This window comes from Massilia aerilata, from assembly GCF_042656905.1.
Classification (GTDB): Bacteria; Pseudomonadota; Gammaproteobacteria; order Burkholderiales; family Burkholderiaceae_D; genus Telluria; species Telluria aerilata.
The window spans coordinates 1-57,671 of the sequence record NZ_JBHSMZ010000009.1 but is presented as its reverse complement, the minus strand read 5'-3'; the positions used below and the strand labels follow the sequence as shown (position 1 = coordinate 57,671).

General features: G+C 66.0%; 41 protein-coding genes (1 of these 41 running past the window's edge). 20 read left to right on the top strand and 21 right to left on the bottom strand.

From position 1 onward, the window contains the following. Together ACFPO9_RS14090 and ACFPO9_RS14085 are read right to left on the bottom strand one after the other, a co-directional pair. Positions 1–775, bottom strand: partial view of an esterase gene (locus ACFPO9_RS14090; RefSeq protein WP_379771740.1) — the beginning only. Its footprint begins 2,147 nt before the window's first position; only the first 775 of its 2,922 coding nucleotides appear in the window; it begins with the start codon at positions 773–775; the stop codon falls past the left edge of the window. Positions 776–855: 80 nt separating this feature from the next. Next, entirely contained in the window at positions 856–2,724 is a 1,869-nt protein-coding gene (locus ACFPO9_RS14085; RefSeq protein ID WP_379771739.1) for a glycoside hydrolase family 13 protein, read from the bottom strand. 528 nt (positions 2,725–3,252) lie between these two features. Between ACFPO9_RS14085 and ACFPO9_RS14080 the strand changes: the two genes are divergently transcribed. Both ACFPO9_RS14080 and ACFPO9_RS14075 read left to right on the top strand, forming a co-directional pair. Then, entirely contained in the window at positions 3,253–6,018 is a 2,766-nt protein-coding gene (locus ACFPO9_RS14080) for a TonB-dependent receptor (RefSeq protein ID WP_379771738.1), read from the top strand. A 98-nt stretch (positions 6,019–6,116) separates the two neighbouring features. Continuing rightward, a complete protein-coding gene (locus ACFPO9_RS14075; protein WP_379771737.1) occupies positions 6,117–7,643 on the top strand; it encodes a tryptophan halogenase family protein in 1,527 nt (508 codons plus the stop codon). On the opposite strand, the gene ACFPO9_RS14070 is transcribed toward ACFPO9_RS14075, so the two are convergent. Next, positions 7,594–8,013 (bottom strand): (R)-mandelonitrile lyase, encoded by a 420-nt coding sequence (locus ACFPO9_RS14070; protein WP_379771736.1) that lies wholly within the window; start codon positions 8,011–8,013, stop codon positions 7,594–7,596. The two genes, ACFPO9_RS14075 and ACFPO9_RS14070, sit on opposite strands and share 50 nt — an antisense overlap. A gap of 239 nt (positions 8,014–8,252) precedes the next feature. Between ACFPO9_RS14070 and ACFPO9_RS14065 the strand changes: the two genes are divergently transcribed. The 6 genes from ACFPO9_RS14065 to ACFPO9_RS14040 all read left to right on the top strand — a co-directional run bounded on the left by ACFPO9_RS14065 (position 8,253) and on the right by ACFPO9_RS14040 (position 16,457). Further along, positions 8,253–10,070, top strand: coding sequence for a DEAD/DEAH box helicase (locus ACFPO9_RS14065; protein ID WP_379771735.1), 1,818 nt, complete (start codon positions 8,253–8,255; stop codon positions 10,068–10,070). A gap of 173 nt (positions 10,071–10,243) precedes the next feature. Next, positions 10,244–11,560 carry an MFS transporter gene (locus ACFPO9_RS14060; RefSeq protein WP_379771840.1) on the top strand — a complete coding sequence of 439 codons (1,317 nt, stop codon included), beginning with the start codon at positions 10,244–10,246 and terminating at the stop codon, positions 11,558–11,560. 82 nt (positions 11,561–11,642) lie between these two features. Continuing rightward, the gene (locus ACFPO9_RS14055; protein ID WP_379771734.1) at positions 11,643–13,274 is read left to right on the top strand and encodes an alpha-D-glucose phosphate-specific phosphoglucomutase; all 1,632 of its coding nucleotides are present in this window, start codon (positions 11,643–11,645) and stop codon (positions 13,272–13,274) included. Between the two features lie 53 nt (positions 13,275–13,327). Further along, complete coding sequence (locus ACFPO9_RS14050) at positions 13,328–15,001, top strand: alpha-amylase family glycosyl hydrolase (RefSeq protein WP_379771733.1); 1,674 nt, start codon at positions 13,328–13,330, stop codon at positions 14,999–15,001. Positions 15,002–15,099: 98 nt separating this feature from the next. Next, entirely contained in the window at positions 15,100–15,765 is a 666-nt protein-coding gene (locus tag ACFPO9_RS14045) for a hypothetical protein (RefSeq protein WP_379771732.1), read from the top strand. A gap of 23 nt (positions 15,766–15,788) precedes the next feature. After that, positions 15,789–16,457, top strand: coding sequence for a cupin domain-containing protein (locus ACFPO9_RS14040; protein ID WP_379771731.1), 669 nt, complete (start codon positions 15,789–15,791; stop codon positions 16,455–16,457). Position 16,458: 1 nt separating this feature from the next. On the opposite strand, the gene ACFPO9_RS14035 is transcribed toward ACFPO9_RS14040, so the two are convergent. Both ACFPO9_RS14035 and ACFPO9_RS14030 read right to left on the bottom strand, forming a co-directional pair. Continuing rightward, a complete protein-coding gene (locus ACFPO9_RS14035) occupies positions 16,459–17,676 on the bottom strand; it encodes a YeeE/YedE family protein (RefSeq protein WP_379771730.1) in 1,218 nt (405 codons plus the stop codon). An 87-nt stretch (positions 17,677–17,763) separates the two neighbouring features. Beyond that, complete coding sequence (locus ACFPO9_RS14030; RefSeq protein ID WP_379771729.1) at positions 17,764–18,654, bottom strand: LysR family transcriptional regulator; 891 nt, start codon at positions 18,652–18,654, stop codon at positions 17,764–17,766. 128 nt (positions 18,655–18,782) lie between these two features. On the opposite strand from ACFPO9_RS14030, the gene ACFPO9_RS14025 reads away from it, so the two are divergent. The 5 genes from ACFPO9_RS14025 to ACFPO9_RS14005 all read left to right on the top strand — a co-directional run bounded on the left by ACFPO9_RS14025 (position 18,783) and on the right by ACFPO9_RS14005 (position 25,328). Then, positions 18,783–19,835 (top strand): NAD(P)-dependent alcohol dehydrogenase, encoded by a 1,053-nt coding sequence (locus ACFPO9_RS14025; RefSeq protein ID WP_379771728.1) that lies wholly within the window; start codon positions 18,783–18,785, stop codon positions 19,833–19,835. A 10-nt stretch (positions 19,836–19,845) separates the two neighbouring features. After that, on the top strand, positions 19,846–21,039 hold the full coding sequence (locus ACFPO9_RS14020; protein WP_379771726.1) for an MFS transporter: 1,194 nt from the start codon (positions 19,846–19,848) through the stop codon (positions 21,037–21,039). A gap of 31 nt (positions 21,040–21,070) precedes the next feature. Further along, complete coding sequence (locus ACFPO9_RS14015) at positions 21,071–22,564, top strand: MDR family MFS transporter (protein WP_379771724.1); 1,494 nt, start codon at positions 21,071–21,073, stop codon at positions 22,562–22,564. 179 nt (positions 22,565–22,743) lie between these two features. Then, a complete protein-coding gene (locus tag ACFPO9_RS14010) occupies positions 22,744–24,606 on the top strand; it encodes a glucokinase (protein WP_379771839.1) in 1,863 nt (620 codons plus the stop codon). 5 nt (positions 24,607–24,611) lie between these two features. Then, the gene (locus tag ACFPO9_RS14005) at positions 24,612–25,328 is read left to right on the top strand and encodes a hypothetical protein (RefSeq protein WP_379771723.1); all 717 of its coding nucleotides are present in this window, start codon (positions 24,612–24,614) and stop codon (positions 25,326–25,328) included. Positions 25,329–25,513: 185 nt separating this feature from the next. On the opposite strand, the gene ACFPO9_RS14000 is transcribed toward ACFPO9_RS14005, so the two are convergent. Further along, complete coding sequence (locus ACFPO9_RS14000; protein WP_379771721.1) at positions 25,514–27,667, bottom strand: TonB-dependent receptor plug domain-containing protein; 2,154 nt, start codon at positions 27,665–27,667, stop codon at positions 25,514–25,516. 255 nt (positions 27,668–27,922) lie between these two features. Between ACFPO9_RS14000 and ACFPO9_RS13995 the strand changes: the two genes are divergently transcribed. Continuing rightward, positions 27,923–29,722, top strand: coding sequence for an FAD-binding oxidoreductase (locus tag ACFPO9_RS13995; protein WP_379771720.1), 1,800 nt, complete (start codon positions 27,923–27,925; stop codon positions 29,720–29,722). Between the two features lie 3 nt (positions 29,723–29,725). After that, positions 29,726–31,171, top strand: coding sequence for a nitrilase-related carbon-nitrogen hydrolase (locus ACFPO9_RS13990; protein WP_379771719.1), 1,446 nt, complete (start codon positions 29,726–29,728; stop codon positions 31,169–31,171). Between the two features lie 48 nt (positions 31,172–31,219). Here ACFPO9_RS13990 and ACFPO9_RS13985 read toward each other — a convergent pair whose 3' ends face one another. Beyond that, positions 31,220–33,955 carry an alpha-1,6-glucosidase domain-containing protein gene (locus ACFPO9_RS13985; RefSeq protein WP_379771718.1) on the bottom strand — a complete coding sequence of 912 codons (2,736 nt, stop codon included), beginning with the start codon at positions 33,953–33,955 and terminating at the stop codon, positions 31,220–31,222. A gap of 21 nt (positions 33,956–33,976) precedes the next feature. Next, positions 33,977–35,530 carry a POT-type proton-dependent oligopeptide transporter gene (locus tag ACFPO9_RS13980; protein ID WP_379771838.1) on the bottom strand — a complete coding sequence of 518 codons (1,554 nt, stop codon included), beginning with the start codon at positions 35,528–35,530 and terminating at the stop codon, positions 33,977–33,979. 287 nt (positions 35,531–35,817) lie between these two features. Here ACFPO9_RS13980 and ACFPO9_RS13975 point away from each other — a divergent pair, with 287 nt between their 5' ends. Together ACFPO9_RS13975 and glk are read left to right on the top strand one after the other, a co-directional pair. Continuing rightward, entirely contained in the window at positions 35,818–37,455 is a 1,638-nt protein-coding gene (locus ACFPO9_RS13975; protein WP_379771717.1) for an alpha-amylase family glycosyl hydrolase, read from the top strand. A 15-nt stretch (positions 37,456–37,470) separates the two neighbouring features. Next, the gene (gene glk / locus ACFPO9_RS13970; RefSeq protein ID WP_379771715.1) at positions 37,471–39,315 is read left to right on the top strand and encodes a glucokinase; all 1,845 of its coding nucleotides are present in this window, start codon (positions 37,471–37,473) and stop codon (positions 39,313–39,315) included. Between the two features lie 392 nt (positions 39,316–39,707). Here glk and ACFPO9_RS13965 read toward each other — a convergent pair whose 3' ends face one another. From ACFPO9_RS13965 to garD, 8 genes are all read right to left on the bottom strand, one after another. Then, positions 39,708–40,973, bottom strand: coding sequence for a glycerate kinase type-2 family protein (locus ACFPO9_RS13965; protein ID WP_379771714.1), 1,266 nt, complete (start codon positions 40,971–40,973; stop codon positions 39,708–39,710). A gap of 31 nt (positions 40,974–41,004) precedes the next feature. Next, positions 41,005–41,898, bottom strand: coding sequence for a 2-hydroxy-3-oxopropionate reductase (gene glxR / locus ACFPO9_RS13960; RefSeq protein WP_379771713.1), 894 nt, complete (start codon positions 41,896–41,898; stop codon positions 41,005–41,007). Positions 41,899–41,916: 18 nt separating this feature from the next. Beyond that, on the bottom strand, positions 41,917–42,699 hold the full coding sequence (gene garL, locus ACFPO9_RS13955; RefSeq protein WP_379771711.1) for a 2-dehydro-3-deoxyglucarate aldolase: 783 nt from the start codon (positions 42,697–42,699) through the stop codon (positions 41,917–41,919). 12 nt (positions 42,700–42,711) lie between these two features. Next, positions 42,712–44,079, bottom strand: a complete 1,368-nt coding sequence (gudD, locus tag ACFPO9_RS13950; protein WP_379771710.1) for a glucarate dehydratase — start codon at positions 44,077–44,079, stop codon at positions 42,712–42,714. Positions 44,080–44,089: 10 nt separating this feature from the next. After that, on the bottom strand, positions 44,090–45,469 hold the full coding sequence (locus ACFPO9_RS13945) for an MFS transporter (protein ID WP_379771708.1): 1,380 nt from the start codon (positions 45,467–45,469) through the stop codon (positions 44,090–44,092). 89 nt (positions 45,470–45,558) lie between these two features. Continuing rightward, a complete protein-coding gene (locus ACFPO9_RS13940; protein ID WP_379771706.1) occupies positions 45,559–46,461 on the bottom strand; it encodes a LysR family transcriptional regulator in 903 nt (300 codons plus the stop codon). A gap of 9 nt (positions 46,462–46,470) precedes the next feature. Beyond that, on the bottom strand, positions 46,471–47,544 hold the full coding sequence (locus tag ACFPO9_RS13935; protein ID WP_379771704.1) for a porin: 1,074 nt from the start codon (positions 47,542–47,544) through the stop codon (positions 46,471–46,473). Positions 47,545–47,643: 99 nt separating this feature from the next. Further along, positions 47,644–49,212, bottom strand: a complete 1,569-nt coding sequence (gene garD, locus ACFPO9_RS13930; RefSeq protein WP_379771703.1) for a galactarate dehydratase — start codon at positions 49,210–49,212, stop codon at positions 47,644–47,646. 91 nt (positions 49,213–49,303) lie between these two features. On the opposite strand from garD, the gene ACFPO9_RS13925 reads away from it, so the two are divergent. After that, entirely contained in the window at positions 49,304–50,047 is a 744-nt protein-coding gene (locus ACFPO9_RS13925) for a FadR/GntR family transcriptional regulator (protein WP_379771702.1), read from the top strand. Positions 50,048–50,088: 41 nt separating this feature from the next. On the opposite strand, the gene ACFPO9_RS13920 is transcribed toward ACFPO9_RS13925, so the two are convergent. After that, a complete protein-coding gene (locus ACFPO9_RS13920; RefSeq protein WP_379771701.1) occupies positions 50,089–51,081 on the bottom strand; it encodes a hypothetical protein in 993 nt (330 codons plus the stop codon). 125 nt (positions 51,082–51,206) lie between these two features. Between ACFPO9_RS13920 and ACFPO9_RS13915 the strand changes: the two genes are divergently transcribed. Further along, positions 51,207–51,557: a DUF3147 family protein gene (locus tag ACFPO9_RS13915; RefSeq protein WP_379771699.1), complete on the top strand. Its 351-nt coding sequence runs from the start codon at positions 51,207–51,209 to the stop codon at positions 51,555–51,557. Here the strand turns inward: ACFPO9_RS13915 and ACFPO9_RS13910 are convergent. From ACFPO9_RS13910 to ACFPO9_RS13895, 4 genes are all read right to left on the bottom strand, one after another. Continuing rightward, a complete protein-coding gene (locus ACFPO9_RS13910) occupies positions 51,550–51,915 on the bottom strand; it encodes a hypothetical protein (RefSeq protein WP_379771697.1) in 366 nt (121 codons plus the stop codon). The genes ACFPO9_RS13915 and ACFPO9_RS13910 overlap by 8 nt on opposite strands. Positions 51,916–52,024: 109 nt before the next feature. Then, a complete protein-coding gene (locus ACFPO9_RS13905) occupies positions 52,025–52,981 on the bottom strand; it encodes a hypothetical protein (RefSeq protein WP_379771695.1) in 957 nt (318 codons plus the stop codon). A gap of 272 nt (positions 52,982–53,253) precedes the next feature. Continuing rightward, a complete protein-coding gene (locus ACFPO9_RS13900; RefSeq protein ID WP_379771694.1) occupies positions 53,254–55,341 on the bottom strand; it encodes a putative bifunctional diguanylate cyclase/phosphodiesterase in 2,088 nt (695 codons plus the stop codon). An 84-nt stretch (positions 55,342–55,425) separates the two neighbouring features. Beyond that, positions 55,426–56,640 (bottom strand): MFS transporter, encoded by a 1,215-nt coding sequence (locus ACFPO9_RS13895; RefSeq protein ID WP_379771693.1) that lies wholly within the window; start codon positions 56,638–56,640, stop codon positions 55,426–55,428. A 55-nt stretch (positions 56,641–56,695) separates the two neighbouring features. On the opposite strand from ACFPO9_RS13895, the gene ACFPO9_RS13890 reads away from it, so the two are divergent. After that, the gene (locus tag ACFPO9_RS13890) at positions 56,696–57,484 is read left to right on the top strand and encodes an AraC family transcriptional regulator (RefSeq protein WP_379771692.1); all 789 of its coding nucleotides are present in this window, start codon (positions 56,696–56,698) and stop codon (positions 57,482–57,484) included. Positions 57,485–57,671 lie beyond the last annotated feature (187 nt).

The window sequence follows — 57,671 nt, the reverse complement described above, 5'->3', positions numbered from 1 at the left end:
AGACGTAGTGCCACTTCTCGCCGGTCTCGAAGCAGTCGCAGGGAATGGCGTTGTTGCCGTTGTAGTTACCGTCGCGGATTTCCTTGACCGAGTCCAGGCGCATCTCATGGGCCGCCAGCGCGAACAGGGCGTCGAAGGCCAGGTCGCCGCTGCGGACCTGGGGCAGGCTCGCATCCTCTTTATAAGTGGTGTACTGCGGACCGGGGTCGCGCAGCTGCATGGTGGTCGAGTGCGCGTAGCTGCGCAGCGGCGCCTGCGGGTCGCGCACCGAGAAGCGCGCCGTTTCCTGCTTGCCGTCCCAGGTCGGGAAGCTCAGGGAGGCCGTCGCGCCCGCGCCCGCGTGCGGATCGACGGCGGGCTTGGCGTCCGGCGTCTCGACGCGGCTCACGCTCAGCACCGGCTTGCCTGGGTCGGACACGTCGACGCGGAAGCGGAAGGTGGCGGTCTGCTTCGTGAACAGATAGTCCTCGGGGCCGGCTTCAAGGGCCAGCGGATACGCCGTGCCCAGGCTGACGGCCACGCTGGCCGAAGGATTCGCGACCCACTCGGCGTTCCAGTCCTTGCTGCCGATCTTGAAGGCGTGGTTGCCGGGGCTGACCAGGATGTCGGTCTCGTAGACGCCCTTGCCTTTATAGGCGAGCTGGTTGTCGGTGCCCCAGCCGTTGAAGGCGCCGCGGACGTAGATGTCGTAGCGCAGGGGAGGGGCTTCGGCAGCGATGGCCGCGTGCGAGAACAGGGCGGCAGCGATGGCGATGGCGATGATAGTTGGCTTCATAGGTAGGGTGGGCACTCCGTGCCCACGCGGAAGTTAGCGTTGTGCGAGCGTTCGCGTGGGCACGGAGTGCCCACCCTACGTCAAATCTCGAGGATCAAGGTGGCCTTGGCCGGCAGGCGAATCTCATCCTTCAGCGAATAGGTTTTTCCAGTCAGGACATCGGTCCCCGACGAAACCCCCGACAGCATCTCGCGGAAGCGCCCGGCATCCAGCACCATCTCCTTGTCGTTGGCATTGAAAGCCACCATCACCTTCTTCTGGCCGTCGTAACGGAAGTAGACGTAGGTATTATGCTCCGGCCCGTAGTGCATCAGCTTCCCATGATGGATGACCGGGCTGTTCTTGCGCCAGTTGACCAGCTTTTTCACGAAGGCCTGCGCCTCGCGCTGGCGCGGCGTCAGGCCCGCACCCGTAAACGCATTGACCTTGTCGCCGGCCCAGCCGCCGGGGAAGTCGCGGCGGTAGCTGTTGTCGTCGCGCTCCTTGGTGGCGCTGGTCATCAGCAGTTCGTCGCCGGTGTAGAAGTGCGGGATGCGCGGCATCGTCATCACGAAGGCGATGTCCATCTTGTAGCGGTCGAAGTCTTCATTGACCACGCTGTAGATGCGCGCCATGTCGTGATTGGCCTCGAACAGCACCAGGCGGCTCGGATCCGGATACAGGTAGTCGAGCGACAGGGTCTCGTAGACCTCGCTGAAGATGTTCTTGCCCTCCTTGTCCGCCAGCGCCGTGCGCATTGCCTCGGTCAGCGGGAAGTCCATCATGCCCGGCATCGCGCTGACGTAGCCGTCGAAATTCACTTTGCCGCGCTGCCAGTGCGAGACCACCGCCGGCAGCTTGCTCCATTCCTCGCCCACCATGTTCAGCTGCGGGTACTCGGCCATCAGGCGCCTGGTGTATTCGGTCAGGAAGGCGCCGTCGGAGTAGCCGAAGGTGTCGATCCGCAGCCCGCTCAAGCCGGCGTACTCGATCCACCAGATGTTGTTCTGGATGAGGTAGTTGGCGACCAGGGGATTGGTCTGGTTCATGTCCGGCATGCCCGGGCTGAACCAGCCGGTGGTGAAGTTGTTGGCGTCTTCCTTCGATGCGTACGGGTCCTGCACGGCGGTGCGGTGGTGGTTCGTACCCACGAACTTGCCGGGATGGTTGATCCAGTCCGGGGTCGGCAGGTCCTTCATCCACCAGTGGTTCTTGCCGATGTGGGAGAGCACCACGTCCTGGATCAGGCCGATGCCGTGCTTCTTCGCCTCCCTGGACAGGCGCAGGTAATCCTCATTGCTGCCGTAGCGCGGGTCGATCCTGTAATGGTCGGTGGCGGCGTAGCCGTGGTAGGAGGCGCCCGGCATGTCGTTCTCGACCAGCGGCGTCGGCCACAGCTGGGTAAAGCCCAGGCCCTGGATGTAGTCGAGGTGGTCGATCATGCCCTGGATGTCGCCGCCGTGGCGGCCGTGACCCAGCTTGCGGTCCAGCTTGTCGGCCAGGCCGGCCACGCTGTCGTTGTTCGGATCGCCGTTGGCGAAGCGGTCCGGCATCAGCTGGTAGATCGCGTCCTGGGTATCGAAGCCCTTGCGCTGGGCGGAGCCGTTCTCGCGCGCCAGCAGGCGGTAGGTATAAGTGGCGCTGCGGGCGGCGTCCTTGCCGCGGAAATCGATGCGCACGTTCCCCGGCGCCGCCCTGGCGTCGACGACCAGGTCGACGAACATGTAGTTGCGGTTGGCGACCCGCGTCACCTGAGCGATGCGCACGCCCGGGTAGTCGAGCGCCGGCTCGAGCTCGGCGATCGCGGTCCCGTGCACCATCAGCTGCAGGCGCTGGTCGTGCATGCCCGCCCACCAGAAGGGCGGCTCGACGCGGTCGATGGCGGGCGCCTGGGCACGGACCGCGCCGGTGGCGAACAGGGCGGCGCCGATAAGAAGGCTGGACAGGGTGAGGCGGAAGGGGGCGGGCATGGAAAGCGTCTCCGTAAGTAGTGCAACTACATCGGCTGGCGGACAGAAGTGTCCTGAAAAATATGCCGGATTTGCATTGTTGCCCCGAGAATACTACAGCGAAGGACGAGCTTCAACGATAGTGACTAGTCTAAGCTCTAGTTTTGCTACAGCATTTCAGCAGCATACATATGCGCTACTGAGCACGTACCTTGACATAAACTGAAAATCTACTACGAAAATTCGCACCATGATGGTGCAAACGCAAGCATTGTTGGTGCAAAGTAAGCAATTTGTAGTACGACTACATCATCTGTATGCACGGTTTGTAGCTCGAATACAACGATATTCGCCTTCACTCTCAGAAAATCACGTAAAAATCCGAGATTCCTGTAGGCGAAGGCAAGTCCCGTTGACAGTGCATCTAGTTTTAGTACAGAATCCTTGGCAGAACGTCTAAGAAACGTTTGCTTCTTGGCTCCCGTAGTGATGGCTCTCCGGCTAGTGTTTTCGGGAAAAAACATAGATTTGTACGATTTGAGGGGACAAATGAACCTTATCAACAAGCGCACGGCGCGCACTGTGCCGGGCACCATCGCATTCAAGCTCAGCCCCGTCGCAGCAGGTTGCGCCGTTTTCATGGCGCTGACCAGCCACGCCGCACTCGCGCAGGAAACCAGCACCCAGGACGCAGCTGCGACCGGCGCCACCAATTCGGGCGTCGCGACCGTGACCGTGACCGGTATCCGCCGCGGCATCGAGGCAGCGATCTCCGTCAAAAAGAACAACGACTCGATCGTCGAGGCGATTTCGGCTGAAGACATCGGCAAGCTGCCGGACCAGTCGATCGCCGAGTCGATCGCCCGTCTGCCGGGCGTGACCGCCCAGCGCACCAACGGCCAGGCGGCCGTGATCTCGATCCGCGGCATGTCCCCGGACTTCTCGACCGGCCTGCTGAACGGCCGCGAGCAAGTCTCGACCGGCGATTCGCGCGGCGTCGAATTCGACCAGTACCCGTCCGAGCTGCTGTCGGGCGTGGTGATCTACAAGACCCCGGACGGCGCACTGGTCGGCCAGGGCCTGTCGGGCACCGTCGACCTGCAGACCGTGCGTCCGCTGGACTTCAACAAGCGCACCATCGCCCTGAACTACCGCCGCGACAAGACCGGCCTGGGCATGGATAACGACAAGGGCCACGGCAACCGCTTCACCTTCTCGTACATCGACCAGTTCGCGAACCGCCAGGTCGGCGTGGCCTTCGGCTTCGCGCGCCTGCAGGGCAAGAGCGGCGACACCACCCGCTTCGAATCCTGGGGCAACGGTACCGCCACCTACAACGGCGCGACCGTCAACGTGCCGTACAACGGCTTCAATGCCTGGACCGACGGCTACGACCAGTCGCGCAACGGCCTGATGGGCGTGATCCAGTACCGTCCGAGCAAGGACTTCACCTCCACCGTCGACCTGCTGTACACCCGCTACGACCGCAACAACCGCACCCGCGGCATCCAGATGCCGCTGAACGACGGCACCAACAATGCCTACGACCAGCCGGGCCAGCTGATCAACGCTACCCTGTCGGGCAACAACGTCACCGCTGGCGCCTTCAACAACGTGCGCGCCGTGCTGCGCAACGACGCCGTGTCGTGGCAGGACACCACCAAGTCGATCGGCTGGAACAACAAGCTGCGCGTCAACCAGGACTGGACCGCCAACCTCGATCTGTCGTTCAACTCGGCAGAGCGTAACGGCACCAACATCGAAACCTACGGCAGCTCGACCACCCTGGACACCGTCAAGTTCACCGCCGGCAGCCAGACTTTCGTGCCGGGCCTGAACTACGCCAACACCAATGTCGTCAAGCTGACCGACCCGCAGGGCTGGGGCGGCGCCGACATCCAGGCCGGCTACGTCAAGTTCCCGCACGTCTACGACAAGATCAACGCACAGCGCCTGGACTTCACGCGTGACCTGCCGGACGGTATGTTCTTCAGCAAGCTGACCGCCGGCGTGAACGTGTCGAGCCGTTCGAAGACCCGCGAGTACACCGAAGATCTGTTGTCGGTGAAGGGCAGCAGCAATCCCTTCGCCACCGAAGCCTTCCCGTCGGGTAGCGGTTCGGGCATGGCTGCCGGCACCGGCATCAATGTCGCTACCTTCGACCCGGTCGCCAACCTGTCTTCCCTGTACGACTTGAAGCAGAAGAAGCACCCGGATATCACGAACAAGGACTGGATCGTGAACGAGAAGGTGACGACCGCCTTCGCCAAGCTGGGTATCGACACCAACGTCGGCGCGCTGCCGGTGCGCGGTGCCCTGGGCCTGCAGATGGTCCACACCAAGCAGGATTCGACTGCCTACTCGGTCGACAAGACCGGCGTCAATGTGCCTGACTCCCAGCGTCCGACCACGCCGGTCACGGATGGCGCGAGCTACAACGACTTCCTGCCGAGCCTGAACCTGATCGGCGACCTGGGCAACCAGCAATCGCTGCGCTTCTCGCTGTCGAAGATCATGGCCCGTCCGACCTTGAACGACATGCGCGCCAGCGGCAACTTCGGCTTCGACGCGACCCGCGGCATCTACAGCGGCGGCGGCGGCAATCCGAAACTGGATCCGTTCCGCGCCAAGGGCATCGACCTGTCGTACGAGAAGTACTGGGACAGCAAGGCTTACGTGAGCGCCGCGGTGTTCTACAAGAAGCTGGATACCTACATCCTGAACGAAGCCCGCACGATCGACTACACCCCGTTCATCCTGCCGACCACCGTCAAGGCGCCGACCAACATCGGCGAACTGACGACGCCTGTCAACGGCCACGGCGGCAATATCAAGGGTATCGAACTGGCAGCATCGATGCCGCTGAACGTGTTCAGCCGTTACCTGGATGGTTTCGGTGTGGTGGCCAATGCATCGCAGACCGCCAGCGCAGTCACCCTGCCTGATACGGCCGAAGGCGGTTCGGGCTCCATGGGCCTGCCGGGCCTGTCGCGCCGCGTCGCCAGCCTGACCCTGTACTACGAAAAGGCCGGCTTCTCGGCACGTGCGGCGGAGCGCTATCGTTCGGACTTCATCGGTGACATCACCACCAACACCGGCGACCGCCAGCTCACCTACATCAACGGCGAGAAGATCCTGGACCTGCAGTTCGGCTACGAAATCCAGAGCGGCCCGATGAAAGGCCTGTCCTTCCTGCTCGAGATGAACAACGTGAACGACGCGCACTTCAAGCGTTATCGCAAGACCAAGGATAACGTCATCGAAGACACCCGCTACGGCCGTACCGTGCTGTTCGGCCTGAACTACAAGCTGTAATCCAGTTGTCGGCGCAAGCCGGTACCTGAAAAAGACCCCCTGTACGGTTTGACCGGCCAGGGGGTTTTTCATATCCTGTACAGACAATGAAAAACGAGATGACCTCCACCACCCCCATCAGGAACATCGTGATCGTCGGCGGCGGCACTGCCGGCTGGATGGCCGCGGCCTCGCTGTCGCGCCTCCTGCAGAACCGCTACACGATCCGCCTGGTCGAATCCGACGAGATCTCCACCGTCGGCGTCGGCGAATCGACGATCCCGATGATCCGCCTGTTCAACACCGCCCTCGGCATCAACGAGGACGAATTCGTGCGCGAGACCAAGGCCACGTTCAAGCTCGGCATCGAGTTCCAGGACTGGGGCAAGCTGGGCGAGCGCTACATGCACGGCTTCGGCACCTTCGGCCAGCCGCTGTGGACCCTCGAATTCTTCCAGTACTGGCTGCGCGCCTGGCAGCTCGGCAAGGCGCCGGACGTCGAGCGCTACTCGCTCAACCGCATGGCCGCGAACGCCGGCAAATTCATGCGTCCTTCGACCGACATGCCGAACTCGCCGCTGGCCGACATCCCCTACGCGTTCCACCTCGATGCGGGTTTGTACGCGCGCTACCTGCGCAAGTACGCCGAGAGCCACGGCGTTTTGCGCACCGAGGGCAAGGTGGTCGAGGTGCGCCAGCGCGCGGACGGTTTCATCGACTCGGTGGTGATGGAGAACGGCACGGTAGTCGCCGGCGACCTGTTCATCGACTGCTCGGGCTTCCGCGCGCTGCTGATCGAGCAGACCCTGAAGACCGGCTTCGAAGACTGGAGCCACTGGCTGCCCTGCGACCGCGCCTGGGCCGTGCCGTGCGAACTGAGTGGCGACCTGCTGCCCTACACCCGCGCCACCGCGCGCCCGGCCGGCTGGCAATGGCGCATCGGCCTGCAGCACCGTACCGGCAATGGCCATGTGTATGCGAGCCGCTTCATGAGCGACGACGAAGCGGCCTCCATCCTGATGAACAACCTGGACGGCAAGCCGCTGGCCGAGCCGAAGATGCTGCGCTTCATGCCGGGCAAGCGCAACAAGACCTGGAACAAGAACGTGGTCGCGGTCGGCCTGTCCTCGGGCTTCCTGGAGCCGCTGGAATCGACCTCGATCTTCCAGATACAGTCGGCGATCTCGCGCCTGGTCGGCTTCTTCCCGGATGCCGGCTTCCGCCAGGCCGACATCGACGAGTACAACCTGCAATCCGACTTCGAGACCGAAAGGATCCGCGACTTCATCATCCTGCACTACCACGCGACCGAGCGAAACGACACGCCGTTCTGGGATTACTGCCGCACGATGGCGATTCCGGAAACGCTGCGCCGCAAGCTGGACCTGTACAAGTCGAGCGGCCGCGTGGTCCGCGAGAACAACGAGCTGTTCGCGGAGATCGGCTGGCAGCAGGTGCTGCACGGGCAGGGCGTGCGCGCACAAGGCCACCACCCGCTGGCCGCGCTGCTGGATGAGAAGGAGCTGCTCGACTTCCTCGGCAATATCGAGAACGTGATCGGCAAGTGCGTCGACGTCATGCCGGCGCACAGGGACTTCATTGCTGCGGTCGTGGCGGCGGGCCAGCCAGGTACTGCTCGTCGCTGACCTTTTCCAGCCACACCACGTTCACGCCGTCCAGCGCTTCCTGGACTGCGATGTGGGTCATCGACGTCGTCGGCGAGGCCCCATGCCAGTGCTTGTGGCCGGGCGGGCACCAGACCACGTCGCCGGCCCGGATCTCGACGATGGCTTCGCCCTCGCACTGGGTCCAGCCGCAGCCGGCCGTGACGATCAGGGTCTGGCCCAGCGGATGCGTGTGCCAGGCCGAGCGTGCGCCCGGCTCGAAGGTGACGCTGGCGCAGGACACGCGCGAAGGTTCGGGCGCGCTGTTGAGCGGATCGATCCGCACGGTGCCGGTGAAGTACTGCTCCGGGCCTTTCATCGAGGGCTGCGAGCCGACGCGTTTGAGCTGCATGTCTATTCCTTTCGTTTTACCAAGGCCTTGCCACTATAGCCAGCAAGGACGCATGAGAATAGACGGCTTTTATTCAATGCCGCTATGAGGATATTTCATGAATCGCCATGGCGGATCGTATAGCGGGGCAGCGCGGCGGCGTGGTATTCCGGGTGCATCGGCAGCAAATAATCCGGGCTTCCAAGCCCGCGAAAGAGTAAACTGTAGGATTGCCTTGAATTTTTAAGAGAATTTCCTACATGCATGACACCCAGCTCCCGACGTTTGCCGACCTGAACCTTCCCGCACCGATCCTGAAAGCGCTGAAGGACGTCGGTTACGAGACGCCTTCGCCGATCCAGGCCGCCACCATTCCGCTGCTGATGGAAGGCCGCGACATCCTCGGGCAGGCCCAGACCGGCACCGGCAAGACCGCCGCCTTTGCGCTGCCGGTCCTGTCGCGCATCGACGTCAAGAACCCCGCCGTGCAGGCGCTGGTCCTGGCGCCCACGCGCGAGCTGGCGATCCAGGTGGCGGAGGCTTTCCAGAGCTACGCCGCGCACCTGAAGAATTTCCACGTGCTGCCGATCTACGGCGGCCAGGCCTACGGCCCGCAGCTGTCGGCACTGCGCCGCGGCGCCCAGGTCGTGGTCGGCACCCCGGGCCGCGTCATCGACCACCTCGACAAAGGCACGCTCGACCTGTCGCAGTTGCAAACGCTGGTGCTGGACGAGGCCGACGAGATGCTGCGCATGGGCTTCATCGACGACGTCGAGCGCATCCTTCAGGAGACCCCGGAAACGCGCCAGACCGCGCTGTTCTCGGCCACCATGCCGCCGGCGATCAGCCGCATCGCCAAGACCTACCTGCGTGAGCCGAAGGAAGTGACGGTGGCCGCCAAGACCACCACCGCCACCAACATCACCCAGCGTTACTGGCTGGTGGCCGGCCTGCAGAAGCTGGAAGCGCTGACCCGCATCCTGGAAGCCGAACCCTTCGACGGCATGATCATCTTCGCGCGCACCAAGCTGGGCACCGAAGAACTGGCATCGAAGCTGCAGGCGCGCGGCTTCGCGGCCGCCGCCATCAACGGCGACCTGGCGCAGCAGCAGCGCGAGCGCACCATCGAGCAGCTCAAGAATGGCAAGATCGACATCCTGGTCGCCACCGACGTCGCCGCGCGCGGCCTGGACGTCGAGCGCATCAGCCACGTGATCAACTACGACGTGCCGTCCGACCCGGAAAGCTACACCCACCGCATCGGCCGCACCGGCCGCGCGGGCCGCAGCGGCGAGGCGATCCTGTTCGTGACCCCGCGCGAGCGCGGCATGCTGAAGGCGATCGAGCGCGCCACCCGCCAGCCGGTCGCCCAACTGACCCTGCCGACCATCAAGGCCGTCAACGACGTGCGCATCGCCAAGTTCAAGGACCAGATCGGCGAAGCCCTGGCCGCCGGCGGCCTGGAGATGTTCCGCAATCTGATCGAAGAATATGAGCGCGACCACAACGTGCCGGCGATCGACATCGCCGCCGCCCTGGCCAAGCTGAATCGCGGCGACGAGCCGCTGCTGATCGAGAAGCCGGACCGCGAGCCGAAGCCGGAGTGGAAGGAACGCGAGCCGCGTCCGGAATGGCAGGAACGTCCGGCCCGCGCCGGCCGCGAGAGCTTTGGCCGCGACAGTGCCGGCGGTGACGAGCGCCCGGCGCGCCCGACCCGCGAAGGTTTCGCCCAGCCGCGCGAGAGCTTCAAGAAGGAGCGCGTGATGCGCGCGCCGGAGCCGGGCATGGCGACCTACCGCATCGAGGTCGGCCACGCCAACAGCGTCAAGCCGGGCAACATCGTCGGCGCCATCGCCAACGAAGGCGGCATCCCGTCCAAGGAAATCGGCCGCATCGAGATCTACGACGACTACTCGACCCTGGACATGCCGGCCGACCTGCCGCAGGACCTGCTGCAGCACCTGCAGAAGGTGTGGGTGGCGGGCCGCCAGCTGAACATCACGCGCGATGGCGAGGAGCCGATCAAGGCGGTGCCGAAGAAGAAGTTTGGCGAGAAGAAGCCGTACAAGAAGGGCTGACCAGTCCGTCGTTCCCGCTTTCGCGGGAACGACCTTGCTTCTGTTGTTTAACTACACGATTTCATCGCCACCCTAGGCATTGTCTGGATTGACACTCTACAATCCCCATGTTACTTTGCTACATGAAGGTAGTCTGGCACCAGTCCAGGCACCGTTAGGGGACAAAGATGGAAATGCACACTCACTCGCTCAAGCCGCGCCTGTCGTTCTGGCAGCTGTGGAACATGAGCTTCGGCTTCTTCGGCATCCAGTTCGGCTTCGCGCTGCAGAACGCTAATACCAGCCGGATCTTCACGACCCTTGGCGCCTCGCCGGACAACCTCTCGCTGTTCTGGCTCGCCGCGCCCGTCACGGGCCTGCTGGTGCAGCCGGTCATCGGCTACCTCAGCGACAACACCTGGCACCCTACCTGGGGCCGCCGCCGTCCCTTCTTCTTCCTCGGCGCCATCATGGCCGCCATCGCCCTGTTCCTGATGCCGAATTCCGCCGCGGTGTGGATGGCCGTGGCCGTGCTGTGGATGATGGATGCTGCGATCAACGTTTCGATGGAGCCGTTCCGCGCCTTCGTGGGCGACAAGCTCGATACCTCGCAGCAGACCGCCGGCTACGCGATGCAGACCTTCTTCATCGGCTGCGGCGCCGTCATCGCTTCGCTGCTGCCGATGATCTTCACGGAATACGGCGTCTCGAACGTGCCGGTCAATGGCGCGATTCCAGATAGCGTGCGCTACTCCTTCTACATCGGCGGCGCCGTGTTCCTGGCCGCCGTGAGCTGGACCGTGTTCACCGCCACCGAACTGCCGCCGCCCGACCTGGACCGCTTCAAGGAGCAGCGCAAGCATGCGCGCAGCTTCAGCCTGGCGCTGCGCGAGATCGTCGGCGGCTTCGGCCAGATGCCGAAGACCATGGCGCAGCTGGCCTTCGTGCAGTTCTTTAGCTGGATCGCGCTGTTCGCGCTGTGGATCTACACCGGCACCGCGGTCGCCGACAACGTCTTCGGCACCACCGACGCACAGTCGGCCGCCTACCAGGAAGCCGGCAACTACGTCGGCGTGATGTTCGCGGTGTATAACGGCGTCTCGGCGCTGGCCGCCTTCATCCTGCCGGTGCTGGCGCGCGCCACCAGCCGCAAGGCCTGCCACGCGGTGTGCCTGGCGATCGGCGGCCTGTCGCTGGCCAGTGTGTTCCTCATCCACGACAAGCAGACCCTGATGCTGCCGATGATCGGCGTCGGCATCGCCTGGGCCAGCATCCTTACCATGCCGTACGCGATCCTGGCCGGCGCGCTGCCCGCCAACCGCATGGGTTACTACATGGGGCTGTTCAACTTCTTCATCACGATTCCGCAGATCCTCAGCGGCCTGCTGCTCGGCTTCTTCACCAAGCACTTCTTCGGCGGCCACACGGTGCTGACCCTGGTGCTGGGCGGCGCCAGCATGGTGCTGGCGGCCGCATTGACGCTGTTCGTCACCGACAAGGCCGAAAAGTAAGCTGCGCCACCATTTCGCCTCCTGTCGTATCGTAATGGTTTGACAACAAACCCATGCATTCACGAATACGACAGGAGCGGCAATGACGATTCAGACTGTAGCGACCAAACTCTTTGCCGGGCAGCGCCCCGGCACCTCTGGCCTGCGCAAGAAGGTCACCGAGTTCCAGCAGCCCGGCTACCTCGAAAACTTCGTCGAGGCGATCTTCCTGACCCTGGGCGACTGCAGCGGCCGCACCCTCGTGCTCGGGGGCGACGGCCGCTTCTACAACCGCACCGCAGTCCAGACCATCCTGCGCATGGCCGCCGCGCACAAGGTGGCCAAAGTACTGGTCGGCCGCGGCGGCATCCTCTCGACGCCGGCAGTCAGCTGCGTGATCCGCAAGCACGGCGCCTTCGGCGGCATCGTGCTGTCGGCCAGCCACAATCCCGGCGGCCCGGACGGCGACTTCGGCATCAAGTACAACATCGAGAACGGCGGCCCGGCGCCGGAGAAGATCACCGAGGCGATCTACGCGCATACCCAGTCGCTGACCGGATACCGCATCAGCGATGCCGGCCCGGTCGACCTCGACCGGATCGGCGCGACCCAGCTCGAAGAGATGGCGGTCGAGGTCATCGACCCGGTGGCCGACTACGCCGAACTGATGGCGCGCCTGTTCGACTTCGACGCCATCCGCGCCCTGTTCGGCCGCGGCTTCACGATGCGCTTCGACGGCATGAGCGCCGTCTCCGGTCCCTACGCGAAAGCCATCATCGAAGGCATGCTGGGGGCGCCCGCGGGCACCGTCATCAACGCCGAGCCGCGCGAAGACTTCGGCGGCCACCACCCGGACCCGAACCCCGTCAACGCCGCCGAACTGGTGGCGCTGATGAACGGCGCCGACGCCCCCGAATTCGGCGCAGCCTCCGACGGCGACGGCGACCGCAACATGATCGTCGGCCGCAATCTCGCTGTCGCGCCTTCGGACAGCCTGGCCATCATCGCCGCCAACGCGACGATGGCGCCGGGCTACCGCGCGGGTATCAAGGGCATCGCGCGCTCGATGCCGACCTCGCAGGCCGCCGACCGCGTCGCCGAAGCCCTGGGCATTTCCTGCTTCGAGACCCCGACCGGCTGGAAGTACTTCGGCAACCTGCTCGACGCGAATCTCGCCACCCTGTGCGGCGAGGAGAGCTACGGCACGGGCTCGAACCACATCCGCGAAAAGGATGGCCTGTGGGCCGTGCTGTTCTGGCTGAACCTGATCGCGGCCAGCGGCAAATCGGTCAACCAGCTGGTGCAGGAACACTGGGCCCGCTTCGGCCGCAACTACTATTCGCGTCACGACTACGAAGCCGTGGACGCCGCCAGCGCCGACAAGATGATGGTCGACCTGCGCGCGAAGCTGGCGTCGCTGGCCGGCCAGAGCTTCGGCGACTTCCGCGTCGCGCAGGCCGACGACTTCGTCTACACCGACCCGGTCGACCACGCGGTCGCCAGCAAGCAGGGCATCCGCATCATCATGAGCGACGGCTCGCGCATCGTGCTGCGCCTGTCCGGCACCGGCACCGAGGGCGCGACCGTGCGGGTCTACCTCGAACGCTACGAGGCCGACCCGTCGCGCCACGATCTCGACACCCAGGAAGCCTTGGCGCCCTTGATCGCCATTGCCGAGCAGGTGTCGGAACTGAAGCAGCGTACCGGGCGCAAAGAACCAAGCGTCATCACATGATCCGTCGTCCCCGCGCAGGCGGGGACCCAAGTTAACTATATAAAGGACCCTGAATGAAATTCTCCGCCCTTGCCGTCTCCCTGATGCTCGCCTTCGGCGCCGCCTCCGCCGCCCCGGACCTGACGCCGGTGAAAAGCAAGCCCTTCACCTGGGAGAACGCGACCGTCTATTTCCTGCTGACGGACCGCTTCAACAACGGTAACCCGGCCAATGACCACGCCTATGGCCGCAAGGACGACGCCGCCGTCGCGCGCGGCTTCATGGGCGGCGACCTGGCCGGGGTCACGCAGAAGATCAAGGACGGGTACTTCACGGACCTGGGCGTGGATGCGATCTGGATCACGCCGCCGGTGGAGCAGATCCATGCGCCCACCGACGAAGGCACGGGCAAGACCTATGGCTTCCACGGCTACTGGGCGCGCGATTTCACGGCCGTCGACGCCAACCTCGGCACCGAGAAAGACCTGCACGAGCTGGTGGATGCCGCCCACGCGCGCGGCATCCGCGTCCTGCTGGACGTGGTGATGAACCAGACCGGCCCGGTGACGGAGCAGGATCCGGTGTGGCCGGCCGAGTGGGTGCGCACTTCGCCGGCCTGCACCTATAAAGACATGGCGACGACCATCAGCTGCACGCTGGTGAAGAACCTGCCGGACTTCCGCACCGACAGCAACGAGAAAGTCGACGTGCCGCCGGCACTGGCCGCGAAGTGGAAGAAGGAAGGGCGCTACGAGCGCGAGACGAAGGAGCTGGACGATTTCTTCAAGCGCACCGGGTATCCGCGCGCGCCGCGCTACTACCTGATGAAGTGGCACAGCGACTGGGTGCGCAAGTACGGCTTCGACGGCTTCCGCGCCGACACCGTCAAGCACGTCGAACCGGGCGCCTGGAAGGACCTCAAGAAGGTCGCCAGCCAGGCCTACGAGGACTGGAAGAAGGCCAATCCGGCCAAGCGTCTGCCGGGCGATCTGCCTTTCTTCATGACTGCCGAGACCTACGGCTACGGGGTCAAGGCCGGCCGCGAGTTCAGCTACGACGGCGGCAGCAAGGTCGATTATTACAGCAACGGCTTCGACAGCATGATCAACTTCAGCATGGTCCGCGATGCCGGCCAAGGCTACGAGCAGCTGTTCTCGTCCTACTCGGCGGCGCTGCAAGGCCCGCTGAAGGGCTACTCGGTGCTGAACTACCTGGACTCTCACGACGACGGCAACCCCTTCGACGCGCTGCGCCAGCACCCGATGGAAGCGGCCAACAAATTGCTGCTGGCGCCGGGCCAGGCCCAGATCTACTACGGCGACGAAACCGCGCGCGTGCTGAAGATCGAGGGCGCGGAGGGCGACGCCAACCTGCGCTCCTTCATGAACTGGGACCAGCTGAAGAACAACACCCGCGTCGGCCTGTTCGGCGTGGCCGAAGTACGCGAGCACTGGGCGCGCCTGGGCCGCTTCCGCCACGCGCACCCGGCGGTGGGTGCCGGCGTGCACCAGATGCTGCAGGCCAGCCCCTACGTGTTCAAGCGCACCTATGAGAAGAACGGCGTGACGGACCGCGTGGTGGTCGCGCTCGACCTGCCGCAGGACCGCAGCGTGGCGATTCCTGTGGCCGGGGTGTTCATGGACGGCCAGACCGTGCGCGATGCTTACACCGGCAAGACCGCCGTGGTTGCGAAAGGCAAGGTGCAGTTCGAGCTGCGGGCGCCGGTGGCGCTGATTGCGCTGGACTGATCCTTCGATCCTCCTTCCCTCAGTTGGGGGCACGAAAGCGGCGGTTCGTTCCATCGCGATGGTGCCCCCTTCATGTTTTCCCTACCGTGGAAAGCATGATGACCCCACACCTCCTGAACCTCGGCGTTCACATCCTGGCCGGCAGCGCCGCCATCGTCCTCGGCCTCTACCTGCTCGGCAAACCGAAGGACGCCATCCACCACCGCCGGCGCGGGCGTGTGTTCGTGCTGCTGACCTTTGTCGTCTGCCTGAGCGCCGCGATCGGCAATGCGCTCTTCCGCTTCCTGCCGCTGTTCGCGGTCTTGACCGTTCTGGTGTCCTATCAGTTGCTGAGCGGCTGGCACGTGATCCACACGCGGGCGAATGGTCCCGATCGGATCGATGCCGGCCTGCTGCTGGGGGCTGCGGCCATCACCGCGATGCTGGTGCGCCGGCTGTTCGCCGATGGCGCAACCGTGGGGGCAGCGGCGTCGGTGATGGTGTCGACCTTGGCCGCGATCGCGATCCTGCTCGCCTACGACGCCGCGCGCTGGCTGTTCCCGCGGCGCTGGCATGCGGCGCTGTGGCGCTACGAGCATGTGTATAAAATCCTGGGCTGTTTGTTCGGGATGCTGTCGGCGGCGGTCGGCAATACCGTGCGGGTGGGGCAGCCGTGGTCGCAGCTGGCGCCGTCGGTGCTGGGCGTGATCGCGGTGCTGTGCTGCTGGGTGCGTATTTATCGCGCCCAGCGGGGCGCCGTGGAAATGCGGCCGCGGATGGTCTAGACTTGCAGGCAGGAGGACAACCCATGCTCGTCAACGCCGATTTTTCGCAGCCCGTCATCGTCGAACCCAGCCAGTACCAATGGGTCGCCTCGCCGCAGGCGGGCGTCGAACGGATGATGCTGGACCGGATCGGCGTCGAGAAGGCGCGCGCCACCAGCATCGTGCGCTACGCCCCGGATTCCCGCTTTCCGCCGCACGAACACCCGGGCGGCGAAGAGATCCTGGTCCTGGCCGGCACCTTCTCCGACGAGACCGGCGACTTCCCGGCCGGCTGGTATCTGCGCAATCCGGACGGGACCTCGCACCAGCCGTCGAGCGCCGAGGGTGCGCTCATCTTCGTCAAGCTGCGGCAGATGGCGCCGGATGACAAGCGCCGCGTGCGCATCGATACGCGCCAGCAGTCGGCCTGGTTGCGTTACGAGGACCGGATGGTCTGTCCGCTGTTTTCTAGCGCTGCCGAGAGGGTCAGCCTGCAGCGTGTGGGCGCAGGACACATCATTCTGACGGACGCTGCCGGCGGCGCCGAGCTGCTGGTGCTCGAAGGCCGGATCGTCGACGGCGACCGGCGCTACAAGCCCGGCGCCTGGATCCGCCTGCCCGCCGGCGAGCGGCCCGGTTTCACGGCCGGCGAGAAGGGCGTGCGCTTTTATCTGAAGACCGGACACCTGGCGCATCCGGTCATGGCCGAGTAGCTCAGCAGCCGGTCTGCTTGATACGCTCGACTTCCAGCCCGAACAGGGGCCGCAGACGCGTGCCGAACACATTGCCGGCAAACGCCGCCACCAGCCACAGCCAGCCGTGCAGGCTGCCCGAGACGATGCCGCTGAAGTAGGCGCCGATGTTGCAGCCGTAGGCCAGGCGCGCGCCGTAGCCCAGCATCAGGCCGCCGACGACGGCCGCGATGAAGGAGCGCAGCGGCAGCTTCCATTTCGGCGCGTAGCGGCCCGCCAGCGCGGCCGCCAGCATGGCGCCGAGCACGATGCCGATGTCCATCACCGAGGTCACGTCCTTCCACACCGGCGCGGCCAGCGCAGCGGCATTCGCCTTGGTCGACCAGTAGGTCCAGCTGGCGGTGTCGATGCCGATGGCCGCCGCGGCTTTTGCGCCCCACAGCGCGAAGGCCGAGGTCACGCCCCATGGGCGGCCCGACAGCGCCAGCGTGGCGAAGTTGAGCAGCACCAGCGCGACGGCGCCGGCCACCAGTGGCCACGGGCCATGCAGCCAGGTCGATGCACGTTCGGCCGGCAGCTTCGGCGCGACCAGCTTGCCGTGGCGGCGCTTTTCGACCACCACCGTGATGGCGGCGATGGCCGCGAACACCAGCCAGTTGAGCAGCAGCGCCGGCGCCAGGCCCAGTTCCTTCACCAGCGAGACCGGCTTCAGTTGCGGCAGCGAAGTCCAGAAGGGCATGTGCGCGGTGGCGATCACCGAGCCGGCAATGAACGCGAGCAGGGTCACGATCATGCGCGTGCTGCCGCCGCCGACCGTGTACAGCGTGCCGGAGGCGCAGCCGCCGCCCAGCTGCATGCCGATGCCGAACAGGAAGGCGCCGATGACCACCGAGGTGCCCGCCGGCGAGACCAGGCCGGCGACCGGATTGCCGAACAGCGTGCCGGCGGACAGCGCCGGGAAGAACAGGGCCACGCCGACGGCCAGCATGATCATCTGCGCGCGCAGGCCGGCGCCGCGGCCGTCCGCGATGAACACGCGCCAGGACGAGGTGAAGCCGAAGGCGGCGTGATACAGCGCGAGGCCGAGCAGGGCGCCGACCACGAACAGCGCGGCCTGTTTGACGCTGACGGCCTGCGCCAGCCAGAGGGCGCCGGCCAGGATGAGGAATAGCGAAACGCCGAGCGGCTTCGGATTGATGTCGACACGGCGCGGGAGATGCAAGCTTGCAGAATCGGACATGGCAAGTGTTTGAATTTGAAAAGGAATCCGCTATTTTCGCGCGTTTTCGATTTTCGTGCTGGCGGCCTCTGCTCAGCCACGGATGGATCAAGCGAGACGGATCGCCTCGATCACCAGCGCCAGCGCCCGCGAATTCTGGCGCCGGCTCGGGTAATAGGCGTGCAGGCCCGGGAAGGTCGGGCACCAGTCCTCCATCACGCTCGCCAGGCGTCCCGCGCGCACGTGCTCGCCCGCCAGGTCTTCCGGGATGAAGGCCAGGCCGCAGCCGTCGAGCGCCGCATGCAGGATCTGGTAGGCGCTGTTGAAGACCAGCTGGCCGCGCACCCGCAGCTCGAGGTCCTGGCCTTCGTGGCGCAGCTCCCAGGCATACAGGCCGCCGCTGCTGGCCAGGCGCAGGCTGATGCAGTTGTGCTTCATGAGGTCCTGCGCGGACGCCGGCCTTGGGCGGTGCGCGAAATAGGCCGGTGCGGCCACGATCATCATCTTCACATCCGGCGACAGGCGCACCGCGATCATGTCCTTCTCGACCTGGTCGCCCCAGCGCACGCCGATGTCGTAGCGCTCGGCGGCGATGTCGACCAGGCGGTAGTCCGCGCTCATCTCGATATGCAGGTCCGGGTATTGCGGCAGCAGCGGTGCGATGCGCGGCCACAGCACGCTGTCGACCACGTGGTCGATGGCCGTGATGCGGATGGTGCCGGCCGGCTTGTCGCCCAGGTCGCTGACGGCGGCGATCTCCGCCTCGATCTCTTCCAGGCGCGGCCCGACGTTCTGCAGCAGGCGTTCGCCGGCGTCGGTGGGCGAGACGCTGCGCGTGGTGCGGGTCAGCAGGCGCACGCCCAAGCGCTCTTCGAGTCCGCGGATGATGTGGCTGAGCGCCGATTGCGTCATGCCGAGCTTGGCCGCCGCGCGCGTGAAGCTGCGTTCGCGCGCGACGGCGAGGAAGACGAGGATGTCGTTGATGTTTTCTCGGGCCATTGATGACAGTGTAACTCTAATCAAGTATGCGATTCATGAGCTGCATTCATAAGCCCATGTAATTCCTGGTCCGTTTTATTGGTGCTTTTGCTCTTATCATGCCTCCCTTTGTCAATGAAGGAGTCAACATGACTGTGAAAGCCTACGGCGCCCACGCTGCCGACAAGCCGCTCGAAGCCATGGACATCACCCGCCGCGCGCCGGGCCGCCATGACGTCCAGATCGACATCGCCTTTTGCGGCGTCTGCCACTCCGACCTGCACACAGTGCGCGCCGAGTGGGCCGGCACCCTGTATCCCTGCGTTCCCGGCCACGAGATCGTCGGCCGCGTTTCAAAGGTCGGCGCGCATGTCGACAAGTACAAGGTCGGCGACCTGGTCGGCGTCGGCTGCATGGTCGACAGCTGCCGGCACTGCGCCGACTGCGAAGACGGCCTGGAAAACTATTGCGACGGCATGGTCGGCACCTACAACGGCGCGACTCCGGATGCACCGGGCCACACGCTGGGCGGCTATTCCGAGCAGATCGTCGTCCACGAGCGCTACGTGCTGCGCGTGAACCACCCGGAAGAGCAGCTGGCCGCCGTGGCGCCGCTGCTGTGCGCGGGCATCACCACGTATTCGCCGCTGCGCCACTGGAAGGCCGGTCCGGGCAAGACGGTCGGCATCGTCGGCATCGGCGGCCTGGGTCACATGGGCGTCAAGCTGGCGCGCGCGATGGGCGCGCACGTGGTCGCATTCACGACCTCGGAATCGAAGCGCCGGGATGCGGAAGCGCTGGGCGCGCATGAAGTGGTGGTGTCGAAGGACCCGGCGGCGATGGCCGCGCGTGCCAGGACGCTCGACCTGATCGTGAATACCGTCGCGGCGCCGCACGACCTCGACGCCTACCTGAACCTGCTCAAGCGCGACGGCACCATGGTGCTGGTCGGCGCGCCGGCCACGCCGCACCCGTCGCCGCAGGTGTTCAAGCTGATCGCGAAGCGCCGCGCGCTGGCCGGCTCGATGATCGGCGGGATCCCGGAAACCCAGGAGATGCTGGACTTCTGCGCCGAGCACGGCATCGTCGCCGACATCGAGATGATCCGCGCGGACGAGATCAACGCCGCCTACGAGCGCATGCTCGCCGGCGACGTGAAGTACCGCTTCGTGATCGACAGCGCCACGCTGGCGGCGGCATAAGGAGGACCGCATGGACATGCGCGTGACTGCCGTAGAGGCCGAAGCGGAAAGCAGACCGGCGGCGTGGGGCGCGGTGTTCGCGATGGCGCTCGGCGCCTTCGTGCTGGTGGCGTCCGAGTTCATGCCGGTCAGCCTGCTGACGCCCGTCGCGGCGGATCTGCACATCAGCGAAGGCCAGGCCGGGCAGGCGATCTCGGTGTCCGGCGCCTTTGCCCTGGTCACCAGCCTGTTCATCGCGCCGCTGGCCGGGCGGCTCGACCGCAAACTGCTGCTGCTGGCGCTGACCCTGATGATGATGGTGTCGGGCACCGTCGCTGCCTTCGCACCCGACTACACGGTCTTCATGATCGGCCGCGCCTTCATCGGCGTGGCGATCGGCGGCTTCTGGTCAATGTCGGCGGCCACCGCGATGCGCCTGGTGCCCGAGCATCAGGTGCCGCGCGCGCTGGCCATCGTCAACGGCGGCAACGCCCTGGCGACCGTGGTGGCGGCGCCGCTGGGCAGCTTCCTGGGCGGGATCGTCGGCTGGCGCGGCGCCTTTTTCGCCGTGGTGCCGGTGGCCGCCATCGCTTTCGCCTGGAAGCTGTTCAGCCTTCCGAAGATGCATGTGGCCGGCGGGGCCGGGGCCGGCGACGCTTTTCGCTTGCTGCGCCGCCCCGTGGTGGCATTGGGGATGGCGGGCGTGGCGCTGTTCTTCATGGGGCAGTTCGCGCTGTTCACCTACCTGCGGCCCTTCCTCGAGAGCGTGACCGGGCTGGGCGTGTCGGGGCTGTCGGGGATGCTGCTGGTGGTCGGCGTGGCCGGTTTCATCGGCACGACGCTGATCGGCGGCGTGCTGGAAAAGCACCTGTACCGCACCCTGGTGGTCATCCCGGTGATCATGGCGGCGATCGGTCTGGCGCTGATGCTTGCCGGCGCCTCGGTGCCTGCGACGGCGGTTTTGCTGGCCCTCTGGGGCCTGGTGGCGACGTCGGCGCCGGTCGGCTGGTGGACCTGGCTGGCGCGCACCCTGCCGCGGGATGCGGAAGCGGGCGGTGGCCTGATCGTGGCCGTGGTGCAGCTGGCGATCGCCGCCGGCGCGACCCTCGGCGGCATCCTGTTCGACGCCAGCGGCTACCGTGCCAGCTTCGGCCTGAGCGCGGCGGTGCTGGCCGCCGGCGCGCTGCTGGCGTGGCTGGCGGCGCGGGCCGCACGCCACGCCTGAAGCCGTTCTGGTCTTGTCGTAAGATGAGGCCATGAACCAGATTCCGCCCATTACCGCCCCCGCGCCGGTCACCGAAAAGGAGATCCGGTCCGTCTACTTCGCCCTGATGGCCGTGCTCGGCCTGGGCGCGCTCGACCAGAGCATCGTCGCCACGGCCCTGCCGCGCATCGTCTCCGACCTCGGCGGCATGGCCCACCTGTCGTGGGTGGTGACCGCCTACGTGCTGGCCTCGACCGCCACCATGCCCCTGTACGGCAAGATGGCCGACCAGTACGGCCGCCGGCCGATGATCTTCACCGCGCTCGCCACCTTCCTGGTTGGCTCGGTGCTGTGCGGCCTGGCCGGCAGCATGACGCAACTGATCGTGTTCCGCGCCATCCAGGGCATGGGCGCCGGCGGCTTCATGCCGCTGGCCCAGATCATCATCTCCGACCTGGTGGCGCCGCAGGACCGCGCCAGGCGCCAGGGCTCGATCGCGATCGTGTTCGCCGTCACCAGCGTGCTGGGGCCGGTGCTGGGCGGCTTCATGACCGACCTGCTGTCCTGGCACTGGATCTTCTTCATCAACCTGCCGGTGGGGGCATTCGCCTGCTGGGCCATCGCGCGCTCGCTGCGCAAACCCGTCATCACGCACGCCCACCGCATCGACTATCTCGGCTCGGTCCTGCTGACCACCAGCATCGTCTCGCTGCTGCTGATCCTGGCCCTGGGCGGCACCGAGTGGCCATGGGATGCCTTCGAGATCAAGGTCTGCGCGCTGCTGACCGTGGTGCTGGGCGCCTGGCTGGTGGTGCACCTGCGCCGCGCCGCCGAGCCGGTGCTGCCGCCCGACCTGTTCGGCAACCGGGTGTTCAACCTGGCCAGCGCGGTGATGGCGCTGAGCTTCGTCGGCCTGATGGGATCGAGCGTGTTCTTCCCGCTCTACTTCCAGCTGGTGATGGGCGCCAGCCCGGCGCATTCCGGCATGCTGACGGTGCCGATGATGGTGGGGATGATCATTGCCTCGGCCCTGATCGGCCGCGCGGTGGCGCGCGCCGGCAAGTACAAGGAAGTGCAGGTGGCCGGCCTGGCGGTGGCGGTGGCCGCCTTCGCCGCGCTGACCTGGGCCATGGCCACGGGCCGCGGCTACCTGTTCATCGAACCGCCGATCTTCTTCCTCGGCGCGGGCCTGGGCCTGGTGATGCCGAACATGACCATCGTCGTGCAGAGCGCACTGCCGGTGGCGCGGCGCGGCGTCGGCACCGCCATGCTGACCTTCTTCCGCTCGCTCGGCGGCCTGCTCGGCGTGACCGGCTCCGGCGCGATCCTGGCGCACCAGCTGCACGCCCACGGCATCGAAGCCGCGGCCAGCGCCGGCACCGGCACCGTGCTGGCGCCGGCCATGCGCGAGGTCTACCGCCAGGCCATCGCCAACATCTTCGGCGCCGGCACCGTCATCGTGCTGGCGGGGCTGGTGATCCTGCTGTTCATGCCGCACGTGAAGGTGGAAGGGGCGCGGGCGCCGCAGCCGGCGCAGGCGGAGTAGCCACCCGTCGTTCCCGCGCAGGCGGGAACCCAAGTTTGCCAGCGTTGCGATAAGGCTGAGAGAACTTGGATCCCCGCCTACGCGGGGATGACGAAGAAGGAGCAGGGAACGACGACGAAGGACGCGGGAACGACTGTCTCACTGTTTTGGTGCCATTCAATCAATGGTATTCTATGGCAATGACCATTGAGCCCGACATCACCGAACAAAAGCAACCCCGCGCCGCCTATGCCGACGGTCCGCGCCTGCTGGCCGACATCGGCGCGACCCATGCGCGCTTTGCGCTGGAAAGCGCGCCCGGCGTGCTGCGCAACGTCGCCGTGCTGCTGTGCGACGACTACCCGGGCATCGTCCCGTTGTTGAACGCCTACCTGGCGCAGACGGGCGGCGTGCGGATCAGCCATGCCGCCTTCGCGCTGGCGAATCCGATCAGCGGTGACTTCATCCGCATGACCAACCGCGACTGGCAGTTCTCGACCGACGAGGTGCGGCGCACCCTGGGTCTTACGACGCTGCTGATCGTGAACGACTTCACGGCGCTGGCGATGGCGCTGCCGGGCTTCAAGCCGGACGAGCTGCTGCAGATCGGCGGCGGCAAGCCGCAGCCGCATGCGGTGTCCGGCGTGCTGGGCCCGGGCACGGGCCTGGGCGTGTCCGGCGTGATCCCGACCGTGGATGGTTTCGTCACCCTCGGCAGCGAGGGCGGCCACGTCAACTTCGCGCCGGCCGACGAGCGCGAGTTCGCGATCCTGCAGTACGCCTGGCGCGAATGGCAGCACGTGTCGAACGAACGCCTGATCTCCGGCCCCGGCATGGAGATCATCTACCGCGCACTGGCCCAGCGCAACGGCGTGCAGGCGCCCGCACGCACGGCCGCGGACATCGCGAACTGCGCGCTCGAGCAGCACGATCCGCTGTGCCTGGAAGTGCTCGAATGCTTCGCCGGCATGCTGGGCGGCGCTGCCGCGAATCTGGCGGTGACGCTGGGCGCCTTCGGCGGCATCTTCATCGGCGGCGGCATCGTGCCGCGCATCGCGCCCTGGTTCGCGAGCTCGCCCTTCCGCGCCCGCTTCGAAGCCAAGGGCCGTTTCTCCGACTACCTGGCGCAGATCCCGACCTATGTGATCATGACGCCGAATCCGGCGCTGTACGGCGTCGCGAGCATCTTATCGGAGCATTTGCGCGGCCGCACCGGCGCGAACACGCTGATGGAGCGGGTGCAGCATCTGCAGCACGAGCTGTCGCCGGCCGAGCAGCGCGTCGCGACCCTGGTGCTGGTGCACCCGCGCAAGGTGCTGTCCGAGCCGATCGCCGAGATCGCGAAGCTGGCGGATGTGAGCCAGCCGACCGTGATCCGCTTCTGCCGCTCGCTGGGCTTTTCCGGCCTGGCCGACTTCAAGCTGAAATTCGCGGGCAGCCTGACCGGCACCATCCCGGTGCGCCACAGCCAGGTGCGCATGACCGACAGCACGCACGACTTGTCGGCCAAGGTCATCGACAACACGGTGTCGGCGATCCTGAAGTTCCGCGACCAGCTGGACGTGAACTCGATCGACCGCGCCATCGAAATCCTGCGCCGCGCCAAGCGCGTGGAGTTCTACGCGATGGGGAATTCGCGCGTGGTGGCGCTGGACGGTCAACATAAATTCTTCCGCTTCCGCATCCCGACCTCGTCCTACGGCGACTCGCATCTGTTCGCACTTGCCGCCGAGCTGCTGGGACCGGGCGACGTCGTGATCGCGATTTCGACCACCGGCCAGCTGCCCGAGCTGCTGTCCGCGGTCGATACCGCGCGCGCGGCCGGCGCCGACGTCATCGCCATCACCAGCAGCAAATCGGCGCTGGCAAGGAAGGCCAGCATCTGCCTGGCGGTCGACCACAGCGAAGACAGCACCACCTTCCTGTCGATGATCTCGCGCATCCTGCAGCTGCTCCTCATCGACATCATGGCGGTCGGGATCTCGCTGGGCCAGGAGAATGGCGAGAATGGCGAGGGCGACAGCGAGCGCCGGCGCCTGCTGATTTCCCACCTCGATATCTGACGACGATGAAGCGCTATCTGTTGCCCCTGCTGGTGCTGGCCTCCGCCGCCATGCCGGTCCACGCCGACGATACCGACAAGGCGCCGCCGGTGGTCAAGGTCTCCTCGGTACGCGATCCGGAGCTGAAGTCCTACCGCACCATGTTGAAGAGTTATAGCGTGGTCGAGGAGTTCAAGGCGCTGGCGCCGAACGCGGACTTCCGCTTCCTGCTGCTGCCGCCGCCCGGCACGCCGGCGAAGGACCTGAGCCTGCGGATCGCCAACGCCGACGACTCGGTCCCGGTGCCGGTCGCCAAGGACAACAGCTTCGCGCTGCCGCGCCTGCCGGCCTTCGAAACCACCGATGCCGAGCTGCTGCTGAACGTGAAGAAGGGCGGGGCGCGCTGGCGCCCGCAGGTGACCACGCCCGGCCTGCCGCCGGACACGCGCCGCCTCGGCGACCTGCGGCTGGAGTGCGAGATTCGCTGGGTGGTCGAGCGCGACGAGCTGTCCTTCGCCAGGCGCACCCTGTTCCGTACACTGGGCGGGCCATGCGGTTCGAAAAACGTGTCGACCCATTTCATCACGCAGCGGCCGCTGGCCTCGGCAACGCTGATCGACGGCGAGCGCCGCGTCGCGCTGGCGGTGGCGAACGGCGGCTACACCTTTGTGCCGCCCCTGCATGACAAGACGCTCGGCAACGACGCGCTGGTACAACTGGTCTACAAGGACGCAACACAGTAAGCGAGCTGGATCAATAAACGTTTCCGTACGGCACCACACAATGGAGGACCCAGGCCCCCATTGGAGAGCATCATGATGCACCCGGATGACGTCAAGACCCTGGCGATCATGGCCACGCTGATCATGCTGTGCGCATTGACCTCGGCCCTGGCCAGGCCGGCGGTCTTCTTCTAGCCGCGGCGGGTTCAGAACCTGGATTCGAGCGTCAGTTTCAGGCTCGGATGCCCGACGTTGACGACCCGGCTGCGCAGCAGCGCGCCGCTGGCCGTGTCCAGGTAGCTGCGCTCGTTGACCATGTCCATGCCCAGCAGGTTGGCGGCGCTGATGCGCAGCTGGCTGGTCTGGTCCAGGCGCCACGCCGCATACAGTTCCAGCTCGCGCCGGGCGTGCAGCCAGACCGCCTGGTTGGCCGCCACCGCAACCCGCCCGCCGCTGCGGAAGCCGAAGTTCGCGCCCGCCGTCATCCGTTCGCCCTGGTAGTCCACGCCGGCATTGGCCGACAGCGGCACCTGCTCGTCGAGCCGGTTGTCCGGCCCCGGCACCCCATCCACGCTGGACCAGTTGCGCGCCACGTTGGCGCGTAGTTCCAGCGGCGGTGCGCCGTCGATCAAGGCGGGCAGCGGGAAGCCGGTCTCCAGCTGCAGGCTGTGGGTGCGCGCCTTGCCGACGTTCGACGGCAGCGAGATCCAGCGCCGACCATCGAATAAAACCAGCGAGCGCGCGTAGTCGTCGATGCGGCGCGTGGATGCGCTCAGCGACAGCATCGCGCCCTCGGCCCAGTGGTGCTCCCAGGCGGCGTCGAGGCCGAGCGCCAGTTCTGGCTTCAGCTTCGGGTTGCCCTCGGTGTCCGGCTCGGCGGGGCTGTTGTTGACCGAGATGTAGCGGTGCGGCAGCAGGCTGTCCATGCCGGGCGCCTTGTAGGTGCGTGAGAGGGCCAGGCGCAGCTGGTCTTCTTTCGTGCCCGGCAGCTTGTAGAGCAGCTGCAGCACAGGGCTGAAGACGCCGGACTGCGAGCGCGCACTGCCGAAGCTGCTCCCGTCCGCGTGGATGCGCACCCCTTCCCAGCGTGCGCCGAGGTAGGCCGCCAGTTGCGGCGTGAGCTGCCATTCGTCCTGCGCATAGGCTGCCAGCCGGGCGACGTGGCCGCTGTAATGTTCGTCCCCGCCGGGGATAGTCGCGGCCGGATCCAGATAATCGGTCTCGCGGCGCGCGTCGCTACGGCGGTCGTAAGCGCCTTCCCAGCCGACGGCCAGGGCATGGGCCTCGATCAGCGGCACGGTCAGCTTGCCGCTGGTGCGGAGCCCGCGGTCGCGACCGCGCGAAGCGATCGTGCGGGTCAGCGGCGCGACTTGCGGATTGCCGCCCGCCGTGCGCGTGCTGATGTTGTCGGTGCGGCCGGCGGAGACGCCCAGCTTCGCATCCAGCCTGGCGCCGGATTCCAGCGCGTGCATCCAGTGCAGCATGCTGCGCACGGTGTCGTTGTCGTTGTCCATGGCGATCCGCTTGTCCGGATAGGCCGGCAAGGGGCCGAGCAGGGTCGCGGTGGGCGCGTTCACATCGACGCGGAAGCGGTTGAGGTTCAGGTAGCTCTCCAGCTCCAGCATGTCGCCGTCCAGCTTCCAGCCTAGCTTGGGCGCCAGGTTCAGCGTCGTCATGCGGCCATCCTCGTGGCCGGCGGTGGTGCGCAGCATGGTCCGGCGGCCGGCTGCGTCGGCTTCTTCCTCGCGGCCCGGGACTTCGCCGCGGAAGCGGTCGTGTACCAGGCTGCCCGCCACATCCCAGGTGAAGGCATCGCGGCGATTGGCAAGGTGCAGGCTGGCGCTCGGGCTGTGCGTGTCGCGCCCGACGCCGTAGCCGAGCTTCAGCTCGCGCTGCGGCTTGGACGCCGCTTTCTTCAGCACGATGTTGATGGTCCCGGCGATCCCTTCATTCGAGAACTCGGCGCTTGGCGCGCGTAGAACCTCGATACGTTCGACGGTGTCGGGCGCCAGGGTGTCGGCCTGCATGCCGCCCGGCGGACGCTCGCCGTTCACCAGCACCTGCGTATAGCCGCTGCCCAGGCCCTGCATGCGGATCTCGCCGCCACGGCCGGCGGCGCCGTTCACGATCACGCCAGGGATGCGCTTCAGGACATCGAGCAGGTTCGTGTCCCCATAGCGCACGATCTCGTCGTGGCCGACGACGATCCTCATCGCGGTGTCGTCGCGGCGCGCATTGTAGTTGGCGGTACTGCCCTGGACTTCGACCTGGGGCGTCTGCTGGGCATGCGCGTACAAGGCGGCGCACAGGGCGGCGGGAAGGATGGCGAGACGTAACAGGCGGGGATGCGCGGGCAGCATGCATTCTCCTTGTTGATGTTATCGGATTGATATTGCTAGTTAAATGTAGCATTAACTTCTATTTGATAGCAATATAAATTTCTATTATGTGGAGTTTGGTCATTTTCGAGGATTTTTTCGATGGCCTCGTTGTCCGCCTTCGCGCCGCCTGGACACCGGTTCGCCCCCACGCAATCCCGTTTCGCCACAAAGCGTTTGCCCGCCCTGTCGGCCTGATTCATCCTTGCCTGCACAAACCAATAAAAAGAGGCGAAGATGAAACGACGCGAAGTATTGAAGGCATCCCTGGGCGCGGCGCTGGCGGCGGGCGGCCTGCCCGGGCTGGCCGGACCCGCGAATGCAAAGGCGCTGCGCGCGCGCGTGCGCCCCGGCGCCGCCGGCTGGCCCAGCGCCGCCGAGTGGGACGGCCTGCGGCGCGCGACCTCGGGGCGCTTGCTGAAGCTGGCCTCGCCCTTCGCCGGATGCGCGGCCGATGCAGCCAGCTGCGCTACATTGCGCGAGCAACTGAAGAACCCTTACGCCATCGGCGACAATCCCGCGCTGACCCAGACCAGCGGCTGGCAGGACGCCTGGCTGTCGCAGCCCAGCGCCTATGCGGTGGCGGCGCGCCAGACGGCCGACATCGCCGCCGCCGTCGACTTCGCCCGCACCCACAAGCTGCGCCTGGTCGTGAAAGGCGGCGGCCACAGCTACAAGGGCGGCTCGAACGCGCCGGATTCGCTGCTGGTGTGGCCGCGCGCCATGAACGAGGTCAGCGTGCTCGACGCCTTCATCCCGCAAGGCGGCACCGAGGCGGACGCGATGCCGGCCGTGCGCATCGGCGCCGGCGCCATGTGGATCGACGCCTACACCGCCGTGACCACCAAGGCCGGCCGCTATGTGCAGGGCGGCGGCTGCACCACCGTCGGCGTGCCGGGACTGGTGCAGGGCGGCGGCTTCGGCAGCTTCTCGAAGCGCTGGGGGACCGCGGCGGCCAGCCTGCTCGAAGCGGAAATCGTCACCGCCGACGGCCAAATACGCATCGCCAACGTCTACACCAACCCGGAACTGTTCTGGGCCATCAAGGGCGGTGGCGGCGGCACCTTCGGCGTGGTCACGCGCATGACGCTGCGCACCCACGAGCTGCCCGAATTTTTCGGCGGCGTGTTCGGCGATATCACGGCCACCAGCGACGCCGCCTTCAAAACCCTGGTCACACGCTTCATCGCCTTCTACCGCGAGCGCCTGTTCAACCAGCACTGGGGCGAACAGGTGTCGCTGCGCGAGGGCAGGAAGCTGCACCTGGCGATGGTGTTCCAGGGACTCGACCGTGCCCAGGCGCAGGCGGTGTGGGCGCCCTTCCTCGACTGGCTGCGCGCCAGCGAAGACTACACGTTCCAGGAGCCGACGATCATGGCGGTGCCGGCGCGCCGCTTCTGGGATGCCGACTTCTGGGCCAAGACCGCGCCCGGCATCATGGCGAAGGACGATCGCGATGGCGCCCCAAGCCACCATGCCGTGTGGCAGGGCGACCGCGGCCAGGCCGGCTGGTACATCCACGGCTACGAATCGACCTGGCTGCCGGCCGCGCTGCTGGACGAGGGCGCGCAGGCGCGGCTGGTGGACAGCCTGTGCGCCGCCTCGAACAAGTGGTGGGTCGAGCTGCACTTCAACAAGGGCATCGCTGGGGCGCCGCAGGAGGCCCTGGAGCGGACCCGCAACACCGCCACCCACCCCAGCGTGCTCGATGCCTTCGCGCTGGCGATCATCGCCGGCGGCGGCGACCCCGCCTATCCCGGCATGCCGGGCGCCCACCCGAACGATGCGGAGGCGCGCCGGCGCGCCTCCGCCGTCCGCGGCGCAATGAACGAGCTGCGCAAGGTGGCGCCGAACGCCGGCGCCTACGTCTCCGAGAGCGACTTCTTCCAGCAGCGCTGGCAGGACGCCTACTGGGGACCCAATTACGCGAAGCTCCTGGAGATCAAGCAGCGCTACGATCCGGACGGCCTGTTCACGGTCCGCCACGGCGTCGGCAGCGAAGCCTGGAGCGCCGACGGTTTTACACGCAAGGATTGAAGCATGCGCATGACGAGAGACGATGCGATCGGCCTGGGCCTGGCGGTTACCGGCGGGCTGCTGATGCGCTGGAGTTTCGGCCTGCACCCCGTGTGGTGGCTGGCCTGGGTGGCGCCGGCGCCGCTGCTGGCGGCCGTCCTGCGCAGCACGGCGCGCAGGGCCTTCGTCTGGTCGCTGCTGGCCGGGCTGATCGCCGCCAGCGCCAGCCTGCACTATTTTTCCACCGTGATGCCGCTGCCGGCCGCCTTGCTGTCGATGGTGCTGCTGGCGCTGCTGTGGGCGCTGGTGGTGTGCCAGGCGCGCCGCGTGATGGCGGCAAGCGCTTCTCCCTGGGCGGTGCTGGCCTATCCGCTGCTGTGGTGCGCGCTCGATACCTTGCTCGCCCACCTGCACCCGGACGGCAACTGGCCCAGCCTCGCGTATTCGCAGGCCGGCTTCGCGCCGGCGCTGCAGATCACATCCTTGCTGGGCGTGGCCGGGCTGGTGTTCGTGCTGTCGCTGGCGCCTGTGGTGTTGGCCTTTGCGGCGGTGCGCGGTTGGCGCGCGGCGCGCTGGCCTTTGAGCCTGGCGGCGGTCTTGACGCTCGCCTGTTTCGGCTTCGGGCTTGCGCGCATCCCGTCATCGGCGGCGCCGCAGGGAGCGCTGGTGGGCCTGGCCTCGATCGACGATTTCATCGGCCCGCGCGTGCCGGCCGCACAGGTGGAGCGCATCTGGTCGCAGTACGAGCGCCATGTGGAAACACTGGCCGGGCATGGCGCGCGCCTCGTGCTGCTGCCGGAGAAGATCGCGGTGCTGGCGCCCGACGCTGCCGCGCAGTTGCGCCGGCGGATGGCAAAGCTTGCGGTTCGCAGCCAGGTCTGGCTGAGCCTGGGCGTGGGCATCGACGATGGCCGCACCACCAACCACCAGTGGCTGTTCGCACCCGACGGCAGCCTGGCTGCCGACTACGTCAAGCACCACCTGGCGCCGCCCGAGCGCGATTACCTTGCCGGCGCCGCCTTCGATGTGCAGGCCATTCACGGGACCCGCTATGGCCTGGCGGTCTGCAAGGACGCCCACTTCGCGGAGATGGGCCGCGCCTACGCGGGCCTGGGCGCGCAGGCGCTGCTGGTGCCGGCCTGGGACTTCGGCGAGGACGGCGAATACGCGGCACGCCTGTCCGCCATGCGCGGCGTGGAAAGCGGCGTGGCCATGGTGCGGGCCTCGCGCGAGGGGCTGCTGACGATCAGCGATGCCTATGGGCGCGTGGTGCTGGAGAAGGCGTCGGCGCCGCTGCCGGGTGTGGCGATGCTGGGGCGGGTGCCGGCGGCGGCGCCAGGCGCGACCTTGTACAGCCGGATCGGCGATGTGTTTGGCTGGTTGTGCACGGCGGTGGCCGTGATGATGGCCGTATTCGGCCGTAGGGTGGCGCAATTCAGGCCTCGGCCTGAATTGCGCGCCCACGCGTAACGATTGCATGATGCTACCGCCGCGTGGGCACGGAGTGCCCACCCTACGTCAGTCCTCCACAAATACGACTGCTGTCCTTGGCGGAACGCTGTACGACCCGGTCGCCGGATCGAACGTCGCCTGCGTCGCGCGCTTGTCCGCCGCATTCGGTGCCAGGAACACCGGATGCAGGCGCATCGCCTTGCCGGCGGCCTGTTCGTCGGTGACGGTGTGGCCGATCTTGTCGACGTTGATGAAGTAGCTGATGCTCTTGAACCCCGCGCCCGGATAGCCTTCGCCGTTCAGCGAGGCCGCGACCACGGCCGGGTTCTGGGTCGAGCCGGTGTTGAAGAAGCGCAGGCGGCGGCGGATCTCCGCGGCGCTCGGCATCCGGAACAGGGTCGAGCTGGCGCGGATGGTCAGCAGGTCGCGGAAGGCGTCGCGCGCAAAGGCGATGTCGGCGGGCGCGGGCTTGAAGGCGGGGTTGGCCAGCAGCGGCTTGATCAGCGCGTAGTCCTTGCCGTTGTCCTCGCTAGGGGGCAGGCCGGTGCCGAAGTAGTTGTCCTGGTAGGTCCAGTCCAGGCGGTTGAACCAGTCGCCCGAATTGAAACTGTTGCGGTCCAGGGACTTCGAGCGCAGCACGTCGATGCCGGCGTGGTAGTAGGCGATGCCCTGGGCGAAGGCGTCGACGGCCATGGCCAGCACCTGCACGCGGGCGCGGTCCTGGCTCGAGGTCGATGCCGGCAGCTTGAACACGTCGATGTCGTACAGGGTCTGGTTGTCGTGGTTCTCGACGTAGTTCACCACCTCCAAGGGCTCGCTCGCGTAGCCGGCCGGCTGGCCGCCATAGTCGATGCGCTCCAGCGGCACGGTCCTGTCGTCGAAGGTCTGCAGCTGATAGCTGCGCAGCGAACCGGCCAGGCCGGCGCGCACCATGTCGGCGGCGCGCAGCAGTTCAGGTAGAGAGGAATTCGCATCATGCTTGCCGTCGTGGCCATTCGGAGCATACCCCAGGCCGTTGATCCAGCCCTGGCGCGCGAACAGTGCCTCGCCCGAGTCGCCGGCCGAGCCGCCGCGCACGGCGTCGCGGGTGCGGTCGTTGAAGGTGCCGATGCCGCTGCCGTTCAGGGACAGCTGCGAGGCCTGCACGAAGCGCGCGCCGTCGGCGACTTCGCCGAAGTTCCAGCCTTCGCCGAGCAACTGCACCTGGCGGCCGGCGGCCGCGTTGACGTGCTGCTGCAGCTGCTCCATCACGGCGCGCGGCTGGTGGCCCATCAGGTCGAAGCGGAAGGAATCGATCTTGTACTGGGTCGCCCACAGGGCCACCGAATCGATCATCAGCTTGCCCATCATGCGATTTTCGGTGGCCGTGTTGTCGCAGCAGGTCGAGCGTTCGATGCCGCCCGCCGCGTTCAGGCGGTGGTAGTAGCCGGGCACCACGCGGTCGAGCACCGATTTTTCAACTTGCCCGGCGCTGAAGGTGTGGTTGAACACCACGTCCATGCCCACGCGCAGGCCGAGCTTGTGCAGGCTGTCGACCATCTCGCGGAATTCGACCACGCGGCGGGCGCCGTCCGCCGGGTTGGTGGCGTAGCTGCCTTCCGGCGCGTTGTAGTGGTAGGGGTCGTAGCCCCAGTTGAAGCAGTCGGTTTCCGCGGTCTTTTTCACGAGGGCCTGCTGGGCATCGCCGTCCGGCGCGCCCGACGGCTTCGGCACGGCGCAGCCGACTTCCGGCACGCTGCCGATGTCGTACACCGGCAGCAGGTGGATGTCGGTCAGGCCGCTCTTCGCCAGCGCGGCCAGGTGGCGCATGCCGTTCGATTCGGCGCGGCTGAAGGCGGCGTACTTGCCGCGCAGGTGTTCGGGCACGCTGCGGTCGTTGATCGAGAAGTCGCGCACGTGCAGTTCGTAGACCACCATGTCGGTCGGGTTCCTGACCGTCTGCGGCGCCGGCGCCGCATCCCAGCCGGCAGGTTTCAGCTTCGGCGCATCCAGGCGCGCGATGTAGCTGCGCTTCGAATCGGTGGTGAGGCTGACGGAGTAGGGATCGGTGACCAGGTTGCGCACGATGCCTGCGCCATCGACCGGCACGTCGACCGCGTACTTGTAGTACTTGCCGCTCAGGTCACCGGCGACTTGCGCAGCCCAGGCGCCGGTGGCCGGGTCGAAGCGCATCTGGTAGACCGCACGCGCCGTCGAGGCGCCCGTGTTGTAGATGCAGACCGCGGCCTGCTGGGCGGTCGGCGCCCAGACGGTAAATCCGGTGCGCTTGTCGGCGACGTCGACGCCCAGCTTTTCCAGCTTGCCGGCCGCCGCATACAGGTCGTCCAGCGCGCCCGCCACCTGCACGCGCGTGGCCGCGCGCACGATGCCCTGCGCATCTTCCTGCACCAGCACCAGCTGCTGGCGATGCAGCTCGCCCATCTTCAGGGCGTCGGCATCGCTCACCTGCAGCACCGGACCGGCGCCGACCCACTTGAAGCGTTCCGCCAGCGCTGGCGGCACGCTGCCCTGGAACAGGCCGAGGGTCAGCGCCCCCATGCTGCCCGCCACCTTGCCGCCGACCGGTGCGGCGATCGAACCGGCCGGGGAGTGGTAGAGCTTGAAAACGCCATCCGCCGGAGCGCCGGGGAGGGTGAGCAGGCGGCGGTCGAGCCAGACGGCGCGCGCATCGAAGCTGGCCGCCGAAGGCGACAGCACGATTTGAAAGGCCTTGCTGTCGCAGGCGTCCGGCGAAATGGCGGCGTGGGCGCCGGCGGAGGCCAGCAGGGCCAGCAGGCCGGCGGTGGTGGTGGTTCTTGTCATCGAAATAGCTTGTTTCAAAAATCAGGCGGTCAGGTCGGACCTGTAGTTGTTGACCATGCGGTAGCGCGTTGCGTACCAGCCGAATACGAGAGCGGCAATGAAGGCGAAAGCCGCAAAGAAGTACATCTGGAAGGCCATCACGCCCAGGCCGGTATTGGCGATGTGGCCGAGCACGGCCTCGTTCTTGACGCTGGCGTTGACGATCAGCACCCACAGGCTGCCGACCGTCACCGCCAGGTACCAGAAGGCCATGATCACGCCCTTCATCGAACTTGGCGCCTGGCTGTAGGCGAATTCGAGACCGCTGGCCGAGACCAGCACCTCGCCCATGGTCAGCAGGGCATAGGGCAGGATCTGCCAGGCCATCGAGACCGGCGTGCCGCCGTCCATCGCCACCTGGATGCTGCCGATCGCGACCCAGGACAGGGCGGACAGCGCGATCCCGGCCGTCATGCGGCGCAGCGCGGTCGGCTCCCAGCCGAGTTTGCGCAGCAGCGGGAAGATGGCGAAGTTATTGAAGGGGATGAGCAGCATCACCAGCAGCGGATTCAGGGCCTGCATCTGCGCCGGCTCGAAGCGGAACTCGCCGCCGAACAGCGACAGGGTGGGGCGCAGCATCGAATTGGCCTGCACGATCCAGGTCGAGGCCTTCTGGTCGAACAGGGACCAGAAGGGCGTCACCAGCGCGAACACGATCAGCACGCGCAGCACGCCGCGCACGCCGTCCACCGCATCGTCCGGATGCAGGCCGCGCGCACGCTCCAGCTGCAGCGAGACGCCGATGCCGCCGAAGGCCAGCAGGAGCACCAGCGCGGTGCAGGCGGCGATCACGAAGCCCCAGCTCGGCGTCATCGCCAGCGAAACGATGGCGCCCACCGCGCCGACGCTGGCCACCGCCAGGCCCGGACGGCCTTCGCCATCGCGTTTCGCCAGCAGCGCGCTCCTGGCCACGTTGAGGAAGGAGTGCGGATTGGCGGCGCTCGGCGGCACGTGCACGTACTTCTTGCGGCCGCTCCAGAACACCAGGGTGGCGATGAACATCAGGATGCCCGGGATGCCGAAGGCCACCGCCGCGCCGTAGTCGCGCAGGAAGATCGGCATCAGCAGCGAGGCGAAGAAGGAGCCGAAGTTGATGATCCAGTAGAAAGCGTCGAACACCACCTTGGCCTTGTCCTTGTTGGTATGGTCGAACTGGTCGCCCACAAACGACGCGACCAGCGGCTTGATGCCGCCCGAGCCGAGCGCGATCAGGAACAGGCCCAGGTAGAAGCCCTGCAGATTGCTCTCGAAAGCGGCCAGGCAGGCGTGGCCGGCGCAGTAGACGAGGCTGAGCCAGAACACCGTGTTGTACTTGCCGAAGTAGCGGTCGGCCAGCCAGCCGCCAAGCAGCGGGAAGAAGTAGACGCCGATGACGAAAGTATGAAACACGTGCTTCGCTTCGCCGGCGCGATCAAGCTCCGGCAGGAACAGCAGCAGCGAGGAGATCAGGAAGGGCGTCAGGATGTTGCGCATGCCGTAGAAGCTGAAGCGCTCGCAGCCTTCGTTGGCGATGATGAAGGGGATCTGGCGCGGCATGCGGCCGGTCTTGGCCGGCGGGGGGTTTTGGGTCATTGAGCGTCTCCGAAGTGATGGGATGCTATGCAACCCTGCTTAACTTGGCAACAAGAACTTCTTCAGCAAGATCGCCACCCTAACATTGAATGTGTAGTTTGACTACTACAGTGCCAATTATTCTTCAGTCTTAAAAATTATAAGTCAATGATTTAAAAGAGGATTTAATGAAATCACCGATTTCAGGCACGATTGTCATCGCAGTTTTGATGCTGTATATTGCGTAAAAAATTTACTAATCGGACATCATCATGACGAACCCTTCCGACGCTCAGAATCCGTGGTGGAAAGAAGCCATCATTTACCAGGTCTACCCGCGCAGCTATCTCGACACCAACGGCGACGGCGTCGGTGACCTGCCGGGCATCACCGCCAGGCTCGATTACATCGCCGGCCTGGGCGTGGACATCGTCTGGCTGTCCCCCTTCTTCAAGTCGCCGCAGAAGGACTTCGGCTACGACATTTCGGATTACTGCGACGTCGATCCGCTGTTCGGCAGCCTGGCCGACTTCGACGCGCTGATCGCCAAGGCGCATAGTGTCGGCCTGAAGATCATGATCGACCAGGTCATGTCGCACACCGCGGATGCGCATCCGTGGTTCGTCGAGAGCCGTTCCAGCCGCGACAATCCGAAGTCCGACTGGTATGTCTGGTCCGAGCCGCTCGCGGACGGCAACCCGCCCAACAACTGGCTGTCGGTGTTCGGCGGCTCGGCGTGGCAGTGGGATACGCGCCGCAAGCAGTACTACATGCACAACTTCCTGGTCAGCCAGCCGCAGCTCAACTTCCATAATCCGGAAGTGCAGCAGGCCCACCTGGATGCGCTGCGCTTCTGGCTGGCACGCGGCGTCGATGGCGTGCGCATGGACGCCTGCGTCTTCCACTTCCACGACCGGCAGCTGCGCAGCAATCCGCCGGCCCTGGTGCGCGACACCTCGACCGTCACCGACGTGAACCCCTACGGCATGCAGGCCCACATCCACGACAAGACCCAGCCCGAGAACATCGCCTTCCTGCAGAAGGTGCGAGCCCTGCTGGACGAATTCGGCGCGGTGTCGATCGGCGAAGTCTCGTCCGACGATGCTTTGGCCCAGATGGCCGAGTACACCGAAGGCGGCGACAAGCTGCACATGGCCTACAGCTTCAACCTGCTGACGCCGCAGTTCAACAGCGCCCATATCCGCAAGCAGGTCGAGGAATTCAACGCGCGCGTGAAGGATGGCTGGGCTTCCTGGTCGGTCGGCAACCACGATGCGATTCGTGTCGCCACCCGCTGGTCCGCGGGTGAATTCACGCCGGCGCTGTCCAAGCTGGTGCTGGCCCTGCAGCTGTCGCTGAAGGGCACGCCCTGCCTGTACCAGGGCGACGAGCTGGCGCTGCCGGAAGCCGACGTCCCGTATGAACTGCTGCAGGACCCCTACGGGATCACCTTCTGGCCCGAGTTCAAGGGCCGCGACGGCTGCCGCACGCCGATGCCGTGGAAGGCCGCCGATGCGAATGGCGGCTTCACGACCGGCACGCCCTGGCTGCCGGTGCCGGCCGAGCACCTGGCCTTGGCGGAAGACCTGCAGGACAAGGACCCGCAGTCGATGCTGAACTTCCAGCGCAAGATCATCCACTGGCGCCGCAGCATGCCGCAGATCACGCGAGGCGAGATCGTCTTCTTCGACGTGCCGGAACAGGCGCTGGCGCTGCGCCGCGACTTGCCGGGCTACCCCTCGGTGCTGGCCGTGTTCAACGTGACCGATGCACCCTTGCGCTTCGAGTGGCCGGACGCGGCCGGTGCGGCCAGGCTCGAAGGCCACGGCCTGGAAGGGGAGGTCTCCGGCACCACCGTGATCCTGCCGCCTTACGGTGGCTGGTTCGGCAGCATCGCTGAACAGGCCTGAGCGATGCAGGAGCAGGTGGCGACCGACAGCAAACACGCCCGCACCGCCTTTGCCGACGGCCCGCGCCTGCTGGCCGACATCGGCGCGACCCACGCGCGCTTCGCCCTGCAGACCGCGCCCGGCGCCTACCGTTCGGTGCGGGTGCTGCGTTGCGACGATTTCGACGGCATCGTCCCGCTGCTCCGCTTCTATCTGTCCGAACACGAGGACCTGCGTCTGAACCATGCGGCGCTGGCGCTGGCCAATCCGGTCGACGGCGACTACGTCCGCATGACCAACCGGCCCTGGGCCTTCTCGACCGACGCCGTGCGGCGCGAGCTGGGCCTCACCACGCTCCTGATCGTCAACGACTTCACGGCGCTGGCGATGGCGATCCCGGGCTTGAAGGGCGAAGACCTGATGCAGGTGGGGCCGGGCAAGCCGGCGCCGCATGCGGTGCTGGGCGTGCTGGGGCCGGGCACGGGCCTGGGCGTTTCCGGCGGCATCCCGACCGTGGACGGCTTCGTCACCCTCGGCAGCGAGGGCGGCCACGTCAACTTCGCGCCCAGCGACGAGCGCGAGTTCGCGATACTGCAGACCGCCTGGCGCGAGTGGACCCACGTATCGAACGAGCGCCTGATCTCCGGCCCCGGCATGGAGATCATTCATCGTGCGCTGGCGGAACGCAATGGTATCGATGCGCCGCCGCGCGACTCGGCCGGCATCATCGCCGCCGCGCTGGAAGGGAAGGACCCGCTGTGCCTGGAAGTGCTGGAATGCTTCTGCGGCATGCTGGGCGGCGCCGCGGCCAACCTGGCGGTGACCCTGGGCGCCTTCGGCGGCATCTTCATCGGCGGCGGCATCGTGCCGCGCCTGGGCGAGTGGTTCAAGACCTCGCCCTTCCGCACCCGCTTCGAAGCCAAGGGACGCTTTTCAAGCTACATTGCCGACATCCCGACCTATGTCATCAGCACGCCGCACGTGGCCTTCGACGGCGTCGCGAATATCCTGTCCGAGCACCTGCGCGGGCGCAGCGGCGACAACACGCTGATGGACCGCATCCGCCAGCTGCAGCCCGAGCTGACCCCGGCCGAGCAGCGCGTCGCCAGCCTGGTGCTGGAGCAGCCGCGCCTGGTGCTGAACGAGCCGATCGCCGGCATCGCCAGACTGGCGGACGTCAGCCAGCCGACCGTGATCCGCTTCTGCCGCTCGCTGGGCTTCCTGGGACTGGCCGACTTCAAGCTGAAGTTCGCCAGTTCGCTGACCGGTTCGATCCCGGTGCGCCATAGCCAGGTGCGCCACAGCGACAGCACGCACGACCTGTCGGCCAAGGTGATCGACAACACCGTGTCGGCGATTTTGAAATTCCGCGACCAGCTGGACGTACGCGCGATCGACCGCGCGATCGAACTGGTGAGCCGCGCCAGGCGCATCGAGTTCTACGCGATGGGGAATGCGCGCGTGGTGGCGCTGGACGGCCAGCACAAGTTCTTCCGCTTCCGTATCCCGACCGCGCTGTACGGCGACTCGCATTTGTTCAGCCTTGCGGCCGACCTGCTCGGACCGGGCGACGTGGTGGTGGCGATCTCGAATTCGGGCCGCCTCCCCGAGCTGCTGGCGGCCGTCGACAAGGCGCGCGCGGCCGGCGCCGACGTCATCGCGATCAGCAGCAGCCAGTCGCCGCTGGCCAAGCGCGCCAGCGTGGTGCTGGCGGTCGACCACCCCGAGGACAACACCAGCTTCCTCTCGATGATCTCGCGGGTGCTGCAGCTGCTCCTCATCGACATCATGGCGGTGGGGGTGTCGGTGGACGTGCACCATGCGCGCCCGTCCTCGTTATCATCGCCGACGCAGGCGCTTATTTCGCACCTTGATAGCTGAGGCGTGATGGGGATGCCAGCCATTTCCTGCGATGATGGCGGGCATCAGAACATGTCATTGGACGACATAGCGGCAGGTCTCTACCATGGTCACCAACGTAAGCCATTCAGCCAAGGTGAACCATGTCCCACCAATCCAGTACCTTCGATCAGTCGATGTCCCTGCCGGCTTTGTGCAAGCCGGGTCGCGGTTTCTTGCGCAGCTTTTTTGCGGCGTGGATCGCGGCTTATGGGAATCGTATCGACAGTAACGGTCATGTGATGTGCGAGCTGTAAGCTAGCCCGTAAACGTCGTTCCCGCGCAGGCGGGAATCCAAGTTGCACGCGTTTCGATAGCGCTGGCAGAACTTGGGTCCCCGCCTCCGCGGGGACGACATTTAAAAGGACGTGTCCTTATTCCAGCACCAACACCGCTCTAAAATCGTTCACATTGGTCAGCGTCGGCCCGGTCACCACCGAATCCCCCAGCGCCCCAAAGAACCCGTGCCCATCGTTGTCCTGCAACGAGTCCGCCGGCTTGATTCCCAGCCCCCAGGCACGTTCCAGCGTATCGGGCGCCAGCACCGCCCCCGCGATCTCTTCCTGCCCGTCGACGCCGTCGGTATCGCCGGCCAGCGCGTGAATGCCGGCGCGGCCTTCCAGGCTCAAGCCCAGCGCCAGCAGGAACTCCACATTGCGCCCGCCGCGGCCCTGGCCGCGCACCGTCACGGTGGTTTCGCCGCCGGACAGCATCACGCAAGGCTTCGCGAAAGGCTGGCCGTATTCGGCGACCTGGCGCGCGATGCCCGCCATCGCCTTGCCGAGGTCGCGCGCCTCGCCCTCGATCGCATTGCCGAGGATGTAAGGGGTGACGCCGGCTTCCCGTGCGACTGCCGCCGCCGCTTCCAGCGCCATCTGCGGCGTGGCGATCATCCGCGTTTCACACCGTGACAAGCTGGGATCGCCGGGCTTGACCGATTCGCCGCGGCCGCTCTCCAGCACCTCGCGCACCGCCGGCGGCAAGGCGATGCCGTAGCGGCGTACGATCGCCAGCGCATCCGCGCAGGTGCTCGGATCGCCGACCGTCGGGCCGGAGGCGATGTCGCAGGGCTGGTCGCCGGGCACGTCGGAAATCAAGAGCGTGACCACGCGCGCCGGATGGCAGGCCGCGGCCAGGCGTCCGCCCTTGATCGCCGAAAGGTGGCGGCGCACGGTATTCATCTCGCCGATGGTGGCGCCGGAAGCGAGCAGGGCGCGATTCACGTGCTGCTTGTCTTCCAGCGTGATCCCTTCCAAAGGCAAGGGCAGCAGCGAAGAGCCGCCGCCCGAGATCAGGCAGATCACGGTGTCGTCCGCATGCAGGCCGCTCACCAGCGACATGATGCGCTGCGCCGCGTCCAGGCCGGCCTGGTCCGGCACCGGGTGCGCGGCCTCGACGATCTCGATGCGCTCGCAAGGCACCGCATAGCCGTAGCGCGTCACCACCAGGCCGGACAGCGGACCGGCCCAGCTTTTTTCCAGCGCCTGCGCCATCGCGGCGGAAGCCTTACCGGCGCCGATCACGATCGTCCTGCCCGCGCCGGGTGCGGGCAGGTGCGGCGGGATGCAATGCCCGGGCTGGGCCGACTCGATGGCGGCCTCGAACATCTTCACCAACAGCTCGCGTGGACTGGCTTGCATCACTATTCTCCAAAAAAATCAGGCTGCGAATTCAAGCTGTACCTTGGCCGATTTCGAAGTTTGCCATCTTTTCCAGCGCGCGTACCATCGCCGAGTGATCCCAGCCGCCGCCGCCGTGGGCCGCGCAGCTGTTGAACAGTTCCTGGGCGGTGGCGGTGTTCGGCAGCGAGACGCCGACTGCGCGCGCGCTCGACAGCGCCAGGTTCAGGTCTTTCTGGTGCAGCTCGATGCGGAAGCCCGGATCGAAAGTGCGCTTGACCATGCGCTCGCCGTGCACTTCGAGGATGCGCGAAGCCGCAAAGCCGCCCATCAGCGCCTGGCGCACCTTGGCCGGGTCGGCGCCCATCTTCGATGCGAACAGCAGGGCTTCGCCCACCGCCTCGATGTTCAGCGCGACGATGATCTGGTTGGCCACCTTGGTGGTCTGGCCGGCGCCGTTCTCACCCACCAGGGTGATGTTCTTGCCCATCAGTTCGAACAGCGGCTTGACGCGGTCGAAGGCCGCTTCCGAACCGCCCACCATGATGGTGAGACTCGCCGCCTTGGCACCGACTTCGCCGCCGGACACCGGGGCGTCCACGTATTCGCAGCCCAGCGCCTTGATGCGCTCTGCAAACGCCTTGGTCTCGACCGGCGAGATCGAGCTCATGTCGACCACCACCTTGCCGGCGGTGAGGCCGGCGGCCACGCCGTTCTCGCCGAACAGGGCGTCCGCCACGTGCGGCGTATCCGGCACCATGGTGATGATCACGTCGGCGTTCTGCGCCACTTCCTTGCTCGAGCCGCAGGCCTTGCCGCCGGCCTCGGCCAGTTCGGCCGGCACGCTGCCGTGGGTGTACAGGAACACTTCGTGGCCGGCCTTGATCAGGTGGCCCGCCATTGGGGTGCCCATGATGCCCAGGCCGATGAATCCGATTTTGCTCATTTGTTTTCTCCCTGATTTTTAAAATGCGTACTTGTCGCGCAGGCCCTGGGTGGCGGCGCGGAACAGGCCCTGGTCGCTACCCACGGCCACCATGGTCGCGCCCATCTCGATATAGCGGCGGGCGTCGGCTTCCACCGGCGCCAGGATCCCGACCGGCACGCCGGCGGCCTTGGCGGCGGCGAACACCTGCTGCATCGCTTCCTGCACTTCCGGGTGATTCGCGTTGCCCAGGTAGCCATAGCCGGCCGCCAGGTCCGAGGGGCCGATGAAGACGCAGTCCACGCCGTCCACCGTGCAGATGGCCTCGATGTTGGCGACCGCCTTGCGGCTCTCGATCTGCAGGGCCACCGTGATGTGCTGGTTGCTGATCTTGTGGTAGTCGGCGATGGTGCCGAAGCGGTTGCCGCGCATCGAGACCGACACGCCGCGCACGCCTTCCGGCGCATAGCGGGTGGCGGCGACGGCGCTCGCGGCTTCCTCGGCGGTTTCGACGAAGGGCACCAGGAAGTTGTAGAAGCCGGCGTCCAGCAGGCGCTTGATCTGCACCGTGTCGTTGGCCTGAGGGCGCACCACCGGCGCGCTCGGGCTGTCCTTCAGCGCCATCAGCTGGAAGATGAAGCCATTCAGGTCGTTCGGCGAATGCTCGCCGTCCAGCAGCAGCCAGTCGAAGCCGGCCAGGCCCAGGATCTCGGTGGTGAAGGGATTCGCCAGCGAGGACCAGCAGCCGATCTGCACTTTGCCTTCGCGCAGGTCCTGCTTGAAGCGGTTGGGGATGCCGCTGTATGGGGTGTTGTAGCTCATCTTCTTTTCCTCTCAGCGCACCAGGCAAGGACGTTTGTTATCGAAGGTCCAGTTCGGGACCAGGAACTGCATGGCGGCGGCGTCGTCGCGCGCGCCGGCGTCGTCCCCGCGGAGGCGGGGACCCAAGTTGATTCTCTTATAAGCCTGGTGGGCCTTTTCCAGCTCCGCTTCATCGATCGCTATGCCCAGGCCCGGCTTGGCGGGAATGCGGATCATGCCGCCCTCGATCTTCAGCGGATCTTTCGTCAGGCGCTGCCCGTCCTGCCAGATCCAGTGGGTGTCGATGGCGGTGACCTTGCCCGGCGCGGCGGCGCCGACGTGGGTGAACATGGCCAGCGAGATGTCGAAGTGGTTGTTCGAATGCGAGCCCCAGGTCAGGCCGAACATCTCGCACAGCTGGGCCACGCGCACCGAGCCCTGCATGGTCCAGAAGTGCGGGTCGGCCAGCGGGATGTCGACCGACTGCAGCTGGATCGAATGGGCCATCTGGCGCCAGTCGGTGGCGATCATGTTGGTGGCGGTCGGCAGGCCGGTGGCGCGGCGGAACTCGGCCATCACTTCGCGGCCCGAGAAGCCGTTCTCCGCGCCGCAGGGGTCTTCGGCATAGGCCAGCACCCCGTGCTTGTCGCGGCACACGCGGACCGCTTCCTTGAGCGACCAGGCGCCGTTCGGGTCCAGCGTGATGCGCGCATCCGGGAAGCGCTCGTGCATGGCGACGATGGCGTCCATCTCTTCATCGGCGGAGAGCACGCCGCCTTTCAGCTTGAAGTCGTTGAAGCCGTAACGCTCGCGCGCCGCTTCGCACAGGCGCACCACGGCGTCCGGCGTGAGCGCTTCCTCGTTACGCAGGCGGAACCAGGCGTCGCCGGCATCCGGCTCGCTGCGGTATTCCAGCGGCGTCTTTTTGCGGTCGCCGACGTAGAACAGGTAGCCCAGCATCTCGACGGCGTCGCGCTGCATGCCTTCGCCCAGCAGGGCGGCGACCGGCACGTTCATGAACTGGCCCAGCAGGTCGAGCAGGCTTGATTCCACCGCGGTGACGGCGTGGATGGTGGTGCGCAGATCGAAGGTCTGGTTGCCGCGGCCGCCCGCATCGCGGTCGGCGAAGGTCTTGCGCATCGCATTCAGGATGTTGTTGTACTCGCCCAGGGTCTTGCCGACGATGAGGGGTCTGGCATCCTCGATGGTCTGGCGGATCTTCTCGCCGCCCGGGACTTCGCCCAGGCCGGTGTTGCCGGCGCTGTCCGAGATCAGGACGATATTGCGGGTGAACCAGGGGCCGTGGGCGCCGGAGAGATTCAGCAGCATGCTGTCCTGGCCGGCGACGGGGACGACGCGCAGGTCGGTAATGACAGGGGCGCCGGATACGTAGTGGGTCATGGGTGCGTCCTTAGTGCTTGATCAGGGATTTCGAGAGACTGACACGCTTGATGTCGCCGACGATGAACAGGTAGCAGGCGATCGCCAGTGCGGCGTTGGCGCCGACGTAGACCAGCGCGCCGGCAAACGAGCCGGTGCCCTGCACGATGTAGCCGATGACGATCGGCGTGGTGATGCCGGCGGTATTGCCGAAGGTGTTGAACAGGGCGCCCGACAGGCCCCCGGCTTCCTTCGGCGAGGTGTCGGAGACGACCGCCCAGCCCAGTGCGCCGACGCCCTTGCCGAAGAAGGCCAGCGACATCACGGCCACGACCAGCATGTCGGTCTCGATGTAGTTACAGGCGATCATGCTCATCGACAGCATCATGCCGATCACGATCGGCAGCTTGCGCGACAAGGACAGCGAGTAGCCGCGCTTGGCCAGGCGGTCCGACAGCCAGCCGCCGAACACGCCGCCGAGGAAGCCCGCGATGGCCGGCAGCGAGGCCACGAAGCCGGCCTTCAGGATGGTCATGTGGCGTTCCTGCACCAGGTAGACCGGGAACCAGGTCAGGAAGAAGTAGGTGAGGGTGGTGATGCAGTACTGGCCGATGTACACGCCCAGCAGCATGCGGTTGCCCAGCAGTTCCTTGATGGCGGCGAAGGTGTTGACCTGGGCCGGGGCGCGCTTAGCGCCGTCGAGGTCGACCAGGGCGCCGCCTTCCTGGATGTATTTCAGTTCGCCGGCGCTGACCGACGGATGGTCCTTCGGTCCGTAGATGACCTTGAGCCAGACGAAGGCCATCACGATGCCCAGGCCACCCATCACGTAGAACACGCTGTGCCAGCCGTAGGCGTGCACCAGCCAGCCCATGATCGGCGCGAACAGCACGGTGGCGAAGTACTGCGCCGAGTTGAAGATGGCGGCGGCAAGGCCGCGCTCGTTGGTCGGGAACCAGGCCGAGGCGATCCGGCTGTTGCCCGGAAAGGAGGGCGCTTCGGCGGCGCCGACCAGCAGGCGCAGGGCGAACAGCATGGTCACCGCGGCGCCGCCGGCGATGAAGCCGGCCGCGCCGGTCATCATGGTGAAGACCGACCACAGAAAGATGCTGAAGAAGTAGGTGATCTTCGAACCGAAGCGGTCCAGCAGCCAGCCGCCGGGCAGCTGGGCCAGCACGTAGGACCAGGCGAAGGCCGAGAACACGAAGCCCATCTGGACCGCGTCCAGGCCGAGTTCCTTCCTGATGCCCGGTGCGGCGATCGAGATCGTGGCGCGGTCGGCGTAGTTGATGGTGGTGATCAGGAACAGCATCGCCAGAATCGTCCAGCGTGTGCGGGTCTGCACCTTGGCCGCGGCTGCGGTCCTGATGGCTTGCGTTTGTTCCACGGGTGTCTCCTGTAGGTTGGTCATTTGCTGTTCTTATGACAGATATAGTAGTCGCGCATTCATGCGCAACCAAACCAATGAATGTCTTGATCGATTCAAGAATTGAATCGAACTTAATCGCCGCGCGCGGGAAGGAAGGCAGGCAGGATGTCGCGCCGGAAGATGTCGAGAATGGGGTTGCCGTTGTCGCGGCGGTAGGCGCACACGGTCTGCACCGGCTCGGGCGGATCGGTCTGCATCGTGCGCAGCACCACGCCGCGCAGCTGCAGGCGCGCCGCCGCGGTGGGGATCAGCGCCACGCCGACGCCCGAGCTCACCAATGCCAGCATGGTGTGGATCTGGCCGATGTGCTCGACCACCTCGGGCGTCACGCCGGCGGCGTCGAAGCAGTTGTTCAGCAGCTGGTAGAAGTAGCGCGCCTCGTAGGGCGAGTACATCAGGAAGGGCTTGTCGTGCACGCAGGCCAGCGTCGGCTGTTCTGGCCAGTCATCGGCCTCGCGTTCCGGTATCGCCAGCATCAGCGGTTCGGTGGCCAGCAGCACGGTCTCGAGCTCGCCGTGGCGCGCGTGCGGGCGCATCAGGCCGACGTCGAGCTGGCCGCTGTCGAGCGCCTCCAGCTGCGAGGTCGTCACCAGTTCCTTCAGGGTCAGCGAGATGCCGGGCGCGCGCTCGCGCAGGCGCCGCACCAGGTCGGGCAGCAGGCCGTAGCCGAAGGCGGCGGTGAAGCCGATCGCCAGCGCGCCCTGCTCGCCCTTGGCGACCCGGCGCGCCGTCACCACGGCCTCGTCGGCCATGCGCAGGATGCGCGCGGCTTCCGGAAAGAAGGCCTTGCCGGCCGCCGTCAGGCGCACGCCGCGGCTGCTGCGGTCGAGCAGGCGGGTGCCCACATGGTGTTCGAGCAGCTGGATCTGCCGGCTCAGCGGCGGCTGCGTCATGTTCAGGCGCTCGGCGGCGCGCCCGAAGTGCAGTTCTTCCGCCACCGCGACGAAGCAGCGGACCTGGCTGATCTCGAACATCGGCTCTCCTCAGAAGGTGTGGCGGATACCGAGGTTGTAGCCGGTATTCCCGGTACCCGATTCGGTATTGTTGGCCACAGTGTAGCCTGCGCCGTTCTTGTTATCGATATGGCCGTAGGCGGCGTACAGGCCGGTGCGCTTCGACAGGCTGTACAGATAGCCGATGCCCCAGGCATTGGCGTCCTGGTTGAAGGCGGTGCGGTCGTCCTTGTGCATCACCGAGAACATCAGGCTGCCCGGGCCGATCGGGGCGCTCAAGCCCAGCAGAACGCTGCGGCCATCCGTCGACGGGGTCGGCTTGACGCCGCCGTAGGGATTGTTGCTGTTGCCCAGGGTGGCGGCGTTGAAGCCCTTGTCGATGCCATAGGCGAAGCGCAGGGTCGCCGCCTGCAGCTTGTACGCTGCGGTGAACAGGGTGTTGCGGCCCAGGGTGCGGCTGAGGGCGGGCGCGGTGGAAGTGGCGGCGACGTCGGTGTTCTTGGCGTTGTAGGCCACGCGCAGGGCCAGCGGACCGCTCGCATAGCCGACCGCGCCGCCGAACTGGCGCCCGGTCGAGAAGCTGGTCTGCTCGCCCATCGCATAGGCCAGTTCGCCGTCGAAGCCGTTCAGCTTGGGCGATTTATAGGTGATCGTGTTGCTGGTGCGGATGTTCGAGCCGTTATCCGGGAACAGGTTCTTCGAGCTGCCCGCGTAGCCGGTGCTGAAGGGGTCGATGGCGACCAGGGCCAGGTGCCAGGGCGTGTACTGGCGGCCCAGCGCGACTTCGCCGGCGCTGCCCTTCAGGCCGACGAAGGCCTGGCGGTTGAAGATGGTGTTGGCCGCATCGAGTTCGCCGGTGTCGATCTTGGCGCCGGTCTCCAGCGTGAAGAAGGCGGACAGGCCGCCGCCGAGGTCCTCGCTGCCCTTGAAGCCGATGCGCGAGGCCGAGGCCGCGCCGCTGGTGATCCTGGTGGACGGGCTGGCGACGCCGCCATGCTCGCTGACGATGGCGGCGTCCATGATGCCGTAGATGTTCACCGAGGTCTGGGCCTGGGCTGCCGCGCAGGCGGCGAGGCCGATCGTCAATGCTGCTGCTTTCTTCATTGCTGCTGTCTCCTGTTTGTAGCGATTGCTGGGGCGTGCGCCGGCCGCGCCGGCCCCATGAAGGGCAAGCGCAGCCGGTGTGAAACGGGGATGAAGGGCTTACGTGACCGGGGCCGGATTGAACAGCGCCAGCGCGTTATGCAGGCGCCAGTGCTCGGCCCAGGTCTTCTTGCGGCCGCTGGCCACGTCGAGGATGAAGTTGAAGAGTTCCCAGCCGACGTCGGGGATGCTCGCTTCGCCGGTGGCGATGCGGCCGGCGTTGATGTCCATGAGGTCGTGCCAGCGGCGCGCCAGGTCGTCGCGGGTGGCGACCTTCACCACCGGCACTGCCGCCAGGCCGTAGGGCGTGCCGCGGCCGGTCGTGAACACGTGCACGTTCATGCCGGCTGCCAGCTGCAGGGTGCCGCAGATGAAATCGCTGGCCGGGGTGGCGGCGTAGATCAGGCCCTTCTGTTCCAGCTTCTGGCCCGGCGACAGCACGCCGGAGATCGGGGCCGTGCCGGACTTGATGATCGAGCCCATCGCCTTTTCGACGATGTTGGCCAGGCCGCCCTTCTTGTTGCCGGGCGTGGTGTTGGCGCTGCGGTCGACGCCGCCGCGCTGCAGGTAGTCGTCGTACCAGGCCATCTCGCGGATCATGGCCTGGGCCGTGGCTTCGTCGATGGCGCGCGCGGTCAGCTGGTCGATGCCGTCGCGGACTTCCGTCACTTCCGAAAACATCACGGCGGCGCCGGCGCGCACCAGCAGGTCGCTGGCAAAGCCGACCGCCGGGTTCGCGGTCACGCCCGAGAAGGCGTCGCTGCCGCCGCACTGCACGCCGACGATCAAATCGGCCGCCGGGCAGGTCTCGCGCCGGCGCGCGTTCAGTTCCATCAGGTGGCGCTCGGCGGTGTCCATGATGTTTTCGATCATGGCGCTGAAACCCACGTGGGCGTTGTCCTGCAGGCAGACGTGGTCGGGGCCGGCGACGTCGCGGATCGGCATCCATGAAGAAACGCCAGCCGCCGGGAACAGGCGCGCCGGCTGCAGCTTCTCGCAGCCCAGGCTGACCAGCATGGCGCGGCCGCCGAAGTTCGGGTTCTTCGCGATATTGCGCAGGGTGCGGATCGGGATGTCGGCGCCGGGCGCGTCGATGGCCACGCCGCAGCCATAGGTGTGGTCGAGGCTGACGACGTCGTCGACGTTCGGGTACTTGGGCAGCAGCTCGTCCTTGATGCGCTTGACGGCGAATTCGACCACGCCGGACACGCACTGCACCGTGGTGCTGATCGCGAGGATGTTGCGGGTGCCGACCGAGCCGTCCGGGTTGCGGTAGCCTTCGAAGGTATAGCCCTCGAGCGGGGGCAGGGGTTCGGGGCGGATGGTGGCGATGGGCAACTTGTCCAGCGCGCGCGCCGGCGGCATGGCGACCAGCGATTCCTCGACCCAGCTGCCGGCGTCGATATCGCGCACGGCGTAGCCGATGGCGACCTTGTAGCGCAGGATGGCTTCGCCTTGCGCGATGGGCCGCAGCGCCACTTTGTGCCCTTGCGGCACCTTGTCCTTCAAGACCAGGCCGTCGGGGAAGACGGTGCCGGCCGGAAGGCCGCCGTCGTTCGCGACGATGGCGACGTTGTCCTGGTCGTGCATGCGGATGCTGCGTGGCGTCCCGCTATTTTGCGTGTCCATCTGATGTCTCCTGCCAGTGCTAGGTTGTCTGATGTCTTACAACATGCGAGCCAGTATAATCCAGACATTCCTGAAATGGCAATCGCGCGAAATGCTTAGCACACCCAAAAAACATCGCAACCTGGCCGAGCTCGTCGTAGCGCAGCTCAGTGAGCGCATTCGTGAGGGCGCGTTGCAGCCAGGCGACAAACTGCCGACCGAAACGGAAATCGTGGTCGAGCAGGGCGTCAGCCGCAGCGTGGTGCGCGAGGCGATCTCGCGCATGCAGGCGGCCGGCCTGGTCGAGACGCGGCATGGCATCGGCACCTTCGTGCTGCCGCCCCCGCCGCCGGCCATCATGGGCATCGATCCGGCCACGGTGATGACGGTGCGCGACGTGATCGCGCTGCTGGAATTGCGGATCGGCCTGGAGACCGAGGCGGCCGGCCTGGCGGCGGCGCGCCGCAGCGAGGCACAGTTACTGGAAGTGCGCGCGGCGCTGGCGGCCCTGCAGCAGGGCGCGTGCAGGGGCGAAGATACCGTCGAGCTGGACCGGCGCTTCCACCTGGCGATCGCCCTGGCGTCGGGCAACCAGTATTTCCACGCCATCCTGCAGCACCTGGGCGGGAACATCATCCCGCGTGCGCGCATCAATTCGGCGCGCCTGACCCATGCCGATCCGGTCCGCTACATGGAACAGGTCGGGCGCGAGCACGAGCAGATCGTCGATGCCATCGCGCGCGGCGATGCGGAATCGGCGCGGGCGGCGATGCGCCTGCACATCGGCAACAGCCGGGAACGGCTGCGCCGGGCGCAGGAAGCGCTGGAAGCGGCGCAGGCGGGGAGCCCGGTCTGACAAGATGTCTGACATCTTGGCCGGCCGGATGCTCCGGCGGCTCAGGACTTCCGGTCGTCCGTGTCCGCGTGGATCCGGTTCCAGCCGTGTTTCACCGCATCCTTGAAGCTTTCCCAGGGCGACAGTTTGCCGGGATGGCGCGCCTCCCAGTCCGATTTCAAGTGCGGTTCGGCGTCTTCCCAGTCGTGGCTACGGTATTTTTCGAGCCGCCTTGCCTCGTCGCCGAACAGATAGGCCGGCGCATGCTCATCGTAGGCGCCGCTGTCGGCGCGCTTGCCGTAGCTTGCATTCCAGTGGGTGCGGTAATAGGCATCGTCGTCGATCTCCGGCGAGACGCTGTCCCAGCCCTGGCGTATGGCGGCCACGGCGGCATCCCAGGCCGGGGCCTCGTCCGCACCTGCTTCCCAGTTGCTTTTCAGCTCGGGCTCGACTTCATCCCAGGAGCGGTTGCGGTACTTGTCGCTGGCGCGCATCTGCTGGCCGTAGCGATAGGCCGCCGTGTCGCCGCCGTGGCTGCCGGCGGCGCCGGTCCAGGGAGTGTCCATGTAGCTGCGGGGTGATTTCTCGATCATCGGTTCTCCAAAAGTGTTGCCCATCGGCGGCGCCCAGGCGTGCTGGGTGCCGTAATACTGGCTGTTTTCATTGCGCTGGTACTGCAGGGATCCCGGCCCGGTGCCCGGCGGGCAGATTTCGGGCATGATGCCGGCGCTGTCGCGGTCCCACTCGCTGGGGAGGTCTTCGATGCCGGACGGATGGAAGCGCTGGATGATGCGGACCGCGCGCTCGGCATCCGGTTCGGAATCGGCGGTCAGCGTGACGACGTGGCGTCCGGCCATCGAGGCGTTGGCATCCGCCGCCGACTGCGGGTGCTGCCTGGCGAACAGTCGCGCCAGCCTGTGCCGGACCGAGGCGCGGAGTCCTTCCGCGTCCGAAATTTCCGTATCGGTGCGGGAATAGCCGGAAGCCAATAATTCGTCCAGCACGTGCTGGGCATCGCTTCGGCGATCGAAGACTGCTTTCAAGGTATGCCGCATGATGGCCTCCCGTGTCATCGTTGGGACACTAAAAGCATACGCCGAATGGACGAACAATGCGCATGCGCGCTGTGCTATGGTGCGGCCTCGGAAGAACCGATGAGCCGCATATCGAAAGAGAAGACATGCCCTGGATTATCGCCAAATACCTGATCACGGCCGGCCTGGTCGTCGCCGTCTCGGAATTCGCGAAACGCAGCGACAAGCTGGGCGCCCTGATCGCCTCGCTGCCACTGGTGACGGTGCTGACCCTGATCTGGCTGCACGTGGAAAAGCAGCCGGAAGCCAGGCTGGCGAATCACGCCTGGTACACCTTCTGGTACGTGGTGCCGACCTTGCCGATGTTCCTGGCTTTCCCCGCGCTGCTGGCGCGCTGCGGCTTCTGGCCGGCGCTCGGCTTCAGCGTCGTGCTGACCATCGGCTGCTTCGCCCTGTTCGCCTTGTGCGTCAGGCGCTTCGGCATCGTGCTCATGTGAGCCCCTCGTCCCTGCCGTGCGTCTTGGCCAGCGCTGCGCGCAATGCTTCCAGGGTAAACGGAAAGCCAACGTAGGCATGGGCGCCATCGAAGGCGGACATCGCGCGTTCGTTCGGGCGCATGGCAACGATCCTCATCGACGGTTGCAGGCGCCTGGCCAGGTTGACCAGGGTCTCGTTGTAGGTTTGCCGATGCCCTGATCCGACAAACAGCACATCGTAGCGGATGCTGGCCAATACCTTGGTCGCGTGGTGAAGATCGCTGGCGACCATCGGTATGTAGCCACATAAGCGGAGCATTTCGCATACGGACTGACGGATGAGACTGTTTTCCTCCACGACGAACGCATGTCTTGCCATTTCTTGTTCCTGAAAGCTTTTGCCTATCCTAGCTTTCAGGTGCTCAGCAATAGTACAAGTGTGCGCCTACAATTGCTGTCGGACGATGCGTACAGATAGACAGAAGGGATCAAGTGCGAATTCTGTTCCAGCCATGGCTCACCGCATCCCGGAAGGTTTCCCAACTCGACAGTTGCCCCGCATGGCGCGTTTCCCGCTCGATTTTGCGCTGCGCATCGACGCCTTCCCAGTGATGGCTGCGGTATCGTTCACTGCGGCTTGCCTCGCTGCCGTACAGACAGGCTGGCGCGTAGCTTGCGTTCCAGTGGGTACGGTAGTAGCTGTCGTCATCGATCTCCGGCGAGACGGCGTCCCAGCCGCGCCGTATGGCGGCGTCGGATTCGTTCCAGGTCGAGGCACCGGTATCGCGCATCTCCCAGCCGCTTCTGAGGTCCGCTGCGACTTCATCCCATGAACGATTGCGATTTCTGTCATTGTCATGCATGGCTTTGCCGTAGTCGTATGCGGTCATGGTATCGCCGTCGCCAGCCCTGTCCCGATCCGCCAACTGCGCCAGCCTGCCTGCAAGGGGCATCTCATCGTCGAGCGGCTCCCATCGCGAGACGCTGCCCATCGTTTCCTCGAAGGTATTGCCAGTCGGTGGAGATTCGGCATTCTGCGTGCCGAAGTAGTGGCTGGCTTCACGGCCCCGAAACTGCAGGGCGCCCGGCTCGGCGCCACGCGGGTAGTCCGGGCGCATCCTGGGCGCACTGTCCTTTTCCCACTCGTCAAGGCGATCCTCGATGCCGACCGGTGCGTAGCGCCCGATGATGCCCATGGCGCGTCCGGCATCCGCTTCGGTGTCGGCGGTCAGCGTGACGAGATGGCGCGCCTGGGCCGGTGCGCCGGAACTCACGTGATGGCGAGCAGTGAATAGCCGCGCCATGGTATGCCGGATCGAGGCGCCAACCCCGTCCGCGTCCGAAATTGCCGTACCGGCGCGTGAATATCCGGAAGCCAGCAATTCGTCCAGAGCGTGCTGGGCCTTGCTGCGGTGCTTGAATGTTGCTTTCAAAGTGTGGCGCATGATGTCCTCCCGCTGTTGTCGTTGCAAGCAGGGTAGCCATCGAGTATTTCAGGTGAAATGTCGCACAGTACCCTGTACTACTTGCGTCGTGCCGGCGAGTGGCCGTCGCAGACGGCCGAGTTCCGTGCGTTCCGTTGAATTACCGCGACCAGGGAGGTGGGTCACTTCATGCAGTACGGCGCTTGAATAATTCAGCATACGCCGATTGGAGAAACGCGTACGCAAGGCCATGTGCGCAGGAGATCCCGTGGGAGCCGCTTCGACCGTCGCATTCACGCACAGACGCCGGCGCGGAGCATTGCCTGCATCTGCATCGCCTCAACCGGGCGGCTGAACCAGTAGCCCTGGCCTTCGTTGCATTTGTGGGCCTTGAGAAAAGCGAACTGCGCTTCGTCTTCGACGCCTTCGGCGATGACTTGCTGGTGCAAATTCCTGCCCATGCTGATCACGGCGCCGACGATGGCGCCATTGCTTTTCATTCCGCCATCGATTGCCTTGACAAACGACTGGTCGATCTTCAGTACATCGATCGGAAATTGATTCAGGTAACTCAGGCTGGAGTAACCGGTGCCGAAATCGTCGACGGCGATTTGCACGCCCATTGCCTTGAGCTTGGCCAGCAGGGCGGCACTGGTGGCCACGTCACGCATCAGGACGCTTTCCGTCAGTTCAAGTTGCAGGCAGGCCGGATCCGCACCGGTTTCCGTGACGATCGCGAGCAGGCGATCGAAAAAATCGCGATGCCGAAATTCCAGAGCCGATACGTTCACCGCGATCGAGGCCGCCGCAATGCCGGCGTCGCGCCAGCGCACCGCTTGCATGCAGGCAGCGCGCAATACCCAGTTCCCGATTGGAACGATCAGACCGCATTCCTCGGCAATTGCGATGAATCGTTCGGGCAGCACCAGTCCCCAATCCGGGTGCTGCCAGCGCAGCAGGGCTTCGACGCCGGTAATGCGCCCACTTTCCAGGTTGACCTTTGGCTGGTAATGCAGCGTGAATTCGCCATGTTCCAGCGCCCTGCGCAAGTTGCTTTCGACAAGTTGGCGCTCCACGGCGCGGGTGTTCATGTCGTGCCGAAAAAATTGATAATTGTTGCGTCCTCGCTCTTTGGCGTGGTACATCGCCGTATCGGCATTCTTGATCAATGCGGCGGCATCCATACCGTCCAGCGGGAACACGCTGATGCCGATGCTGGTCGAGGTATGCAGTTCCTGCCCGTCGACCATGAATGGCGTCGAGAGCGCAAGCAGGATCTTGTCCGCCGTCACCATCGCGTCTTCCGCCCGATGTTCGTTGGCTAGCAGAATCACGAATTCATCGCCGCCATGGCGGCTTACCGTGTCGGACGTGCGCACACAGTTGCGCAGGCGCTCTGAAACGCCTTGCAGCAGGCGGTCGCCAACGGCGTGCCCAAGGGAGTCGTTGATGTGCTTGAATTTATCGAGATCCAGGAACAGAACCACCGGGCGGACCCTGCTGCGCCTGGCCAACGCAATGGCCTGGGTAATGCGATCGTTCAAAAGAACCCGATTAGGCAGATTGGTAAGGAAATCGTGATGTGCCTGATGCCGCATTTTCGACGTCAGCGCCACGGTGGCGGAGATATCCCGGAATACCATCACGGCGCCGACCAGGTGCCCATCCCAATCGTGGATCGGGGCGGCGGAATCCTCGATCGGAACATGCTTGTCATCGCGGCCGACGAGGATGGCGTCGCCGGTCAGAGCCTGCAGGAGGTTGCTTTGCAGGACGTGCTCGACAGGGCTGAGCATCGGTTTCCCGGTAGCGCTATCGACGATATTGAGCACTTCGGCGATAGGCCGGCCGGATGCATCCTCCCTCGACCAGCCGGTTAGCAGTTCGGCCGCCACGTTCAGGTAATCGACATGCCCACGCATATCCGTGGAAATGACCGCATCGCCGATCGAGTTGAGCGTGATTTCCGCGCGTTCCTGGGCGAGGTACAAGCCTTGCTCTACCTTCATGCGTTCGATTATGTTTCGCAAGGCCTGCGGCACCAGGTAATTGTCGAAGTAGCCCTTCGACAGCCAGCCCTGGGCGCCGCGCTGGACCGCTTCCTTGGCGTTGTCCTCATCGTCGAGCTTGCACAGCGTGAGAATCGGCGTATGGCGCCCGGTTGCGTATAAGCGATCGAAGGACGCCAGGCCTTGGCTGTCCGGGAGCATCAAGTCCAGCAGGATCGCATCGATTCCGCCGTGTTCGAGGCGGGCCATGCCCGCTGCCAGGGTGGATGCGGTTTCCACATCGAAGGGGCCGTCCCGGGCACTGTTCAAGGCCCGCTTGAGGACAGGGATGTCATCTTCGTCGGCGGAGATGATGAGGATTCGATTGGCCACGGCGTCTCCGGTTGTCGTCGATACGGCTGTCCATGAAGGAGTATAGGCCGTTGCCGGAAACATTCAACAGTATGCATACCTATTTCAAGTACGGGCCTTCTCCATCTTCGGCAGCAAGGCCGCCAGGATGCCCAGCAAGGGCAGGAAGGACGCGATCCGGTACACCTGCTCGATGCCGGCCACGTCCGCGATATGCCCCATCGCGGCGGCGCCGATGCCGCTGACGCCGAACATCAGGCCGAAGAAGATCCCGGCGATCATGCCGACCTTGCCCGGCACCAGTTCCTGGGCGAACACCACGATGGCCGAGAAGGCCGAGGACATCACCAGGCCGATCACCACCGACAGCACCGCGGTCCAGCCTAGGCTGGCGTAGGGCAGGGCCAGCGTGAACGGCGCCGCGCCCAGGATCGAGACCCAGATCACGCGCTTGCGGCCGATGCGGTCGCCGATCGGGCCGCCGGCAAAGGTGCCGAGCGCCACCGAGGCCAGGAACAGGAACAGGTACATCTGCGCGGTGCCGACCGCGACGTGGAACTTTTCGATCAGGAAGAACGTGTAGTAGCTCGACAGGCTGGCCATGTAGATGTACTTCGAGAACACCAGCATCGCCAGCACCGCCAGCGCCTGGATCACGCGCTTGCGCGGCAGCGGCGGGCCGGCGTGCGCGGCGGCCTTTTTCGTCATGCTCTTCAAATGGCTGCCGTACCAGCGGCTCACGCCCACCAGCACCAGCACCGCCAGCACCACCAGGATCGCGCACCAGGCGAACTTGCCATGGCCGCGGCCGACCAGGATCGCGGCCGCCAGCAGCGGGCCGAGCGCCGAGCCGAGATTGCCGCCGACCTGGAACAGCGATTGCGCGAAGCCGAAGCGCCCGCCCGAGGCCAGGCGCGCCACGCGCGAGGCTTCCGGGTGGAAGGTCGAGGAGCCGACGCCGATCATGCCGGCGCCCAGCAGCAGCATGCCGAAGCTGCCCGCCATCGACAACAAGGCCACGCCGAACAAGGTCATGCACATCCCCATCGGCAGCAGGAAGGGAATCGGGTGCTTGTCCGTGTACAGGCCGATCCAGGGTTGCAGCAGCGAGGCCGTGCACTGGAAGGTCAGGGTGATCAAACCGACCTGCGCGAAGCTGAGCGCGAATTCCTGCTTGAGCAGCGGGTAGATCGCCGGCAGCGCGGCCTGCACGCAGTCGTTGAGCAGGTGGACGAAGGCGACCGAGAACAGGATCTGCAGGACGGCGCCGGATGCCTTGGCCTGGACAGGCGTGGCGGTAGAAGTGGTGGGTGTGCTCATGACGGCCAGTGTAATATGGGCGATCCGAACGCATATTCCACTTTTCGTCGCCCAAGTGACACTCAAACCGTCGCCCCATTACCGCCAACGATTCTGCGCGCTGCCGCGCAGCGTGACCGCGGTGCCGTCCGCGATGCCGCACGGTGAAACCATCGAAGCCCACAGCCATCCCTGGGTGCAGCTCCTGTACGCCAGCGACGGCACGATGCGCGTGCGGACCGACGCGGGCGTGTGGATCATTCCGCCGCGCCGCGCGCTCCTGATCGCGCCGGGCGTGCTGCATGAGGTGGCGATGCTCAGCCAGGTCAAGATGCGCACCCTCTACATCGACGCCGCCGCGGCCGGCAGCCTGGTCGACGATTGCAAGGTGCTCGAAGTGAGCCCGCTGCTGCGCGAGCTGATCCTGGCGCTGGCGGCCGAGCCGGTCGATTATCCGCCGGACGGCCGCGGCGCCGACCTGGCGCGCCTGATCCTGTCCGAGCTGGCGGCCATGGAGACGGTGCCGATCGCCGTGCCCTGGCCGCGCGACCGCCGCCTGCAGGCCCTGTGCACGGAGATCATGGCGCGCCCCGGCAGCCCGCGGCGGCTCGACGATCTCGCCCTCGACGCCGGCGCCAGCGCGCGCACCTTGATCCGCCTGTTCCCGAAGGAGACCGGGCTGCATTACCGGCAGTGGGTCCAGCAGGTGCATCTGGCGCACGCCTTCGAGATGCTGGCGCGCGGGGAAAGCGTGGGTGTGCTGGCGCGCACGCTGGGCTATGCCAGCCCGAGCGCGTTCACGAGCATGTTCAGGCGTTTGCTGGGCAGGACGCCGCAGCATTATTTGGCCGAATGGAAAAAGTAGGCGCCGCCGGCCGGGGGAGGAGTGGCACTGTCGCACTCGCATGCGGCAGCACCTCGCGGCCAGCGGCGCTGATTACGATAAGCGCGTCATCGCGCAGCAGGTTTGCGCAGGATCAAAGACCGTCGTCCCCGTACATGGACGCCCCCTTTTGTGCAAGCGTTCATTACAGTTTGGCCGTGAGGTTATA

Bases quoted from the DNA above. Each gene is read 5' to 3' on its own strand.
- ACFPO9_RS14080 (WP_379771738.1), top strand. From the start codon at position 3,253: ATGAACCTTATCAACAAGCGCACGGCGCGCACTGTGCCGGGCACCATC.
- ACFPO9_RS14040 (WP_379771731.1), top strand. From the start codon at position 15,789: ATGCTCGTCAACGCCGATTTTTCGCAGCCCGTCATCGTCGAACCCAGC.
- garL (WP_379771711.1), bottom strand. From the start codon at position 42,699: ATGAGCTACAACACCCCATACAGCGGCATCCCCAACCGCTTCAAGCAG.
- ACFPO9_RS14035 (WP_379771730.1), bottom strand. From the start codon at position 17,676: ATGTCCGATTCTGCAAGCTTGCATCTCCCGCGCCGTGTCGACATCAAT.
- ACFPO9_RS13995 (WP_379771720.1), top strand. From the start codon at position 27,923: ATGAAACGACGCGAAGTATTGAAGGCATCCCTGGGCGCGGCGCTGGCG.
- ACFPO9_RS13945 (WP_379771708.1), bottom strand. From the start codon at position 45,469: ATGACCAACCTACAGGAGACACCCGTGGAACAAACGCAAGCCATCAGG.
- ACFPO9_RS13940 (WP_379771706.1), bottom strand. From the start codon at position 46,461: ATGTTCGAGATCAGCCAGGTCCGCTGCTTCGTCGCGGTGGCGGAAGAA.
- ACFPO9_RS14000 (WP_379771721.1), bottom strand. From the start codon at position 27,667: ATGCTGCCCGCGCATCCCCGCCTGTTACGTCTCGCCATCCTTCCCGCC.
- ACFPO9_RS14005 (WP_379771723.1), top strand. From the start codon at position 24,612: ATGAAGCGCTATCTGTTGCCCCTGCTGGTGCTGGCCTCCGCCGCCATG.
- ACFPO9_RS13985 (WP_379771718.1), bottom strand. From the start codon at position 33,955: ATGACAAGAACCACCACCACCGCCGGCCTGCTGGCCCTGCTGGCCTCC.
- garD (WP_379771703.1), bottom strand. From the start codon at position 49,212: ATGGACACGCAAAATAGCGGGACGCCACGCAGCATCCGCATGCACGAC.
- ACFPO9_RS13980 (WP_379771838.1), bottom strand. From the start codon at position 35,530: ATGCCGCGCCAGATCCCCTTCATCATCGCCAACGAAGGCTGCGAGCGC.
- ACFPO9_RS13990 (WP_379771719.1), top strand. From the start codon at position 29,726: ATGCGCATGACGAGAGACGATGCGATCGGCCTGGGCCTGGCGGTTACC.
- ACFPO9_RS13920 (WP_379771701.1), bottom strand. From the start codon at position 51,081: ATGCGGCATACCTTGAAAGCAGTCTTCGATCGCCGAAGCGATGCCCAG.
- ACFPO9_RS14075 (WP_379771737.1), top strand. From the start codon at position 6,117: ATGACCTCCACCACCCCCATCAGGAACATCGTGATCGTCGGCGGCGGC.
- ACFPO9_RS14050 (WP_379771733.1), top strand. From the start codon at position 13,328: ATGAAATTCTCCGCCCTTGCCGTCTCCCTGATGCTCGCCTTCGGCGCC.
- ACFPO9_RS14010 (WP_379771839.1), top strand. From the start codon at position 22,744: ATGACCATTGAGCCCGACATCACCGAACAAAAGCAACCCCGCGCCGCC.
- ACFPO9_RS14015 (WP_379771724.1), top strand. From the start codon at position 21,071: ATGAACCAGATTCCGCCCATTACCGCCCCCGCGCCGGTCACCGAAAAG.
- ACFPO9_RS13910 (WP_379771697.1), bottom strand. From the start codon at position 51,915: ATGGCAAGACATGCGTTCGTCGTGGAGGAAAACAGTCTCATCCGTCAG.
- ACFPO9_RS14070 (WP_379771736.1), bottom strand. From the start codon at position 8,013: ATGCAGCTCAAACGCGTCGGCTCGCAGCCCTCGATGAAAGGCCCGGAG.
- ACFPO9_RS14045 (WP_379771732.1), top strand. From the start codon at position 15,100: ATGACCCCACACCTCCTGAACCTCGGCGTTCACATCCTGGCCGGCAGC.
- ACFPO9_RS14030 (WP_379771729.1), bottom strand. From the start codon at position 18,654: ATGGCCCGAGAAAACATCAACGACATCCTCGTCTTCCTCGCCGTCGCG.
- ACFPO9_RS14055 (WP_379771734.1), top strand. From the start codon at position 11,643: ATGACGATTCAGACTGTAGCGACCAAACTCTTTGCCGGGCAGCGCCCC.
- ACFPO9_RS13965 (WP_379771714.1), bottom strand. From the start codon at position 40,973: ATGCAAGCCAGTCCACGCGAGCTGTTGGTGAAGATGTTCGAGGCCGCC.
- ACFPO9_RS14060 (WP_379771840.1), top strand. From the start codon at position 10,244: ATGCACACTCACTCGCTCAAGCCGCGCCTGTCGTTCTGGCAGCTGTGG.
- ACFPO9_RS13915 (WP_379771699.1), top strand. From the start codon at position 51,207: ATGCCCTGGATTATCGCCAAATACCTGATCACGGCCGGCCTGGTCGTC.
- ACFPO9_RS14025 (WP_379771728.1), top strand. From the start codon at position 18,783: ATGACTGTGAAAGCCTACGGCGCCCACGCTGCCGACAAGCCGCTCGAA.
- ACFPO9_RS13925 (WP_379771702.1), top strand. From the start codon at position 49,304: ATGCTTAGCACACCCAAAAAACATCGCAACCTGGCCGAGCTCGTCGTA.
- gudD (WP_379771710.1), bottom strand. From the start codon at position 44,079: ATGACCCACTACGTATCCGGCGCCCCTGTCATTACCGACCTGCGCGTC.
- ACFPO9_RS13895 (WP_379771693.1), bottom strand. From the start codon at position 56,640: ATGAGCACACCCACCACTTCTACCGCCACGCCTGTCCAGGCCAAGGCA.
- ACFPO9_RS13935 (WP_379771704.1), bottom strand. From the start codon at position 47,544: ATGAAGAAAGCAGCAGCATTGACGATCGGCCTCGCCGCCTGCGCGGCA.
- glxR (WP_379771713.1), bottom strand. From the start codon at position 41,898: ATGAGCAAAATCGGATTCATCGGCCTGGGCATCATGGGCACCCCAATG.
- ACFPO9_RS14020 (WP_379771726.1), top strand. From the start codon at position 19,846: ATGGACATGCGCGTGACTGCCGTAGAGGCCGAAGCGGAAAGCAGACCG.
- ACFPO9_RS13905 (WP_379771695.1), bottom strand. From the start codon at position 52,981: ATGCGCCACACTTTGAAAGCAACATTCAAGCACCGCAGCAAGGCCCAG.
- ACFPO9_RS14065 (WP_379771735.1), top strand. From the start codon at position 8,253: ATGCATGACACCCAGCTCCCGACGTTTGCCGACCTGAACCTTCCCGCA.
- ACFPO9_RS14085 (WP_379771739.1), bottom strand. From the start codon at position 2,724: ATGCCCGCCCCCTTCCGCCTCACCCTGTCCAGCCTTCTTATCGGCGCC.
- ACFPO9_RS13975 (WP_379771717.1), top strand. From the start codon at position 35,818: ATGACGAACCCTTCCGACGCTCAGAATCCGTGGTGGAAAGAAGCCATC.